This is a genomic window from Aeromicrobium sp. (assembly GCF_036675695.1).
Lineage (GTDB): Bacteria > Actinomycetota > Actinomycetes > Propionibacteriales > Nocardioidaceae > Aeromicrobium.
Genome location: NZ_JAKFEL010000051.1, coordinates 55,626 through 111,343 on the forward strand (window position 1 = coordinate 55,626; position 55,718 = coordinate 111,343).

At 64.7% G+C, this 55,718-nt stretch carries 57 protein-coding genes (2 of these 57 cut by a window edge); 35 read left to right on the forward strand and 22 right to left on the reverse strand.

What is annotated here, in order from left to right; translation table 11 throughout:
* The 5 genes from clpB to V6M39_RS03300 form a co-directional block, all read right to left on the reverse strand.
* Positions 1–1,737: the 5' portion of an ATP-dependent chaperone ClpB gene (gene clpB, locus V6M39_RS03280; RefSeq protein ID WP_332642242.1), read on the reverse strand. 849 nt of this gene lie to the left of the window's left edge; the window shows 1,737 of its 2,586 coding nt (coding positions 1–1,737); the start codon lies at positions 1,735–1,737; the stop codon falls past the left edge of the window.
* 91 nt (positions 1,738–1,828) lie between these two features.
* On the reverse strand, positions 1,829–3,463 hold the full coding sequence (gene cydC, locus V6M39_RS03285; protein ID WP_332642243.1) for a thiol reductant ABC exporter subunit CydC: 1,635 nt from the start codon (positions 3,461–3,463) through the stop codon (positions 1,829–1,831).
* Entirely contained in the window at positions 3,460–5,079 is a 1,620-nt protein-coding gene (cydD, locus tag V6M39_RS03290) for a thiol reductant ABC exporter subunit CydD (protein WP_332642244.1), read from the reverse strand. Before cydD ends, cydC begins: the two co-directional genes overlap by 4 nt.
* Positions 5,076–6,086 carry a cytochrome d ubiquinol oxidase subunit II gene (gene cydB, locus V6M39_RS03295; protein ID WP_332642245.1) on the reverse strand — a complete coding sequence of 337 codons (1,011 nt, stop codon included), beginning with the start codon at positions 6,084–6,086 and terminating at the stop codon, positions 5,076–5,078. The genes cydD and cydB overlap by 4 nt, the downstream gene beginning before the upstream one ends.
* Positions 6,087–6,099: 13 nt before the next feature.
* The gene (locus V6M39_RS03300) at positions 6,100–7,503 is read right to left on the reverse strand and encodes a cytochrome ubiquinol oxidase subunit I (RefSeq protein WP_332642246.1); all 1,404 of its coding nucleotides are present in this window, start codon (positions 7,501–7,503) and stop codon (positions 6,100–6,102) included.
* 294 nt (positions 7,504–7,797) lie between these two features.
* Here V6M39_RS03300 and V6M39_RS03305 point away from each other — a divergent pair, with 294 nt between their 5' ends.
* Positions 7,798–8,340, forward strand: a complete 543-nt coding sequence (locus tag V6M39_RS03305) for a DoxX family membrane protein (RefSeq protein ID WP_332642247.1) — start codon at positions 7,798–7,800, stop codon at positions 8,338–8,340.
* Between the two features lie 69 nt (positions 8,341–8,409).
* Here the strand turns inward: V6M39_RS03305 and V6M39_RS03310 are convergent, their stop codons facing one another.
* On the reverse strand, positions 8,410–9,366 hold the full coding sequence (locus tag V6M39_RS03310; RefSeq protein WP_332642248.1) for a lysylphosphatidylglycerol synthase transmembrane domain-containing protein: 957 nt from the start codon (positions 9,364–9,366) through the stop codon (positions 8,410–8,412).
* A gap of 44 nt (positions 9,367–9,410) precedes the next feature.
* Complete coding sequence (locus V6M39_RS03315) at positions 9,411–11,021, reverse strand: BTAD domain-containing putative transcriptional regulator (RefSeq protein WP_332642249.1); 1,611 nt, start codon at positions 11,019–11,021, stop codon at positions 9,411–9,413.
* A gap of 348 nt (positions 11,022–11,369) precedes the next feature.
* Between V6M39_RS03315 and V6M39_RS03320 the strand changes: the two genes are divergently transcribed.
* A complete protein-coding gene (locus tag V6M39_RS03320; RefSeq protein ID WP_332642250.1) occupies positions 11,370–17,180 on the forward strand; it encodes an EAL domain-containing protein in 5,811 nt (1,936 codons plus the stop codon).
* A gap of 2 nt (positions 17,181–17,182) precedes the next feature.
* Here V6M39_RS03320 and V6M39_RS03325 read toward each other — a convergent pair whose 3' ends face one another.
* Positions 17,183–17,869 (reverse strand): winged helix-turn-helix transcriptional regulator, encoded by a 687-nt coding sequence (locus V6M39_RS03325; RefSeq protein ID WP_332642251.1) that lies wholly within the window; start codon positions 17,867–17,869, stop codon positions 17,183–17,185.
* A gap of 119 nt (positions 17,870–17,988) precedes the next feature.
* Here V6M39_RS03325 and V6M39_RS03330 point away from each other — a divergent pair, with 119 nt between their 5' ends.
* Positions 17,989–18,855: a class I SAM-dependent methyltransferase gene (locus tag V6M39_RS03330; RefSeq protein WP_332642252.1), complete on the forward strand. Its 867-nt coding sequence runs from the start codon at positions 17,989–17,991 to the stop codon at positions 18,853–18,855.
* Positions 18,856–18,859: 4 nt separating this feature from the next.
* Here the strand turns inward: V6M39_RS03330 and V6M39_RS03335 are convergent, their stop codons facing one another.
* The 5 genes from V6M39_RS03335 to hppD form a co-directional block, all read right to left on the reverse strand.
* Complete coding sequence (locus V6M39_RS03335; RefSeq protein ID WP_332642253.1) at positions 18,860–19,864, reverse strand: crotonase/enoyl-CoA hydratase family protein; 1,005 nt, start codon at positions 19,862–19,864, stop codon at positions 18,860–18,862.
* A gap of 176 nt (positions 19,865–20,040) precedes the next feature.
* Positions 20,041–21,186, reverse strand: coding sequence for a fumarylacetoacetase (gene fahA / locus V6M39_RS03340; RefSeq protein ID WP_332642254.1), 1,146 nt, complete (start codon positions 21,184–21,186; stop codon positions 20,041–20,043).
* Between the two features lie 79 nt (positions 21,187–21,265).
* Entirely contained in the window at positions 21,266–21,979 is a 714-nt protein-coding gene (locus V6M39_RS03345) for a hypothetical protein (RefSeq protein WP_332642255.1), read from the reverse strand.
* Positions 21,979–23,157 (reverse strand): homogentisate 1,2-dioxygenase, encoded by a 1,179-nt coding sequence (locus V6M39_RS03350; RefSeq protein ID WP_332642256.1) that lies wholly within the window; start codon positions 23,155–23,157, stop codon positions 21,979–21,981. Before V6M39_RS03350 ends, V6M39_RS03345 begins: the two co-directional genes overlap by 1 nt.
* 25 nt (positions 23,158–23,182) lie before the next feature.
* Entirely contained in the window at positions 23,183–24,382 is a 1,200-nt protein-coding gene (hppD, locus tag V6M39_RS03355) for a 4-hydroxyphenylpyruvate dioxygenase (protein ID WP_332642257.1), read from the reverse strand.
* A gap of 121 nt (positions 24,383–24,503) precedes the next feature.
* Here hppD and V6M39_RS03360 point away from each other — a divergent pair, with 121 nt between their 5' ends.
* The 3 genes from V6M39_RS03360 (at position 24,504) to V6M39_RS03370 (ending at position 25,951) form a co-directional block, all read left to right on the forward strand.
* Positions 24,504–24,995, forward strand: a complete 492-nt coding sequence (locus V6M39_RS03360) for an Lrp/AsnC family transcriptional regulator (RefSeq protein ID WP_332642258.1) — start codon at positions 24,504–24,506, stop codon at positions 24,993–24,995.
* A 133-nt stretch (positions 24,996–25,128) separates the two neighbouring features.
* Positions 25,129–25,395, forward strand: coding sequence for a hypothetical protein (locus V6M39_RS03365; RefSeq protein ID WP_332642259.1), 267 nt, complete (start codon positions 25,129–25,131; stop codon positions 25,393–25,395).
* 202 nt (positions 25,396–25,597) lie between these two features.
* Positions 25,598–25,951 carry a ribonuclease E inhibitor RraB gene (locus tag V6M39_RS03370; protein WP_332642260.1) on the forward strand — a complete coding sequence of 118 codons (354 nt, stop codon included), beginning with the start codon at positions 25,598–25,600 and terminating at the stop codon, positions 25,949–25,951.
* A 2-nt stretch (positions 25,952–25,953) separates the two neighbouring features.
* Here V6M39_RS03370 and V6M39_RS03375 read toward each other — a convergent pair whose 3' ends face one another.
* The gene (locus tag V6M39_RS03375; RefSeq protein ID WP_332642261.1) at positions 25,954–27,108 is read right to left on the reverse strand and encodes a pyridoxal phosphate-dependent aminotransferase; all 1,155 of its coding nucleotides are present in this window, start codon (positions 27,106–27,108) and stop codon (positions 25,954–25,956) included.
* A 147-nt stretch (positions 27,109–27,255) separates the two neighbouring features.
* On the opposite strand from V6M39_RS03375, the gene sqr reads away from it, so the two are divergent.
* The 11 genes from sqr to V6M39_RS03430 all read left to right on the forward strand — a co-directional run bounded on the left by sqr (position 27,256) and on the right by V6M39_RS03430 (position 35,330).
* A complete protein-coding gene (gene sqr / locus V6M39_RS03380) occupies positions 27,256–28,500 on the forward strand; it encodes a type III sulfide quinone reductase, selenoprotein subtype (protein ID WP_332642262.1) in 1,245 nt (414 codons plus the stop codon).
* A gap of 4 nt (positions 28,501–28,504) precedes the next feature.
* Positions 28,505–28,819 (forward strand): TusE/DsrC/DsvC family sulfur relay protein, encoded by a 315-nt coding sequence (locus V6M39_RS03385; RefSeq protein ID WP_332642263.1) that lies wholly within the window; start codon positions 28,505–28,507, stop codon positions 28,817–28,819.
* Positions 28,820–28,829: 10 nt separating this feature from the next.
* Positions 28,830–29,339: a DsrE/DsrF/DrsH-like family protein gene (locus tag V6M39_RS03390; RefSeq protein WP_332642264.1), complete on the forward strand. Its 510-nt coding sequence runs from the start codon at positions 28,830–28,832 to the stop codon at positions 29,337–29,339.
* 56 nt (positions 29,340–29,395) lie between these two features.
* The gene (locus V6M39_RS03395; RefSeq protein ID WP_332642265.1) at positions 29,396–30,562 is read left to right on the forward strand and encodes an MFS transporter; all 1,167 of its coding nucleotides are present in this window, start codon (positions 29,396–29,398) and stop codon (positions 30,560–30,562) included.
* A 197-nt stretch (positions 30,563–30,759) separates the two neighbouring features.
* Positions 30,760–31,428, forward strand: a complete 669-nt coding sequence (locus tag V6M39_RS03400) for a class E sortase (protein ID WP_332642266.1) — start codon at positions 30,760–30,762, stop codon at positions 31,426–31,428.
* Between the two features lie 3 nt (positions 31,429–31,431).
* Entirely contained in the window at positions 31,432–32,076 is a 645-nt protein-coding gene (gene pyrE / locus V6M39_RS03405) for an orotate phosphoribosyltransferase (RefSeq protein WP_332642267.1), read from the forward strand.
* Positions 32,073–32,678: a TrmH family RNA methyltransferase gene (locus tag V6M39_RS03410; RefSeq protein WP_332642268.1), complete on the forward strand. Its 606-nt coding sequence runs from the start codon at positions 32,073–32,075 to the stop codon at positions 32,676–32,678. Before pyrE ends, V6M39_RS03410 begins: the two co-directional genes overlap by 4 nt.
* Complete coding sequence (locus V6M39_RS03415) at positions 32,671–33,141, forward strand: GNAT family N-acetyltransferase (RefSeq protein WP_332642269.1); 471 nt, start codon at positions 32,671–32,673, stop codon at positions 33,139–33,141. The genes V6M39_RS03410 and V6M39_RS03415 overlap by 8 nt, the downstream gene beginning before the upstream one ends.
* A gap of 64 nt (positions 33,142–33,205) precedes the next feature.
* Positions 33,206–34,225, forward strand: a complete 1,020-nt coding sequence (gene fbaA, locus V6M39_RS03420) for a class II fructose-bisphosphate aldolase (RefSeq protein ID WP_332642270.1) — start codon at positions 33,206–33,208, stop codon at positions 34,223–34,225.
* Entirely contained in the window at positions 34,222–34,866 is a 645-nt protein-coding gene (gene bluB, locus V6M39_RS03425; RefSeq protein ID WP_332642320.1) for a 5,6-dimethylbenzimidazole synthase, read from the forward strand. The genes fbaA and bluB overlap by 4 nt, the downstream gene beginning before the upstream one ends.
* 50 nt (positions 34,867–34,916) lie before the next feature.
* Positions 34,917–35,330 carry a DUF3151 domain-containing protein gene (locus tag V6M39_RS03430; RefSeq protein WP_332642271.1) on the forward strand — a complete coding sequence of 138 codons (414 nt, stop codon included), beginning with the start codon at positions 34,917–34,919 and terminating at the stop codon, positions 35,328–35,330.
* On the opposite strand, the gene V6M39_RS03435 is transcribed toward V6M39_RS03430, so the two are convergent.
* Entirely contained in the window at positions 35,327–36,214 is an 888-nt protein-coding gene (locus V6M39_RS03435) for a diacylglycerol/lipid kinase family protein (RefSeq protein WP_332642272.1), read from the reverse strand. The genes V6M39_RS03430 and V6M39_RS03435 overlap by 4 nt on opposite strands.
* A 12-nt stretch (positions 36,215–36,226) precedes the next feature.
* Positions 36,227–37,183, reverse strand: coding sequence for an EamA family transporter (locus V6M39_RS03440; RefSeq protein ID WP_332642273.1), 957 nt, complete (start codon positions 37,181–37,183; stop codon positions 36,227–36,229).
* Between the two features lie 39 nt (positions 37,184–37,222).
* On the opposite strand from V6M39_RS03440, the gene V6M39_RS03445 reads away from it, so the two are divergent.
* The 5 genes from V6M39_RS03445 to V6M39_RS03465 all read left to right on the forward strand — a co-directional run bounded on the left by V6M39_RS03445 (position 37,223) and on the right by V6M39_RS03465 (position 42,816).
* Positions 37,223–37,756, forward strand: coding sequence for a CGNR zinc finger domain-containing protein (locus V6M39_RS03445; protein WP_332642274.1), 534 nt, complete (start codon positions 37,223–37,225; stop codon positions 37,754–37,756).
* A 79-nt stretch (positions 37,757–37,835) separates the two neighbouring features.
* Entirely contained in the window at positions 37,836–39,119 is a 1,284-nt protein-coding gene (locus V6M39_RS03450; protein WP_332642275.1) for an adenylosuccinate synthase, read from the forward strand.
* A 22-nt stretch (positions 39,120–39,141) separates the two neighbouring features.
* Positions 39,142–40,398, forward strand: coding sequence for a phosphoribosylamine--glycine ligase (purD, locus tag V6M39_RS03455; protein WP_332642276.1), 1,257 nt, complete (start codon positions 39,142–39,144; stop codon positions 40,396–40,398).
* A complete protein-coding gene (gene purB / locus V6M39_RS03460) occupies positions 40,395–41,816 on the forward strand; it encodes an adenylosuccinate lyase (protein WP_332642277.1) in 1,422 nt (473 codons plus the stop codon). Before purD ends, purB begins: the two co-directional genes overlap by 4 nt.
* A 136-nt stretch (positions 41,817–41,952) precedes the next feature.
* Positions 41,953–42,816, forward strand: coding sequence for a phosphoribosylaminoimidazolesuccinocarboxamide synthase (locus tag V6M39_RS03465; RefSeq protein ID WP_332642278.1), 864 nt, complete (start codon positions 41,953–41,955; stop codon positions 42,814–42,816).
* Here the strand turns inward: V6M39_RS03465 and V6M39_RS03470 are convergent.
* Positions 42,813–43,715: a serine/threonine-protein kinase gene (locus V6M39_RS03470; RefSeq protein ID WP_332642279.1), complete on the reverse strand. Its 903-nt coding sequence runs from the start codon at positions 43,713–43,715 to the stop codon at positions 42,813–42,815. The two genes, V6M39_RS03465 and V6M39_RS03470, sit on opposite strands and share 4 nt — an antisense overlap.
* A gap of 22 nt (positions 43,716–43,737) precedes the next feature.
* Here V6M39_RS03470 and V6M39_RS03475 point away from each other — a divergent pair, with 22 nt between their 5' ends.
* From V6M39_RS03475 to purQ, 6 genes are all read left to right on the forward strand, one after another.
* Positions 43,738–44,286: an RNA polymerase sigma factor gene (locus tag V6M39_RS03475; RefSeq protein ID WP_332642280.1), complete on the forward strand. Its 549-nt coding sequence runs from the start codon at positions 43,738–43,740 to the stop codon at positions 44,284–44,286.
* 66 nt (positions 44,287–44,352) lie between these two features.
* Entirely contained in the window at positions 44,353–45,024 is a 672-nt protein-coding gene (locus tag V6M39_RS03480) for a hypothetical protein (protein ID WP_332642281.1), read from the forward strand.
* A 46-nt stretch (positions 45,025–45,070) separates the two neighbouring features.
* Positions 45,071–46,627 (forward strand): long-chain-fatty-acid--CoA ligase, encoded by a 1,557-nt coding sequence (locus V6M39_RS03485; RefSeq protein WP_332642282.1) that lies wholly within the window; start codon positions 45,071–45,073, stop codon positions 46,625–46,627.
* A gap of 13 nt (positions 46,628–46,640) precedes the next feature.
* Positions 46,641–47,168: a hypothetical protein gene (locus V6M39_RS03490; RefSeq protein ID WP_332642283.1), complete on the forward strand. Its 528-nt coding sequence runs from the start codon at positions 46,641–46,643 to the stop codon at positions 47,166–47,168.
* A 20-nt stretch (positions 47,169–47,188) separates the two neighbouring features.
* Entirely contained in the window at positions 47,189–47,431 is a 243-nt protein-coding gene (purS, locus tag V6M39_RS03495; protein ID WP_332642284.1) for a phosphoribosylformylglycinamidine synthase subunit PurS, read from the forward strand.
* Positions 47,428–48,099 carry a phosphoribosylformylglycinamidine synthase subunit PurQ gene (gene purQ, locus V6M39_RS03500; RefSeq protein WP_332642285.1) on the forward strand — a complete coding sequence of 224 codons (672 nt, stop codon included), beginning with the start codon at positions 47,428–47,430 and terminating at the stop codon, positions 48,097–48,099. Before purS ends, purQ begins: the two co-directional genes overlap by 4 nt.
* Here the strand turns inward: purQ and V6M39_RS03505 are convergent.
* Together V6M39_RS03505 and V6M39_RS03510 are read right to left on the reverse strand one after the other, a co-directional pair.
* Positions 48,082–48,633, reverse strand: a complete 552-nt coding sequence (locus tag V6M39_RS03505) for a YdeI/OmpD-associated family protein (RefSeq protein WP_332642286.1) — start codon at positions 48,631–48,633, stop codon at positions 48,082–48,084. The two genes, purQ and V6M39_RS03505, sit on opposite strands and share 18 nt — an antisense overlap.
* Positions 48,634–48,637: 4 nt before the next feature.
* A complete protein-coding gene (locus tag V6M39_RS03510) occupies positions 48,638–48,943 on the reverse strand; it encodes a DUF2834 domain-containing protein (protein ID WP_332642321.1) in 306 nt (101 codons plus the stop codon).
* An 86-nt stretch (positions 48,944–49,029) separates the two neighbouring features.
* Here V6M39_RS03510 and V6M39_RS03515 point away from each other — a divergent pair, with 86 nt between their 5' ends.
* Complete coding sequence (locus V6M39_RS03515; RefSeq protein ID WP_332642287.1) at positions 49,030–49,344, forward strand: nuclear transport factor 2 family protein; 315 nt, start codon at positions 49,030–49,032, stop codon at positions 49,342–49,344.
* On the opposite strand, the gene V6M39_RS03520 is transcribed toward V6M39_RS03515, so the two are convergent.
* On the reverse strand, positions 49,341–50,117 hold the full coding sequence (locus tag V6M39_RS03520; RefSeq protein ID WP_332642288.1) for a hypothetical protein: 777 nt from the start codon (positions 50,115–50,117) through the stop codon (positions 49,341–49,343). The two genes, V6M39_RS03515 and V6M39_RS03520, sit on opposite strands and share 4 nt — an antisense overlap.
* A 26-nt stretch (positions 50,118–50,143) precedes the next feature.
* Here V6M39_RS03520 and V6M39_RS03525 point away from each other — a divergent pair, with 26 nt between their 5' ends.
* The 6 genes from V6M39_RS03525 to V6M39_RS03550 all read left to right on the forward strand — a co-directional run bounded on the left by V6M39_RS03525 (position 50,144) and on the right by V6M39_RS03550 (position 54,835).
* The gene (locus V6M39_RS03525; protein WP_332642289.1) at positions 50,144–50,764 is read left to right on the forward strand and encodes an ATP-dependent endonuclease; all 621 of its coding nucleotides are present in this window, start codon (positions 50,144–50,146) and stop codon (positions 50,762–50,764) included.
* A gap of 12 nt (positions 50,765–50,776) precedes the next feature.
* Complete coding sequence (locus tag V6M39_RS03530; protein WP_332642291.1) at positions 50,777–50,995, forward strand: SCO4848 family membrane protein; 219 nt, start codon at positions 50,777–50,779, stop codon at positions 50,993–50,995.
* 14 nt (positions 50,996–51,009) lie between these two features.
* Entirely contained in the window at positions 51,010–51,288 is a 279-nt protein-coding gene (locus V6M39_RS03535; RefSeq protein ID WP_332642292.1) for a GNAT family N-acetyltransferase, read from the forward strand.
* A gap of 251 nt (positions 51,289–51,539) precedes the next feature.
* Positions 51,540–52,934 (forward strand): DEAD/DEAH box helicase, encoded by a 1,395-nt coding sequence (locus tag V6M39_RS03540; protein ID WP_332642293.1) that lies wholly within the window; start codon positions 51,540–51,542, stop codon positions 52,932–52,934.
* Between the two features lie 39 nt (positions 52,935–52,973).
* Entirely contained in the window at positions 52,974–53,972 is a 999-nt protein-coding gene (locus V6M39_RS03545) for an alpha/beta hydrolase family protein (RefSeq protein WP_332642294.1), read from the forward strand.
* A gap of 62 nt (positions 53,973–54,034) precedes the next feature.
* The gene (locus tag V6M39_RS03550; RefSeq protein ID WP_332642295.1) at positions 54,035–54,835 is read left to right on the forward strand and encodes a sulfurtransferase; all 801 of its coding nucleotides are present in this window, start codon (positions 54,035–54,037) and stop codon (positions 54,833–54,835) included.
* On the opposite strand, the gene V6M39_RS03555 is transcribed toward V6M39_RS03550, so the two are convergent.
* Complete coding sequence (locus V6M39_RS03555; RefSeq protein ID WP_332642296.1) at positions 54,828–55,556, reverse strand: SRPBCC domain-containing protein; 729 nt, start codon at positions 55,554–55,556, stop codon at positions 54,828–54,830. The two genes, V6M39_RS03550 and V6M39_RS03555, sit on opposite strands and share 8 nt — an antisense overlap.
* A protein-coding gene (locus tag V6M39_RS03560) for an ArsR/SmtB family transcription factor (protein WP_332642297.1) crosses the window boundary here: on the reverse strand, positions 55,553–55,718 show its 3' portion. It continues 155 nt past the right edge of the window; only the last 166 of its 321 coding nucleotides appear in the window; its start codon lies beyond the right edge, outside the window; its stop codon occupies positions 55,553–55,555. The genes V6M39_RS03555 and V6M39_RS03560 overlap by 4 nt, the downstream gene beginning before the upstream one ends.

The window sequence follows — 55,718 nt, forward strand, 5'->3', positions numbered from 1 at the left end:
GGCCTTCTGTCCGATCAGTCGCTTGCCGAGCTCCTCTTCCATGCGCAGCAGCTTGCCCGTCTCCCCCTCAAGCAGGCGACCCGTGGGGATACCCGTCCATGAGGCGACGACTTCCGCGATGTCATCGGCGCCGACTTCTTCATGCACCATCGATTCACCCTCTTGCGCCGCCTCTGCGGCCTGGGCGTCTTCGAGCTGCTTTTCCATCCCGGGGATCTCGCTGTAGAACAGCCGGCTGGACGTCTCCAGGTCACCTTCGCGTTGGGCGCGTTCGGCTGCAATGCGCACCTCATCGATACGTTCCTTGATCTCGCCGACGGCGTTGAGGGCTTGCTTCTCGCGCTCCCACCGGGTCTCGAGCGCGCGCAGTGCCTCCTGCTTGTCGGCAAGCTCGACGCGTAGCTTCTGGAGTCGATCCTTGCTGGCGGCGTCGGACTCCTTGTCGAGATGCAGCTCCTCCATCAGCAGCCGGTCAACGGCGCGGCGCAGCTCGTCGATCTCGACGGGGCTGGAGTCGATTTCCATACGCAAGCGGCTGCTGGCCTCGTCGATCAGGTCGATCGCCTTGTCGGGCAGCTGGCGTCCGGGGATGTAGCGATCCGAGAGCGTCGCCGCTGCGACGAGCGCAGCGTCCGAGATCGACACCTTGTGGTGTGCCTCGTAGCGCTCCTTGAGCCCTCGCAGAATTGCGATCGTGTCCTCGGGACTGGGCTCGCCGACGAACACTTGCTGGAACCGACGCTCAAGAGCGGGGTCCTTCTCGATGCGCTGGCGGTATTCATCGAGGGTCGTCGCGCCGATCATTCGCAGCTCTCCGCGAGCGAGCATCGGCTTGAGCATGTTGCCGGCATCCATCGCGCCATCGCCTCCGGCGCCGGCCCCGACGACGGTGTGAAGCTCGTCGATGAACGTGATGACCTGGCCCTCGGACTCCTTGATCTCGGTGAGGACCGCCTTGAGGCGCTCCTCGAACTCACCGCGGTACTTCGCGCCCGCGACCATCGCGGCAAGGTCGAGCGAGATGAGTCGGCGACCGCGTAGCGATTCGGGTACGTCTCCCGCAACGATGCGCTGGGCGAGCCCTTCGACGACGGCCGTCTTGCCGACGCCGGGCTCACCGATGAGGACCGGGTTGTTCTTGGTGCGCCGAGACAGCACCTGCACGACGCGGCGAATCTCGCTGTCGCGACCGATGACTGGGTCGAGCTTGCCTTCACGTGCGACAGCGGTCAGATCGACGCCGTACTTCTCCAGCGACTGGTATGAGTCCTCCGCGTCGGGATTCGTGACGCGAGCGTTGCCGCGTACGGCTGTGAACGCCGACTGAAGCGCGTCCGCAGTCGTTCCGGCGTCGGCCAGCGCCGTCTTCGCCGGCGAGTCGACGGTCGCGATGCCCACCACGAGGTGTTCGGTCGAGACGAAGTCGTCTCCGAGCTGGTCGGCGAGGTCCTGCGCGCGCTGCAGTACTTCGTGCGAGGCGCGACTGAGCGATGGGTTCTGGACGTTGGCACCACGTGCCGATGGCAGCGCTTCAAGCGCGCCCTTGAGTCCGGAAAGAACAGCGTGCGGGTCGACGCCAGATGCCTGTACGAGCGGCGCGGCCGTGCCGCCGTCCTGCGTCAGAAGGGCGGTCAGGATGTGAGCAGGTTCCACCGAGGGATGGCCTGCTGCGGCTGCGGCGGAGATGGCGCTGCCGAGTGCCTGCTGGCTGCGCGTGGTGAACTTGGCGAGATCCATGTGTGGTCCTCCTCAGTGAGTGGGCGTCACCTTGATCAACATCCGCAAAGTTGAGTCCATTCCACTCAACTTTGAAATCTTTGGGCTGCCGCTACGCGAGGCTCAACGCTTGCGCCGGCGCCGGCGCCGGTCTCGGTGCCGCATCCGAGTCCAGGGCAGGGTCGATGTGGACGATCTGGTCGCACACGGCCAGGACTGAGGCCGAGTGGGTGATCAAGACGATCGCGTGTTCGTCTCGCAGGGACAGAATGTCGGCGATCATCTGCCGGGCCGCGTCGCGGTCCAGGTGCTCGGTGGGCTCGTCGAAGATGAGGATCTGATGCTCTCCGAGCAAGAGGCGAGCCATCGCGAGACGCTGACGCTCGCCGCCGCTGAGCGAGCTGCCGTGGTTGCCGATCGGGGTCTCGAGTCCTGCGGGCATCCGCTCCAGGAGAGGCCCGAGGCCCACTCGCGTCAAGATCGATCGCAGGCGATCGTCGTCTACGTCCGGCGCCGCCACTCTCAGATTCTCACGAAGTGTCGTGTCGAACAGGACGTCGTCCTGACCGCACAGCCCGACCCTGGCGCGTACGTCCTGACCGTCGAGGTCGCGGTAGTCCACACCGCCCAGGGTGAGCTTGCCTGAGCGCGGCGGGATCAGCTTGGCCAGAGTCAGCGCCAACGTGGACTTGCCAACACCGCTCTCGCCGCTCAATCCGACAATGCTTCCCCGCTCCAGGGTCACCGAAGTTGGAGTGGTCAACGAGCTGTCCCAACCGGCGACAACACCATGGAGGGCCAGGCCGCCTGCGACGGCCGCATGAGTCGCCACGAGCGGCTCGACCACGGGTCGACGCAGGTCGTCGAGCTGGTCCAGTCGGCTGCGGGCGGCCAGGACCGCAGGACGCAGACGCTCGGCTTCGAAGACACTGAGGAGAGGTTCCAACAGCGCCACCGGCGCAAGAAGGACGACTCCGGCCATGACAGGGCGGACCCCGTTCGCACTAACTGCGATGAGGGCGGTGGCTACGCCGGTGGAGAGCAGGACGAGAGCAGCGCCGAGCCCGGCGAACCAGCCGGTCCGGAGCTGAGTTCGAGCTTGCGCGTCAATCGCCTCATGCAGGTCATGCGTGAAGGGTGCGGCCGCGCCGTAGGCGACGAGGTCTCGGGACGTCGAAGCGAGGACAGCGCTCTGGGCAGACATGGTGCTCCGCGCCTCAGCTGCGGCGATGGAGTCTACGCGGACGGCGTTGGCGAGACCCAGGCGTGCAACGGTCAGACACGCGAGCGAGTACGCGCCAACGACGAGCGCGGCAACGGGTGAAACTGCTGCAAGGACTGCGACGACGACGGCGCAACTAGTCAGTGTGTAGATCCAAGGCAGCTGTATGCGGAGCAGCCCGTCCTGGGATGTGGTCACGTCGGACACGACGCGGCTGATGATGTCACCGCGGCGCTGCCGGGGCAGCCCAGCCGGGGCAGCTCGCTCGAGGTTGCGGTAGACGCGAACCCGGTCGTCGATCATGCGGCTCAGGGCGACGTGGTGGGTCAGGAGTCGCTCTCCATAGCGGAACACAGCGCGCCCGATGCCGAAGAACCGCACGGAGACGATCGCCACCATGAGGTAGAGGACGGGCGGATGCTCTGCGGCGCGAACGATCAGCCACGCGGATGTCAGCAGCAAACCAACTCCGCTCAACTGCGCCGCGCAGCCGAGGATCGCTCCTGCAATGAGACGCCGGTTCATACCGTCGCCTCCACGGGCGTTGACAGCGCGATGACCCGAGATGCTGCGCTGATCGTTTCGGGTCGGTGGGCGACGACAACGACGGTCGCATCGAGCATCGCGAGCGATGCGAGCACGGACGCCTCTCGCTCGCTGTCGAGGCCGGCGGTCGGCTCGTCCAGGAGCACGAGGCTGGCGCCACCTGTCCGCACCCGCAGGAGTGCTCTGGCGATGGCGATACGTCGGCGCTCCCCGGCCGACACGTCCAGGCCGTCTTCGGCGACCGTCCGCGACAGGGGGAGGTCAGCTGCACCGGCATCGTCGAGAGCCTGGCGAATGTGCGTGTCACTGGCGACGGTGCACGCGAGCCTGACGTTGTCTGCGACGGTTCCCGCGACGAGGCCGGGCATCTGGGGAACCCAGGCGATCTGGTGCCGCCATTGATCAGGGTCGATGTCACGCAGATCTGTGCTCGCCACCGTGATCTGCCCCGTGGTGGGTCGGACGAAGGACAGCATCACGTCGAGCAGGGTCGACTTCCCGCAACCGGTCGGCCCGACAATTGCGATGAACTCGCCCGGACGGATCCGCTCGTCTGACATGAGCAGGGATGGCATCGAACGGTCCGGATGCTGCACGGACACTCGATCGATTCGGATGTCCGATGTCCTGAGATTCGGCGCGCTCTGATGCCCTGTCTGTCGATCGTGATCGAGCAGGTCCAGCGCCACGTTGACCGCCGCGGCTCCCTCGGTGCTGTCGTGGAACATCATTCCGAGCTGGCGGACGGGAAGGTACGCCTCGGGAGCGAGCAGCAGGACGATCAGCGCCGGGAGAAGGTCCATGCCCCCATCGACTACGCGGAGGCCGACGCTGACCGCCACCAGTGCGACGGACAAGGTGGCTACGAGCTCGAGCACCAACGAGGAGAGGAACGCCAGTCGAAGTGATCGCATCGTCGCGTCGCGGTGACGTCGACCCACGTCAATCAGGCTTCGCTCCTGGCGTCGGCCGAACAGCTTGAGTACGACGAGGCCGTCGAGAACCTGTGCGAAATGCAGGCTGAGTCGCTCGAGCGACTCCCAGCGTTGGCTGAGCTTGTCGCGCGTCATCATGCCGATGAGCACCATGAATACGATGCTCAGCGGCAGGGTGATCGCGACGATGAGCGCGGCGACCGGATCGACGAGGAACATGGTCACGATGACCGCTGGCGGCACCAGACAGGTCAGCACCAGCTGGGGGAGGAAGCGTGAAACGTACCCGTCGAACGCGTCGAACCCGGGCCCCATGATCGTCGTCACGGCAGCAGGGTCTGGCGCAGCACCGATGCGCCGAGAGTCGAGCAGATCGTTCGCCAGCTCATGCCGCAGCTCGGCCTTGACCCTGACGGCCGCGCGCTCCGACACCGTTGAGTGCGCCCAATGGATGAGTGCGCGTACGGCGAAGATTCCCGCAATTGTCCAGGCCGTGCTTACCAGCGGTCGCGCCGAGAACATTCGGTCGACCAGAGTCGCGATGACGATGGCCTGCGCGATGACAGTGCCAGCAGAGAGAACCCCAAGACCCGCGATGGCGCCGAGCAGGGAACGTACCCCGTGCGAACGGCGGACGAGTCTGGGGTCCAGCGGCTTCATTTCGCCAGCACCTCTGTCGGGATGTGCTGGACGCCGATGCGCTTGCGGAACACCCAGTAGGACCAGCTCTGGTACATCAGGACGATGGGCGTGAAGACTACGGCGACCCACGACATGATCACCAGCGTGTAGTGCGTCGACGCCGCATTCGTTGTCGTGAGGTTCCACGCGCTGTCGAGCGAGGACGGCATCACGTCGGGGAAGAGCCCGACGAACAGCATGATCGCAACGAACGCGATCGCAACGCTCGTCGCGGTGAATGCCAGGAGCTCCCGACCCTTCAGGGCGAGGCCGAGTGCTGCGACGTACGCAATCACGGCCAGCAATCCGAACAGCCACACCGCGAACTTGTCCTGGTCGAGACCAGTCCATACGACGAACGCGACGGCCGGAACGGCGGCGGCGACGCCGACCTTGATCCCGAGCTTGGTGGCGCGTTGGCGAATGTCTCCGACGGTCTTGAGGGCTACGAAGAAGCATCCATGGATCAGGAACACGGTCAGCGTCACGACGCCACCCAACAGCGCGTACGGGTTGAGGAGGTCGAAGAACGAACCGACGTACTCCTTGTTCTCGGCGATTGGGACGCCACGAACGATGTTTGCGAGAGCAACTCCCCACAGCAGCGCAGGCAGGGCGGATCCGACGACAATGGCGATGTCCCAGTTGCGACGCCATGCCCTTTCGGGGCGCTTGCCGCGGAACTCGAATGCCACGCCGCGGACGATGAGAGCGACAAGGATGAGGAACAGCGGGAGGTAGAACCCGCTGAACAAGGTGGCGTACCACTCAGGGAAGGCTGCGAATGTAGCTCCACCGGCCACGAGGAGCCACACCTCGTTTCCGTCCCACAGCGGACCGATGGTGTTGATCAGCACCCTCCGCTCCTTGTCGTCCTGCGCGAGCACGCCGACGAGCATGCCGACGCCGAAGTCGAACCCTTCAAGCACGAGGTAGCCGATCCAGAGGACGGCGATGAGGATGAACCAAAATGTCGTGAGTTCCATGGGTCAGGTCCGATCAGTAGGCGAACGCGAGTGGCGCGTCGGTGTCGTCGTCATCAGGTACGTCGGTCGGAAGGTCGGGCAGGCCGCGCTGGATGTACATGAGAAGGAGCTTGACCTCGATGATCGCGAGCACTCCGTAGATGGCTGTGAATCCAATGAGAGACGTCAGCACCTCGGCGGTGGTCGTGCCCGGTGAGACCCCATCAGAAGTACGCATGAGGCCGAAGACAATCCAGGGCTGCCGACCCATCTCGGTGAAGATCCAGCCGAATGAGTTCGCAAACAAGGGGAGGAATGGCAGGGCGATTGCGGCGCGGAGCATCCACCGGCCGGTCGGCATTCGTCCACCCCTCACCGCCCACATCATCCACAGCCCTGCCGCCATGGCGACTGCACCGAGCGTGATCATGATCCGGAACGTCCAGTAGCTGATGGGGATGTTGGGCGCGTATTCGCCAGGCCCGTACAACTGCTCATACTGAGACTGGAGCGAGTTGATGCCCTCGACCTGCGCGTCGAAGTCTCCAGTGCCGAGATACGAGAGCAGTCGAGGTACTTCGAGTTTGTAGACCTCCTTGCTGCCGTCGAGCGTGCCGATGGTCAGGAGGGAGAACGGGGCTGGTGCGGAGGTTTCGTACAAGCCTTCGGCGGCGGCCATCTTCATGGGCTGGACCTCGGTCATGACCTTGCCCTGGAAGTCGCCGGAGACGATCGTCCCGAGCCCGGACACCAGCAGAGTGACGGCGCCGAGCTTGAATGCTGTGCGGAACGCCTCGGAGTCGCGGTCGGGGTGGCGGATCAAGTGCCATATCGCGATGCCCGCCATGAACGCGCCGGCGACCATGAAGCAGGCAACGATCTGGTGAGGGAACGTCACGAGCAGGACCTTGTTGGTCAGTACGGCCCAGAAGTCCGTCAGCTCCGCCCTGCCCTTGTCAGCGTTGAACTCGAATCCGACCGGGTTCTGCATGAAGGAGTTCGCGGCCAGGATGAAGTACGAGGAAAGTAGCGTGCCGATGGCTGCGATCCAGATCGTCATGAGGTGGAGCTTGGGTGACAGTCGGTCCCATCCGAAGATCCATAGCCCGAGGAAGGTTGACTCAAGGAAGAAGGCCAGCAGGCCCTCGATCGCGAGTGGTGCGCCGAAGATGTCGCCCACAAAGCGCGAGTAGTCGCTCCAGTTCATCCCGAACTGGAACTCCTGCACGATGCCCGTTGCGACGCCCAGGGCGAAGTTGATCAGGAAAAGCTTGCCGAAGAACTTCGTCAGTCTGAGGTACTTCTCCTTGTGCGTGCGAAACCAAGCGGTCTGCAGGCCGGCGACGAGGAACGACGTTCCGATCGTGATCGGAACGAAGAAGAAGTGGTAGACGGTGGTGATGCCGAACTGCCACCGCGCGATGTCAAGTGCTTCCATGTCAGGTTCACTCCGCTTTCGTGTTGTCGCCCAGAACGGTCCTGTGTGCCCGGCCGGGGCGGCGTAGACGTGCACCTGCGGCTCCCGACGGGCGCGCACGTCCATGCTGTCGAGTCGCTCGGTCCCGACGGCACCGCCGTTAAGCCCGAGTCGATGGGACTTTGGTCCTTCGACCGCCTTGGGGGTCGCGGATCATGGACCTTGGGCCCAAGAGGACGTGACTCCGTGCCCTGATCTGTGGCTCTCGACGGGCAGATGCTCGAACCAACGAACTATCTATCTAAGGAGTCGACCATGAGCGCCACAGTGACTGCTCGTACGACGAACCACGTAGCACCTTCAGACTCTCGCGCCCGGCCCCTCTCGGTCCTGCTCGGGATCACCCGCATCGCTTTGGGATGGACGTTCCTCTGGGCGTTCCTCGACAAGACCTTCGGCCTCGGCAGGTCCACCGAATCAGCCAATGCATGGATCGATGGTGGAAGCCCCACCGCTGGGTTCTTGGGCAATGCGCCGGTCGGCCCGTTTGCCGACTTCTACAACAGCATGGCGGGCCACGCTTGGGCAGACTGGCTGTTCATGCTCGGCCTCCTCGGCATCGGTACTGCTCTGATCCTCGGAGTGGCAATGCGTCTCGCCGCAGCCGCGGGCGCCCTGTTGCTGGTGATGATGTGGACCGCAGTGCTTCCGCCGGAAAACAACCCGTTCATGGATGATCACATCATCTACGCGCTGGTTCTGGGCGTACTCGCGCTGTCGTCAGCTGGCTCGGCGCTCGGCTTCGGCCAGGCGTGGGAGAAGCTGCCCATCGTGAAGAAGTACGCAGCGCTTCGCTGAACAAGTCCTACGGAACTGGTGCCCGGTCGCAACGCGGCCGGGCATCCGTACGCCTGATGGCCGCGTGAGTCAGAGGTAGGACTTGCGGCGCAACCAATGCAGGCAGATCAAGCCCCACAACGGCGGCAGGTACTGCGTTCCCAAGCGCTGAGTCAGCGCAATCGGGAACGCAGTTTCGGCTGGTACGCCGAGTGCCACCAGCGCACCCGTGAGCGCCGCCTCTGCGCTGCCGATGCCACCCGGCGACGGTACGACGCTGGCGAGCATCGATCCGGCCGTGTTGACCGCGATGAGCTCGATCGGTGAGAGGCCGATGTCGTACGCCTGGGCGAAGCAGCCGAGCGCCAACGCGTAGACAAGCTCGGTAGCGAGCGCCCCGCCGAAGATGCCGATCTGCCGCTTCTGCTGGCTGCCGAGGACGACCAGGTTCTTCCAGATCCGGGCGGCGAGCTCGATGACCTTCTTGCGGGCGCGGGGGACCAACCAGGCGACTCCAGCGGCACCCACCACGCCGCCGATGATGAACAAGACGGTTTGCATCGACGGTGCGCTCACTCCGTCGAGCTTGATGTCGACGAAGGGGAGCACCAGCAGGAGCAGGAGGATGCGCGAGAGACCACGGGCGGCTTCCTCGATCGATGCCGTCAGGATTGCCTCGGGCGGTTTGACGTCGAAGTTCTCCAGGAACTGCACGTCGGTTGCCACCCGGCTCGCTGACCCGGGGAGGGTGAGTCCGAAGACCTTGAGTGCGGCTTGAAGTGCGATCGCGGGCTTCCACGGGATGTGTACCGCCGAGGCGCCACGCAGCACGACGGCCTGCGTGAGGAACATCAGCTGAGCCGCAAGTAGACCCAGGATCAGCCACATTGGGTCAGCCGAGCGAAGCTGCTTCCAGATCGTCTCGAAGCCCACGTCCCCGAGCAGTCGCACGAGGATGAACAAGCCGACCACCACGAGGACGACCATGACGATGTCGGTCCACCGCCACCGTGACGTGGCGCGCGGCTTTACGATCTCGTCGCTCACCCCGTCACCCTAGTAAAAGGTGGCGGGATTCACGGCAGTTCGACCTACTGGGCCATGGCGCCCTGCTCCGCCTGCTCGTCGATGCGCTGAGTGATCTTCGCCTGCAGGGAGGGACGCAGCCAGAGCTCGAACAGGTCCTGAGTCGTCCGGTCCCTGAAGGTGAACGTGTCGCCGGTGGTCCTGAAGATGCCGCGCGCCGTCAGGTGGTCCAAGCGAGCCTCGATCTCAAGCCGACGAGCCTCTGTGCGTCGTTCGCTGCCAAGCGTCTCCATGACCTGTGCCGCAGTTGCCGGTCGATCGAGGACAGCCATGACCTGGCAGATCTCGATATCCATTGGCTCGAGATGCTCCGACAGCACGCGGAACGTGGCCGACGCTGCCGGAAGGGCGGTCGATGTCAGCGAGTCACTGACCAGCCCTAGCCCCCTGATGGTCGATATGACCTGGCCTGTGGAGACCCAGGCACGCAGGATCTCGACAGCTGCGCCGGCCAGACCTTCACTTCTGGACTCGAGTGTTTCAAGCAAGTCCGGCGCGGGCAGACCCGCCAGGATCGACTGGGCCAACTGAGCCAGGTCTCCGTTGCTCATCGGCGGGGACTCGATGATGACAGGCACGTAGGGCGACTCGGTCGACTCAGCCAGAAGAGCCGCGACATCCGGAGTGGTGATCACCACGAGCACGCGACGCGGTTGAGGGGGAATGGTCGCGAGGAGCTCAGCGATGGCAGCGCGGCCGCGTGTCGGGGGCAGGTCCACGGGCCCCTTGACCGCGACGTCGATGAGGCCGTTGTTGTGGGAAATTTCGGTGGCCGGTGCCTGACGCGCAATCTTTGGCGGTCGGACGGGCCGCAAATGTGAACCGGGAACGCGTTCGGTTGCGACCCGAAGCAGAGACTCGCGTCCCGAGCCAGGAGCGCCGACCACACACACAAGTGCGGTCCCGTCGCCACGGGCGCTGTCGCGTATGGCTTCACTGAGGGCCGTGATGCTTCGCTCCCGTCCCACGTAGGTCGAGAACGAGGTTTGCTCGGGTTGGAGCGTGGTGAGCTGTTTGCGGAGCGCCTCAGTCTGTGGCGACGGGGGTGCACCGAGATTGGACGCCAGGTTGCGCCGGCAACGCTCATACGAACGCAAAGCCGAGTCCGTCTCCCCGATTCCCGCATAGGCGCGCATCAGCGATCGGTGCGCTCGCTCGAAGCAGGCGTCAAGGCTGATCGCGAGGGTCGACATCTCGATCGCGTCACGCATCCAGCCAAGCTCGATCGCGCTGTCTGCTGCATCGACCAGCATCAGCTTCCGTCGGGTGCGGAGCTCGTCACGAATGTCGCTCGCCCATTCGCTCTCATCGTCGTGGGCGTGGAAGTCATCGACATACAACGCCTCGGCCTGCTTTGCCGAAGCCACGACAGTGGAGTAGTCGCGTGATCGCATCGCCTGGGCAACCTCGGTGGCGAGCTGTCGGTGGGCGACGACGTCGACCCAGCACCCTTGGAGCTGCACTCCGCTGAGGTGGCGCATGATGCTGTTCTTGCCCAGCACTTTGCGGATCTGGGCGGTCGCGGTGTGAAGGCTTGCGGCGCCCTTGGCGTCAGGGACGTCGGGCCACAGCTTCGCGATGATGCTCGCAGAGCTGACGATCTGATCGGACCTCATCGCGAGAAGTCTCAGCAGGTCAGAAGTCTTGCCTGTCGTCCATTGCGACGACGGTACAACTGTCCCGTTGCCCAAACGAATCCAGAGTCGTCCGAGCAGGCGAATCTCAGTCTGATCGTTCACAAGTCCTCCCAAACGTGTGATCGGTCGTGCTCCCTCAGACCAAGGTACGGGCTAACTGGGTCATCGCGTTGCCGAATCGAACGTCTGAAATTCCGCGGGATTATGGGCGTGAGATGGCTAGAGAGAGCCAGTCCCAACGAGCCATTGCATGGTGTGGCCCGTGCCGGGACGCTGTCGGGTGGTGCCCGATTTCTGGGAGCGGGGTGCCACAGGGTTGGGAGACCTATGAACGTTCGACGCGATGCGCCGCGCCCGGAGTTGTTTGCCGGTCGATATCGGCTCGGCAGGTGCCTCAAGTCGGGCCACGGAGTCGACACGTACTTGGCCGTGGATGAGGCCACCTCGGCCCGGGTTGTGCTGAAGTCGATCGTCCCGCACCTCATTCACGACGCCGCCCGCCTGCGCTTCGAGCACGAGACTCAGGTGCTCAGAAGGCTCTCGGGTACGGGACTCACCACTCTGTACGACGCTGGAGTCACCGACGGTCACTGGTATCTCGTGCAACCTTTCATGCCGGGATCGACACTCGAGGAGATCCTCAAGTCTGGTCCGCTTTCGGTTGAGATGGCACTTCGGGTCGCGATCGACGTTGCAATTGCGTTGGACGTGGCTCATGGAGCCGGCATCTTCCACCGCGACGTCAAGCCGGCCAATGTGATCGTTGGAGGGACCGACGCCGCCAGCCCCGTGACGCTCATCGACTTCGGCTTTGCACGCAGTCCATTGCTGGATGAATCGCTGAACGAGCAGCTTGTTGGCACGGTGCGTTACCTCGCGCCCGAAGCGGCCGGGATGCTCACGGTGCCCGCAGACGAACGGGCAGACCTGTATGCGCTGGGCGTGCTGTTCTTCGAGTGCCTTGCTGGCGAGCCGCCGTTTCCGGGGGCGACCGTGGGTGAGGTGCTTCGAGAGCACCTTTCCATGCCGATCCCCGAGGTCGGACGCCGCCGACCAGGAATGCCACGAGCAATCGACGCGATCCTGGCGCGGCTGCTCAGCAAGGACCCGATCGACCGCTATCAGTCCGCGGCGGCCGTGACGTACGACTTGAATGCTCTTTCGGAAGCCATCCGAGCTGGCGCCTCGGACCCACGCTTGGTGATCGGCCGGATTGACCACCGTCGGACACTCACGGACCCTGCATTTGTCGGACGTGAGGCGGAGCTCGCGAGCCTCATGTCGTTGGTCGATGAGGTGAGGACGGGCGGCTCGGGGCTTGTCCTTCTTGAAGCCGACTCCGGTGGTGGCAAGACCCGACTCCTGTCCGAGGTCGCGTCGCAGGCGTCCTCGGCCGGAGTCCTTCACCTGCAGGGTCAGGGTGTTGCCGAGACGGGTGCCCGTCCGTTCGAGGTGCTCCACGGATTCGCTGAGGACCTGCTGTCGCATGCCGCAAACGACGATTTGTGGGACTCGATACGCAAAGGGGTGGGGGACGGTGCCGCGGCAATTGCGCAGGTCTTGCCTTCGTTGGGGCCGCTGCTCGGAGTGACCGAGGAGCTCGATACGGGCCCGGAACACCTGGGTGAGCAGCGAAGTTTGACGGTTCTGCATCAGCTCCTGAACTCGATCGGTGCCGCCGACCATCCCGTCTTGATCATCTTCGATGACTGTCAGTGGGCGGATCGGCTGACGATTCAGCTACTTGCAGACCTGGTCGCAGACAGGGCGCATTGTCCGGCGTACCTGGGTGTGATCGCAGCGTTCAGATCCGAAGAGGTGTCGGACGAACACCAACTTCGCGCCATGCCCTTCGCTCAGTCGGTGCAACTCGGTCGGTTGCCAGCCCGTGCCATGCGCCAGTTGTCAGAGTCGATGGCGGGACCGCTGCCCGATGAAGCGATCAACACTGTCGTCCGCCTGGCCGATGGCAACCCGTTCATGGGCGCGGCCGTGCTTCGCGGTCTGTTCGAGTCGGGAGCACTGCTCAGTACGGACCATGGCTGGCAGGTCGACGAAGCCGCACTGCTCGACGTGCAGACGGCGCGACGCTCGGCGAGCTTCCTGGTTCGCCGGCTCGAGCTGCTCTCCGAGGACTCGATCCACGTGCTCTCGGCGGGAGCCGCACTTGGTAAGGAGTTCGACTTCGTGCTGGCGGCGGAACTCGTTCAACACAGCGATGCTGCGGCCACGATCCTGCAGGACGCAACGCGCAGACGACTCGTGTGGATCGATGAGGTCACCGGCCGATGCAGCTTCGCGCACGACAAGATCCGTGAAGCACTGCTCAGCCGATTGGACTACGCCGAGCGGCGGGAGCTCCACAGCCGCGCGGCGGACGCGATGCTCAGCATGGAGGAGAGCGGTGTCTCGGTATTCGACCTCGCCTACCACCTCGACGCAGCCGGCAGGCATCAAGCGGCGCTGCCCTACGCACTGAGGTCTGCCGAGACAGCGCGTGCGCAGCACGCTCTCGATTCGGCACTGTCCCACTATCGAATGGCTGAGCGAGGCGTCGCGCCCGAAGATCTCGAAACCCGCGTCGTCATTGCCGAGGGTCTGGGAGACGTGTTCGCTCTCAAGGGGTCGTACGACGAGGCCGAGGAGCAACTCACAACCGTCGAGCGTATGGTCACCGACCGAGTTCACAACGCCGAAGTTGAGGGCAAGCTTGGAGCTCTCGCCTTCAAACGAGGCGATATCCCAACGGCCCGCCGACATCTTGAGGGAGCCATGGCGCGCCTTGGCCGTCCCGTCCCGCACGTGTTCGCCTGGCTCCTGGTGTGCCTGATGTGGGAACTGTGCGTTCAAATTGCCCACACAGTTGCACCACGTCTGACTGTGCGCCGCAAGCCGGAGGGCCATGAGGAGGACTTTCTTGCGATGCGCCTTCACAGCCGCCTCGCGTACCTCTACTGGTTCTACAGCGGCAAGGTCTCTTGCGCCTGGACGCATCTCCGCGGGCTCAACCTGGCCGAGCGTTACCCGCCCAGCGCCGAGCTTGGGCAGGCCTACTCCGAGCACGCGCCAGTTGCGACGATGGTGCCGCTGTTCAAGCGCTCACTGAAGTACGCCAAACGCTCCCAAGAGATCAGACGTGACCGGGGCGACATCTGGGGTCAGGGACAGAGCCAGAGCTTTGCCGGCGTCGCACTGTACGCAGCGTCAAGGTTCGACGAAGCCGAGGAAGCCTCTCGTGAGGCGATCCGTCTGCTGGAGTCGACCGGCGACCAATGGGAGGTCAACACGGCGGGCTGGAACCTCGCGATGTGTCTGCATCGCCAAGGTCAGCTACGTGAGGCGGTAGCCACTGCCAGAGGTGTGTACGAGTCAGCCGTCGCGATCGGCGACCAGACATCGGCCGGTGTCGGACTGTCGGTGTGGACGCGAGCCGCCTGTGGTGACGTCGATCCGCGGCTCATCGATGCCGAACTTGAGCGCGAAAGCATGGACGCGAGCACGACGGCAGAGCTGCGACTGGCTGCAGGCATTGCGGCTCATCGCGCGGGGGATCTCGCTTCTGCCGTCTCGCACCTGGACATGGCCGCGGAAACCATTCGCGCCTCGGGACTGCGGCAGGAGTATGCAGCCCCGGTCGCGTGCTGGCGGGCGACCGCCGCTCGCACCCTCGCGGAGCAGGCCTCGCCACATGATCCAGCCGGGTACAAGAAGGCCGTGCGCAAAGCGTCGAAGGCTGTCTTGAGCGCCAGATTTTGGGCGTTCAGCTACCGAAACAATGCGCCGCATGCATTCCGCGAGGCTGCGTTGGTCGCGTCGCTCAGGAATCGCAGGCGACGCCGCGACAGGTTTCTGGCACGCAGTCTGGCTGTCGCCGAGAAGCAGGGTGCGCTGTACGAGCTCGCGCTCACCCGACTGGCGGCCGCGGAGATCCGAGCTGGCAGCGGCGGCGACCTCGGAGAGCTGGTGGATGCCCGACTTGCCGTGTACGAGTTCCAGGGAAGCGTCGTCGAGGACGAAGGCCCCTCAGCTCCAAGCGTTTCGCTGTTTGACCGGTTCAACACGTTGCTCAGTGTCGGCCGCACGATTACTGCCGCCGCAACGATGGAGGCAGTAGATGTGGCGATTCGCGAGGCGGCGTTGACCTTGCTGCGTGGCGACACGTGTCACATCATCAGTGCCGTCGCGACCCATACTGCGAACCCCACCACTGAGTCCGGCGATTCTGTCGACCTTGCAAGTCGCACACTCCTGGAGCGCGCGATCAGCGGTGGCGTGCCCGTGGTGTCAGGTGATTCGGCAGTCGGGGTCAGCGAGAGCCTGGTCATGTCGGACATCAGGTCAGTGCTGGCCGCGCCGATCATCGTTCATGGCGAGACCCGCTACTGCTTCTACGTGACTCACCGGCAGATCAGCGCACTGTTCGGCGAGGAGGAGATACAGCTCGCCGCGTTCGTCGCGACACTTGCCGGTGCGGCATTCGAGCACCTTGAGGGCGCCGAGACGCGATACCGCTCGCTGGCTCGCAACTCCAGCGACGTACTGACGTTGGTCGGGCGCGACGGAATCATCAACTATCAGAGCTCTTCGGCCTCGCGGGTGTTCGCGTTGCCGGCCAACGGGCTGGCGGGACGATCGATCGACGAGTGGGTGCACCCCGAGGATTTCGACTTGCTCGCGGATGCGCTGCAGCGAGCAAGCTCTGACAACGACACCCGCGTGGAGTGTCGGTTCCGCCACGCCAACGGCTCGTACCTCTATGCCGAGACCGTCGTCACGGATCTGCTCGACGATCCTGCAGTCTCGGCACTAGTGCTCAACAGCCGTGACATCACGGATCGTCGGATGCTGGAGGACGAGCTGCGTGAGCGCGCCCTGCACGACAGCCTCACCGGGCTGCCCAATCGCGCACAATTCCTGGAGCGCGCACAGCAAGCGCTCAACCGACGCGACCCGCGCCCACTGGTGGCTTGCTTCCTCGACCTGGACGACTTCAAGGCGGTCAATGACACGTACGGACACGGTGCGGGTGACGATCTGCTGTGCGAAATGAGTGAGCGACTGGTCGAGTGCCTACGGCCCGAGGATGTGGTAGCCCGATTTGGCGGCGACGAGTTCGCCATCTTGTTCGAGGACACCACCATGGAGGAGGCGTTGAAGGCCATCGAGCGGATCCAGGCCGCTACGAGCCGTCCGGTCGAGGTAGCCGGTGCCGAACTCTTCACGCACTTCAGCATTGGAGTTGCCCCGTCGACCGGTCGGCACGCCACGACGGACCAGCTTCTGGCAGAGGCAGATGTCGCGATGTATGCCGCCAAGGCCAGCGAGCAGCACAGGTACCGGGTGTACGAGCCGCAGATGCGCGACCTCGCGGAGTCGCGATCGGTAGCGCGCGGTGCCATCGATCGAGCTCTCGCACAGGACGAGTTCGTCCTGCATTTCCAGCCGATCGTCGATCTGCAGACCGCGCAATGCCTGGGCGTCGAGGCGTTGATCCGGTGGCAGCACCCCCAGCGCGGCCTACTACCAGCGGCTGAGTTCATCGATCTCGCCGAGGTCAGCGGCTATATGCCAGCGATCGGCGCATGGGTTATCACCACGGCATGTGCCGCTGCGGCCGACCTTGCAGACGACATGTGCATGAGCATCAACGTCTCGCCGCAACAGCTTCAGCAGCCACGGTTGGCAGAAAGCGTCATACGTGCTCTCAAGACGTCCGGCCTGCAGCCCGACAGACTGGTGCTCGAGTTGACCGAGACGACTGACATCGCTGACCCGGAAATGGCGATCGAACAGCTTCAACAGCTCGACGAGATCGGGGTGAAGCTTGCCCTCGACGACTTCGGCACCGGGTATGCATCGCTCGACTACCTCAAGCGATTCCCGGTGCAGATCCTCAAGATCGATCAGGAATTCGTACAGCACATCCACGAGAGCGAGCAGGATCGCGCCATCGTGAGCGGGATCATCGAGCTCGCCCGTTCGTTCGGTCTACGGACCATTGCGGAAGGTGTCGAACAAGTTGAGCAGCAGCGGGTTGTCACCGAGCTGGGATGCGATCTCGGTCAAGGCTTCCTGTGGTCTCGCCCTGGCCTGCCGGAGAACTTGCCTGAGGCGTTCGTGCCGACCACAGCCGCCTGATCTCAGCTCGCGCGCGCCTGCGCTCGCGTCGGAGCGAACGCGCTGGTGCCGAGCCAGGTCCACAAGCGGTCGGCGTCCCGGGCAGGTCCCACGACGCGGATCTCCCCACCACCTACCAACTCGCTGGCGCTGGCGTCGCCGCTCCAGACGTCTGTCAGGGCGCGCACGGACGAGCGGACCTCGAGGGTGAGTTCGTGGCCCGGATCGTCGCGGCACAGGTCGGCGACGCCGTCGTCGACGACCAACCACCAGTGACGCTCGCGGGTCGCCGCATCCGGGAAGTGGAAATGAATGACGACCTGGCGGGCCGGGAATTCCTCGAGACGGACGAAACGGCGTACGTCCCACATCAGGAATCCAGCATCGAGCTGATCGGGACGCAGCCTGCTTCCGATCCAGCGCGCACCCCAGTGCCCCATGGCCAGAACGATGGGGCGGAGCTCCTCGCCAGCAGGAGTGAGCTCGTACGACGTGTGGCGGCCGTCGACGTGACGCATGATGACGCCGAACTCCTCCAGCGTCTTGAGTCGGGTGGACAACAGTGCCGGCGACATCCGGGGGACACCGCGACGGATGTCGTTGAACTGGGTGCTCCCGCAGAGGAGCTCGCGTACGACGAGCGGAGTCCACCGGTCGCACAGCACCTCCGCTCCGCGAGCGACGGTGCAGAACTGTCCGTAGTCGATCATGCGTTCACGCTAGGCATCGAGTGGGTTCATGACTAGTTCAAGAACTGAACTAGTTTGCTGGGCCTTGGCGCCGGACTCTGGTGGTGTCGGGCATGGAGCCCGGGCAAGGAGACGAAACCATGACCACGCAAACGTTCGACCCCGTCGCATTCAAGGCAACAACCCGCCAGCAGTGGCAGGACGCCGCAGAAGCATGGCACCGATGGGGACCCACCATCGGTGACTGGCTCGGCGCCGCCACAGACTCGATGATCGAGCTCGCCCACATCAGCGAGGGCGCCCGCGTTCTTGACGTCGCTGCCGGTGCCGGCGAGCAGTCGCTTCCGATCGCCCAGCTGGTCGGCCCTTCAGGCAAGGTCGTCATCTCTGACATCGCGCCCGAGCTGCTGTTCCGAGCGGCCGGTGAGGCAAAGGCAGCGGGACTCGACAACGTCGAGACGCTCGAGCTCGATGGCGAAGAAGTCGGTACGCTCGCGGGCTCCGACTACGACGCGGCAGTCAGCCGGGTGGGTTTGATCTACTTCCCGGATCAGCAGAAGGCGCTGCGTGGCATTCACTCAGCGCTCCGTGACGGCGGACGATTCTCAACGGTCGTCTACTCAACTCCTGACGAGAACCGCTTCTTCTCGGTTCCGGTGGGCATCATCCGCGGTCGCGCACAGCTGCCTCCTCCGCTCCCGGGTCAGCCCGGACCGTTCTCGCTCGGAGCTCCGGGTGTCCTCGAGGAGGCACTCACGACGGCCGGCTTCACGGACGTCGAGGTGGTTGCGGTGCCGTCGCCCGTACGTCTTCCCAGCGCCAAGGACTGTGTGAAGTTCCAGCGCGAGTCGTTCGGTGCCCTGCGTCAGATGATGGTGAGCCTCTCACCGGAAGACCGCGAAGACACCTGGCGTGAAGTCGAAGAGGCGCTGACCGAGTTCGAAGGCCCGGATGGCTTTGTCGGTCCGTGCACCATGCTCGTCGGCGCGGGAACTGTCCGGCACTGACCAGCTAGTCCTTGTTGGTCGAGGGTCCGAAGTCGCCGTACGGAGCGGAATCGCGCTCCCGTACGGCGTCTCGGAACCCGGCCTCGGCGGCTCGCTGCTGGAAGGCGTAACCCTCGCGGGTGTGCCGCGAGATCCCGTCGAAGACGGTGCTGATCATCTGGCTGTTCTGCACGCCCTGAGCGAGAAGTGCTGAGTTGAGCGCGAGCTTGACCATCATCAGCTGGTTGAGCGGCATCGCGGCTATCCGCTGGACCAGGATCTCGGTGCGTGCGTCGAGCTGGTCGGGTTCGGGAGCCTCGATGGCGAGTCCCCATTCGGCGGCTTCGCGTCCGTTGAGGCAGTCGCCCGTGAGCAGGAGCCGCTTGGCTCGCTGGTCGCCGAGGCGGTGCGCCCACATACCGGCTGACGGAACGCCCCATACGCGAGTGGGTGGATAACCGATCTTGGCGTCGGCAGCGATCACGATCTGGTCGCAATGCAGGGCGATGTCAGTGCCGCCGGCGACGCAGAAGCCGTGGATCTTGGCGACCGTCGGTTTGTTGGCGTGCAGCAGGCTGGCAAAGCCCCGGGTGAACCGGCTCATCATCGCGAAGTCGATCATCGGGTCCCACGTTCCATTGGGATCGTGGTTGGTCATCTGTACGACGGGGTCGAGCACTGTGCCCTCGGCACCGCTCGAGATGCCGAGCCCGCCATCCATCAGGTTCTCGGCGGATGCGGCGAGGTCGTAGCCCCCACAGAAGCCTTTGCCGCGTCCGCTCAGCACGATGACGTGCACGCGTGGGTCGAGGTCAGCGCGTTCGACGGCATGGGCGAGCTCGACCGGGGTGTCCGGTGTGATCGAGTTGCCCTGATCGGGCCGGTTGAACGTGAGGCGTGCGACGCGCCCGTCGACTTCGTACGTCAGCGTGTTGTATGTCGGGCCGTCGTCGCTGGGTGCTTTGGCGTGAGCGTAGGGGGATCCGTCGCCCTCGGTGGCAGGTCGTCTCCAGGCTGCTTCGTTCGTCATCCGACGATCGTTGCAGAAATCAGCGCTTGGTAGACCCGCGCTCGAAGATCAGGTCATACAGGAACACCGCGACAAACATCGCCTGGATCATCACGAGCATCACCAGAATCAGCTGAGTCATGTGGCGTCCTCCTGTCTCCGTTGTGGATGGTTCAACGAGGTTGGGCGAGCGTTCGTTACGGCTGGCTGACTATGGTGCCGAGCACTTCGCCCAGCTCCAGCCTCTCCCCGTTGTCCAAATGCGCAACCGCAGAGATCGTCACTGTGTCGCCGTCCTCGAGGAACGAGCGGGTCGTGCCGTCGGCCAAGGAGATCGGCTCGGTGCCGTTCCACGAAAGCTCGAGCAGTGATCCGCGCTGGTTGGTCTCGGGTCCGCTGATGGTGCCTGAGGCGAAGAGATCGCCCGTACGAAGCGAAGCGCCGTTGACGGTCATGTGCGCCAGCATCTGTGCGCCGGTCCAGTACATCGACGCGAATGGCGGCCGAGAGACCTCGATGCCGTTGAGCGAGATGACGAACTCGAGGTTGAGTCCCCACGGCTCGTCCGCCCGGAGGTACGGCAGCGGCGGCGGTGTCTGGGTTGGGGGATCGACACGCGCGCCGTTCAGCGCGGCGAGCGGGATGATCCACGGCGAGATCGAGGTGGCGAATGACTTGCCGAGGAACGGGCCAAGCGGCACGTACTCCCACGCCTGGATGTCTCGAGCCGACCAGTCGTTGACCAGGCAGACGCCGAACACGTGCTTGTCGAACTGACTGATCGGAACCGGAGTGCCGAGCGCTGACGGGACACCGACGACGAAACCGAGCTCGGCCTCGATGTCGAGCTTGGTGCTGGGGCCGAAGGTGATCTCGCCGTCCGGCGAGCGACGCTGACCGGATGGTCTCAGGATCGTGGTTCCGGAGGCCACGACCGTTCCGGCACGACCGTGATAGCCAATCGGCAGGTGCTTCCAGTTAGGGGTCAGCGCATCGCCGTCAGGCCGGAACATCATGCCAACGTTGGTCGCATGGTGCTCAGACGCGTAGAAGTCGACGTAGTCGGCGACCGTGAATGGCAGGACGAGCTCGACATCGTCGTGCAGGTCGTTCCCGGGCTCATGGGCGAGGAGTGCTTCGCGTACGGCGTGCCAGGTGGCTGGGCCGGCGGCCATCAGGGCATCGAGCGACCCGTCGGCAAAGAGCGCCGCATGTTCAGGAACGATCGTCGACGCAGCAGCGGTCAGGTCGAGAACCTGGGTGCCGATGCCCACGCCGATGTGCCGCTTCCCGTCGAGGATGAATGAGCAGTAGGGAAGCGTCGTGCGTCCGAAGTCGGTCATGCCGCCACCTCCGTTGAGGAGCAAAGATACGGACGCAGCGGCGTGATTGCTGCCTGATGGTGACCTCGCTGGCGCTCGGTCACGTGATCAGCTCGAGCTCGCGCAGGTCGGTCACGGGCTCATCGATGCTGCAGGTTCCGATGGACCGGAACAAACGTCGTACGGCTTCAGGGTTCGAGACCTTGAGGGCCGCGGCATCGCTCTCGAGCAGTGCGGGTACTGGATCGCTGCCATCTATCGCAGCATTCACCGCGGCGAGGATGTTGAGGAACCCGTGGTCGCGTTCGGTGCGTACGGCGTGGTGGAGACCGGCGGTCAGCTTGAAGGGGAGGTCGTTCTCGACACAGTGCTGGATGGCTCCGCCGAGCTGGCAGGCCGACGGAGTGTCGCGAGTGTCAGGTCCACCGCAGCGGAGCTTGAGCATCGCGCCTTCGGGCACGTCCAGGGACTCGTGCCACGTGCGCTCGACGAACACGCGCAGGCCGTTCGGTGTCTCGGGCAGTTGTTCGACGGGGCCCTTCAGCTCGAGCGCTGTCAGAGTCAGGTTCTGCTGTGAGGCGAGCTCGCGAGCAGCGCCGTTGAACTCGTCGACGGTTGCGACCAGCGAGAGTTCGAGGTGGCCGTGGCCGAGCGCGTCACTCAGCTCGCCGAGACGTGCGGCACTGCAGATGAACGGGCCGACGTACTCGCCTTCGGGCGTGCCGCGACGGGCTAGGTGCGCGCGTACGGCGTCGCCCATCGGCATGTTGCCGGGCGGGAAGATTGCCGCGTCGTCGAAGAATTGATGGAACATCAGCGGATCCAGGAGAGTGCGTATTCGCCATCGTCGGAGGCGGTTCCGCCCTCGCCGAGCTCGAGCGGGCGGAACGTGTCGACCATGACGGCGAGCTCGTCGAAGGATTCGACGCCGAGACTGGCCTCGATCGCCGACGGCTGTGGACCGTGCGAGTGGCCGCCGGGATGCAGCGAGATCGAACCCTTGCCGATGCCCGAGCCTTTGCGCGCCTCGTAGTCGCCAGCGACGTAGAACATGACCTCGTCCGAGTCGACATTCGAGTGGTAGTACGGCACCGGGATCGCCAGCGGGTGATAGTCGACCTTGCGGGGCACGAAATTGCAGATCACGAAGTTGTTGCCTTCGAAGACCTGGTGCACCGGCGGCGGTTGGTGGACGCGCCCGGTGATGGGTTCAAAGTCGGCGACGTTGAACGCGTAGGGGTAGAGGCAGCCATCCCAGCCGACGACGTCGAACGGGTGCAGCGGTACGACGTGGATGCTGCCGCTGAGCCCGCCCGGGCCGGAGCCGCGATGCTTGATGTAGACCTCGACGCTTGTCTCGTCGCGCACTTCAGGCTCGCTGGGCCCGCGGAGATCCCGCTCGCAGTAGGGCGCGTGCTCGAGGAGCTGGCCGAACTTCGATAGGTAGCGACGAGCCGGGCCGATATGGCTGTTGGCCTCGATCGCGTACGCCCTCACAACGCCGTTCGGCACCCAGCGGTGCGTCGTGGCCCGGGGGATGATCAGGTAGTCGCCGTCGCTGAACGGGATGTGGCCGAACACCGTCTCCAGCGTTCCGCTACCGGACTCGATGAACACGCACTCGTCGCCGGTGGCATTCCTGTAGAGAGGCGAGGTCTCGGCGGCCACCACGTACGAGATCCGGACGTCGCCGTTACCGAGCACCAGTCGGCGACTCGTGACGATGTCGTTGCCGGCGCCGCCATCGAACAGGTCATGCAGCTTCAAGTGCCTGGCGAGCAGTGGTTCGTTGGGCTTCGTCGACTGGTCGGGGAGATCCCACGTACGCGCTTCCGTGATCGCCGAGGGCACACCCACGTGATAGAGCAGCGACGAGTCCGACGAGAAGCCTTCCTCGCCCATCAGCTCCTCGCGATAGAGGTTGCCGTCGGGGTCGCGGTGCTGGGTGTGTCGCTTGGGCGGGATGTTGCCCGCGCTTCGGTAGTGGGCCATCTGCCCTCCCTATCCGTTGCCTGCCCTAGAAATTTCCACGCCGTGCCTGTTCGCGTTCGATCGCCTCGAACAGGGCCTGGAAGTTGCCTTTGCCGAAGCCTAGTGACCCATGGCGCTCGATGAGCTCGAAGAACACCGTTGGACGGTCACCGATCGGCTTCGTGAAGATCTGCAGGAGGTAGCCGTCCTCGTCGCGGTCGACCAGGATGCCGCGCTTCTGCAGCTCTTCGATCGGCACCCGGACCTCGCCGATCCGGGCACGCAGCGCGGGGTCGGTGTAATAAGAGTCCGGGGTGTCGAGGAACTCGATGCCGGCCGCGCGCAGGCGATCGACGGTCTCGAGGATGTTGTTGGTCGCCAGCGCGAGGTGCTGGGCGCCCGGGCCGCGATAGAACTCGAGGTACTCGTCGATCTGAGACTTCTTCTTGCCGATCGCGGGCTCGTTGAGCGGGAACTTCACCCGGTGGTTGCCGCTGGCAACGACCTTGCTCATCAGCGCGCTGTACTCGGTGGCGATGTCGTCGCCGACGAACTCGGCCATGTTGGTGAAGCCCATGATGCGGTTGTAGAAGTCGACCCATTCGTCCATATGGCCGATCTCGACATTGCCGACCACGTGGTCGAGGGCCTGGAAGATCCGCTTGGGCGCATCGGCCGCGCGCTCCATCGTGGAGTGGCGCTCGACGTAACCGGGCAGGTAGGGACCGGTGTACTTGCTGCGGTCGACCAAGGTGTGGCGGGTGTCGCCGTACGCCGCGATCGCGCCAATGCGTACGGTGCCGTGCTCGTCCGTCATGTCATGCGGCTCTTCGAGGATCGTTGCTCCCTCGGCGCGCGCGTGCTCGATGCAGACGTCGACGTCGGGCACCTCGAGGGCGATGTCGGTGATGCCATCGCCGTGGATGCGATGGTGGTCGAGCACGAAGCTGTCGGGATCGACTCCGCCCTTGAAGACGAAACGGACGGCACCGCTCTCGAGCACGAACGCGTGGTGGTCGCGGTTGCCGGTCTCGGGGCCGGAGTAGGCGACGAGGTCCATGCCGAAGGCGGACATGAAGAAGTGCGCGGACTGCGTGGCGTTGCCGACGGCCCACACGACAGCGTCCCAGCCGGTGACCGGGAACGGGTCGGACTTGGTGTCGTACTCCACCAGTCCGACGAGCTGCTTCAGCTGGTCGAGGTCGAGCTCGGCGAGGCGTTCGGAGTCGGTCAGATCGATGGTCATGCCCCTAGGTCACCCCACTTGATGCTCAATGGGCAAGCGAGCCAGTCGCAGGTGGTCAGGTATGACACCTGAGCGGAGTAGTGTGGGCTCCAAGTAGGCAATCTGACTAGGAGTTGGCGACATGGATCAGCTCGATGTAGCGCTCGTTGAGGCGATGCGCGAGAACCCCCGCGTTGGAGACCTTGAGCTCTCGCGCATCACGCGGGTCGCCCGCGCCACGGTTCAGTCGCGGCTCGCCAAGATGGAGGCGGCCGGCATCATCACCGGCTACGGTCCCGACATCGACCTGATCGCGGCCGGCCACCCTGTCATCGCCTTCGTCACGCTTGAGATCGCTCAGGGCTCACTCGACGCCGTGACCGAGGAGCTCGAGTCGTTGCCGAATGTCCTCGACGCCTACGTCACCAGCGGCGCGGCAGATGTCGTCTGCAGGATCGCTGCGACCTCGCACGAGGATCTGCAGACAGTGCTGCTGCACATCAGCCAGTCCGGCACAGTGGTCAGATCGACCAGCGTCATCGTCTTGTCCGAGCTGGTGAAGCCAAGAGTGTTGCCCATGCTCCGCAAGGGTGCGACGGGCAGCTCATCAAGAGCGCCAGCGTATCGGGGCTGAAGCGTGGGCAGCCAAGCCCGCAAACTCCCAATACACCTAGTCAGTTAGAACACGGGGACAATGAAAGCGTGACCAAAGGCAAGGTGGCTCCGAGCCGCTGGGTGAAAACGTCCCGAGTGCGGTGGGGTGCGGTTTGAGCACGCCGTTGAACCCCGGGTATTTCACGTGGGTCTCGCTGGCTGCTGGGGTGTATCTCTTCGCTTGGACTGGTCTGGGCATGTTGACCGACCAGCACTGGATGGGGTTCGCCGCCCTCCCGGGGTTAGCCGTCGTCTGGGCCGACATCATCGCGACGACGGTGATCACCTATCGTCGCAACCGCCACAACCGGCCAATACAGAAGGCGCGGAAAGCGCGAGAGGCGAAAGCGCGAGAGGCGCGGAAGGCGCAAAAGGCCTGAGCCCTCACATGTATTCCGACTGGTGTCGTTAATACAGACCGTCAAGGCCGCCTGTGTTCACCTGCTCTGCCCACGCGGCGAACTCTTGGTTGACGATCCAGCTGGCGAAGTCGTGGTCCACGCAGCACAGGGGCCTGAGGTTGTCGCCGGATGTCGGTCCGCGCGGATGCCGCCTGAACTCGCTGGTGCGTAGGGTCTCGTCATGGGAATCTTCGGACGCAAGCCAGCCGCCCCTCAGCTGCCGACCACCGGTCATGCTGGGGATGACCAACTACTCGCGATGATCGCGCAAAGCGACGGTGGACTGGAGGTGCCGCGGCACTGGCTCCACTACGTCTACTGCGATGACAACGAAGGCGCAGCCGTCCTTGAGGCCGGAGCGGCTGCCGGAGGTTGGACCGTGCAGCGGGTCGTTCCGGAGCACTCCGGGATCGTCGCCGAGCGTGAGGACTGGCCGGTCAATCTCGAGACAGTGCCGCAGGTACGAGCCTTCTTCGAGTCACTGGCGGCCTCGGTGCCGGGTGGCGACTATGACGGCTGGGAAGCGTCCGCCTGAGCTCAGCGCTTGAGCTTGGTCAGGCGGTCTAGCGCTTCGGCTATGACCTCGGGCTTCTTGCAGAAGGCCCAGCGGACCAGCGGTGCTCCGGCTTCGACGTCGTCGTAGAACACCTGATGGGGGATCGCGACGACGCCGGCAACCTCCGGCAGGGCGCGGCAGAACTCCATGCCGTCGGTGAAGCCGAGCGGACGGATGTCAGTCGTCGCGAAGTACGTGCCCTCAGGCACGAACACGTCGAACCCGAGATCCGCGAGCCCAGAGCAAAGCAGGTCGCGTTGCGTCTGCATCTGCGCAACGAAGGCTGAGAAGTACTCGTCTTCAAACCCGAGCGCTTCGGCGATCGCGGGTTGGAGCGGCGAGCCTGACGTGTAGGTGAGGAATTGCTTCACGCCGATCATCGCCGACACGAGTGCCGCTGGACCGGTGGCCCAGCCGATCTTCCAGCCGGTGAGCGAGAAGCTCTTGCCGCCGCTCGAGATCGTCAGGGTCCGCTCGTGCATACCCGGCAAGGTGGCAATAGGTATGTGGGGGACACCGAACGTCAGGTGCTCGTAGACCTCATCGCTGATCACCACAAGGTCGTGCTCCTGCGCAACTGCCGCGACGGCCTCGAGCTCATCGCGTGTGAGCACCGTTCCGGTCGGGTTGTGCGGAGTGTTGAGCAGGATCGCCGTCGTACGCTGCGACACCGCCGCCCGCAGCTCGTCGATCGGCAACCGGAAGTCCGGAGCTCGCAGCGTCACGGGCTTGCGCACGCCGCCGGCCATCTGGATGACCGCGACATAGGAGTCGTAGTAGGGCTCGAGCACGATGACCTCGTCACCCGGATCGACGAGCCCGAGGATCGCCGAGGCGATGGCTTCGGTGGCGCCAGTCGTGACGGCGACCTCGGTGTCCGGGTCGACAGTCAGCCCGTAGAACCGCTGCTGGTGTGAAGCAATGGCCTGTCGCAGCTCAGGCACTCCTATACCTGGCGCGTACTGGTTGCGGCCCGATCGCATCGCATCCGCCGCAGCGTCGATGATCGACGTCGGGCCGTCGGTGTCCGGGAAGCCCTGCCCCAGGTTGATCGAACCCGTACGAAGGGCGAGCGCGCTCATCTCCGCGAAGATCGTCGTGCCGAGCCCGTCGATGCGTGCGCTGGTGGTCTTCATCGCTTTGACCCTATGTCCTCTCGAGGCGTGCTCGTACTGACCAATGGTCGGCAGGCAGAAGTGCCCCCGGCAACAGGTCGTTGGTCCCTGTGTGTCGCACGGCAACGCTCCTAGCGTGAAAGTGCGACAGCGGACACAGGAGGAACAATGAGCAGTCTCGTCATACTCGGCGGCGGAACGGCGGGCACCATGATCGCCAACAAGCTCCGCAAGCGACTCGACGCCCACGACTGGGCGATCACCGTCGTCGACCAAAACGACGCGCACCACTATCAGCCGGGCTATCTGTTCGTGCCGTTCGGCACTTACACCCGAGACGATGTCATCCGCCCGCGCCACCCGCTCCTTCCCGACGATGTCCACTTCGTCCAGGCCAAGATCGATTCGGTGGATGCCGAGGCCAACCGTGTTCTCCTTGAGGGCGGCCAGGCGCTCGACTACGACTACCTCGTCATCGCCAGCGGTACGACGCCGCGTCCGGATCAGACGCCCGGCATGCTCGGTCCCGAATGGCGCAAGAGCATCTTTGACTTCTACACGCTTGACGGTGCCGAGGCTCTCGCCGAGGCCCTCAAGAGCTTCGACCAGGGCCGGCTTGTCGTGCACATCACCGAGATGCCGATCAAGTGCCCGGTCGCGCCACTGGAGTTCACCTTTCTGGTCGAGTCCTGGCTTCGCAAGAAGGGAGTTCGCGACCGGGTTGAGCTGGTGTTCGTCACACCGCTCGACGGTGCGTTCACCCAGCCGGTTGCGGCAGACCATCTGGGCGCGATGCTCCAGGAGCGCAAGATCGACATCGAGGCCGACTTCATGGTCGAGCGCGTCGACGACACCCGCCGTGTCCTCGTGTCGTACGACGAGCGCGAGGTGCCCTTCGACCTGCTCGTGACGGTCCCACTGAACATGGGCGCAGATTTCGTGGCTCGCTCAGGTCTGGGTGATGAGCTCAACTACGTACCCGTCGACAAACACACACTGCAGTCGACTGCACACGCGAATGTGTTCGCCGTCGGCGACGCGAGCGACATCCCTGCGTCCAAGGCGGGTTCGGTGGCCCACTTCGCCGTTGAGATCTTCGTCGACAACTTCCTGCAACACATTGACGGGAAACCGATGACCGGATCCTTCGATGGTCATGCCAACTGCTTCGTGGAGTCCGGCGACGACAAAGCGCTGCTCATCGACTTCAACTACGACACGCAGCCACTGCCGGGGAAGTACCCGCTCCCGCACATCGGCCCGCTGAGCCTTCTCAAGGAGACCCGGGCAAACCATCTCGGAAAGCTCGCGTTCCGCCAGATCTATTGGAACGTCCTGTTGCCCGGACATCCCGTCCCGCTGCCGTCGCACATGTCGATGGCAGGCAAGAACGCCCCGAAGGAGGAGGACTGACGCAATGACCACAACGACGATCGACGGTCACGACATTCACGTCAACGACGAGGGATTCATGACGGATCCGAGCGAGTGGAGTGAGTCGCTCGCGACATCGCTCGCCGCTCAGATCGGCATCGAGTTGACCGAGGAGCACTGGAAGGCGCTCCGATTCGTCCGAGATGACTTCGCCAAGGAAGGGGAGACGGCGACCCTGCGCCGGATCAACGTCGTGGGAGGAATACCGACGAAGTCGATGTTCGTCCTGTTCCCCCAGAAACCCGCCAAGAAGCTCGCCTATGTCGCTGGCTTGCCCAAGCCTCGCGGCTGCGTCTGAAGGAGACACCATGACCACAACCGAAAACGCCCCGATCCTGCCGTCATTCGGCGACGTGGACACCGACCGCAAGCTCGCCATCATCTGCTCGAAGGGCAACCTCGACATGGCTTACCCGGCCTTGGTGCTGGCGAACGCAGCGCTGGGCGAGGGCATCGAAACCCATCTGTTCTTCACCTTCTGGGGCTTCGACATGATCAACGTCAAGACGATGGGTGACCTGAAGTTCACGATGCTCGGCAACACCGCGACACATATGCCACAGGGTCTCGGTGGCCTGCCGGGTATGACGGCAATGGCTACCCACCAGATGAAGAAGTCGATCGCGGAGCTCGGCATCCCCGAGGTGCCGGACTTCCTTCAACAGATCGTCGACTCAGGCGGCCACCTGTGGGCGTGCAAGATGTCAGCGGACATGCAACACCTCGAAGCTGCCGATCTGTACGACGAGGTCGAAGCCATCATCAGCGCCTCGGACTTCATCGAGAAGACCGCCGGCGCCCAGTTGCTCTTCATTTGACCTGACCAACCTCGCGGTCTGATCCGCGCGACCCGTATCGGCCCTACGCTGGCGCGGTGACTCCTGCACTGACTCGTACGCGCGTCGCCGTGGCTGCTGGCTTCTTCCTGCAGGGTCTGGTGTTCGCCGCGATCGTGACCCAGACACCGCGCATCAAGGACAAGTTCGACTTCGACGACGGCGCCCTCACCGGCATCCTCGTGATGGTCGCGGTCGTGTCGGGAGTTGGCTCGGTCTTAGCGGGCATGCTCGCCGAGCGTCGTACGAGCGCCGTGGCATTCAAGCTGGCGCTCGCCACTATCGGCCTCGGCGCATTGATGGTTGGCCTGGCCCCGAACCTCGGACTACTCCTCGCCGCCTTCGTGATCTACGGCCTCGGCGTGGGAGGCGTGGACGCGGGTATGAACATGCAGGGCGTACGCGTGCAGAAAGCGTACGGCCGCAGCATCATGGCCAACTTCCACGGAATGTGGTCGGTCGGCGGCATCGCTGGTGCTCTGTATGCGTCGGGTGCTGCCGAGATCGACCTGCCGCTCGCGATCTCGCTGGTGATCGTCGCCGTCGTTGTATGGGCTGTCGTGCTCTGGGCATCGCCAGCATTCATCGAAGCGCAGGAGCACGAGGCCGGCCTGTCAGCCAAGGGACTTGACCTGCCGTGGCGCCCGATCCTGATCTTCGGGCTGGTGGTTCTCCTCTTCTATGCAGCCGACACCGGCATTCTCACCTGGAGCAGCGTCTATCTCGAGGATGCGCTCGACGCGACCAAGACGATCGCGCCGCTCGCGTACGGCGCGTACCAGGCTGGTGCGCTGTTCTCGCGCTTCGGCGGCGACTTCCTCGTACGCCGCATCTGCGCACCTTCGGTCGTGGCAATTGGTACGACGGTAGGCATCGTCGGTTTGGTGACCGTTGTGTCGGCCGCGGCACCGTTCGTGGCGATCGCCGGGTTCTTCGTCGCCGGACTCGGTCTCGCGATCCTGGCCCCCTTGGCATTTGCGGCCCTCGCTGGTGCCGTACCGGCCGCTGCGCTGGATGTGGCGATCGCGCGAATGAACATCGCGAACTACCTTGGCGCGATCCTTGGCGGCGGGTTGATCGGTGCTGCCGCGACGGCTGATCACCTGCGCTGGGCGTTCGTGATCCCGCTCGTTCTCATCCCGATTGTCCTGCTGACTGCGAAGAGTTTCCGGACAGCCGATCCAGATGTCGTGGAAGCGGTCTAGGACCGGCGAAATTGCCTGTAAAACCGCATAAAGTCGCCCCACCGTTCTCGGGGGGTGAAACGGTGGGGCGACAACAGGCGCCAACTGCCAGAAGCGAATTGACCCTGCAGTAAGAAATGCTACGCGAACGGTGCGAAAGCGTTGGAGGTTTTGGGGAAATTAACGGGTCCAGAAATCAAGATGCGAGAATTGGGGCCATGACAACGACTCTCGCCCGGCAGGCCCCGGAACGATCGATTGGGCGAAAGATCGCGCGAGCACTCGGAGTTCTGCTGATTCTCGCGGGCCTCAGCATGCTGGCGTACATCGCTTGGCAGTACTACGGCACCAATATCGTGTCGAAGCAGAAGCAGAACGAAGTCAAGGAACAGATCGCGAAAGACTGGGGCAAGGGCATCGACAGCGGCGCCATCGGACTGCTCCGCGTTCCGCGGTTCGGCGACACCTACGAGAAGCCGATCGTCAAGGGATTCGACGACGGCGCGCTGGCGCGCGGTGTCGGCTGGGACCCCAAGAGCGCGACGCCTGGCCAGATCGGCAACTTCGCCATCGCGGGCCACCGGGTGACGCACGGTGAGGTGTTCTCGAAGTTCCCCAAGCTCAAGAAGGGCGACTTGGTTTACGTCGAGACGCGCACGGACGTCTTCACCTACAAGCTGCGCAACAGTGGCACGAGCATCACGGTCGACTTCACGGTCGGTTGGCCGCTGCAACGCGTACCGGCACCCAACGCAGCAGGTCAGCGGCCGACCAAGGCAGTCATCACGTTGCTCACCTGTTCGGAGCTCTTCCACACGCGCAACCGCAATGTGGTCATCGGCGACTTGGTCGATACGGTCTCCAAGGCCGACAGCCCGGCCTCCTGACGTATGCACGACTACCAACGCGAGTTCATCGAGTTCGCCCTCGACCATGAGGTGCTCAGGTTCGGGGAGTTCACCCTGAAGTCGGGGCGCACCTCGCCGTACTTCTTCAACGCCGGGCTGTTCAACACCGGTGAGCGGCTTGCCGAACTCGGCCGCTTCTATGCGGCGGCGATCGTCGACAGTGGCGTGGAGTTCGACGTACTGCTCGGCCCGGCTTACAAGGGCATCCCGATCGCGTCGGCGGCCGCCGTACAGCTCGCGATTCAGCACGGTCGCGATGTGCCGTGGTGCTTCAACCGCAAGGAAGCCAAGGACCACGGCGAGGGTGGTCTCGTCGTCGGTTCACCACTCGAGGGCCGGGTGCTCGTCGTCGATGACGTCATCACAGCGGGTACGGCGATCCGCGAGGTCATGGAGCTCGTCGACGGTGCGGGTGCGCAGGTCGCCGGCATCATCGTCGCGGTCGATCGGCAGGAGCGCGGCAAGGGTGAGTTGTCGGCGATCCAAGAGGTTGAACGTGACTTCGGAGTCACCGTCACCGCGATCGTCACGCTGAGCCAGATCATCGGATACCTCGAGGAGACCGGGCGACACAGCGAGCACCTCGACGCCGTGCGCGCCTACCGCGACGAGTACGGAGTGGCGTGACCGAGCCGGACCTGCCTGGGGTTGGACCGTGGGAGGGAGAGCCACCGGTCGGCGACCACTTCGACCCCGAGCTGCTGCGTGACGGTGACCGGCGCAACGTCATAGACCGCTATCGCTACTGGACGCTCGAGGCGATCGTCGCCGATCTTGATTTGCGGCGTCACCCGTTTCATGTCGCCATCGAGAACTGGCAGCACGACTTCAACATCGGATCGATTGTGCGCACGGCCAACGCCTTCGCTGCAGCCGAGGTGCACATCATCGGCAAGCGGAGATGGAACCGTCGCGGTGCGATGGTGACCGATCGCTACCAGCATGTGCGCCACCACGACACGGTCGATGACTTCAGCGCCTGGGCGAGTGAAGCCGGACTTGCCGTGATCGGCATCGACAACGTCGACGATTCAGAGCCGATCGAGACCGCCAAGCTGCCGCGCGAGTGCGTACTGGTGTTCGGCCAGGAAGGGCCGGGCCTCAGCGACGAAGCACGGAAGGCCTGCGAACGTACGCTGTCGATCGCACAGTTCGGCTCGACCCGTTCGATCAACGCGGGTGCTGCGGCCGCGATTGCGATGCACGCATGGATTCGGGCACATGTCTGACGATGTGTCGCTGGAGCTCGTCGATCCCGGGTCTGCCGAGGCCAGGGAGGCCGTAGCTGCGTACCTGCTGGAGCTCGACGAGCGCTTCGAAGAGGGCTTCGATCCGTCTGAAGCCGCTGGCGACGAGGAGAAGTTTGGCGGAGATCATGGCGTGTTCATCGTTGCGGTCCTCGGCGGCGGGGTCGTCGGCTGCGGTGGCTTGACGACCATCGGTGAAGGTGTCGCCGAGATCAAGAGAATGTGGGTCGCCAAGGACGCCCGAGGTCGCGGTGTAGCTGGCCAGATCCGGCGGCGGCTGGAAGAACTCGCGGTCGAGCTCGGACATGACGTCGTACGACTCGACACCAACCGAGCGCTGACCAATGCAATAGAGATGTACCGGGCAGCTGGCTACGCGGATGTGGAGCGCTACAACGCCAATCCGTACGCAGATTTCTGGTTCGAGAAACGGCTGACCTCGTAGGTGACTCGCTGGTAGGTCGAGCGACTGAGATACTGGTGTCTCCAACGCCACCACAGGAGAACGAATGCCCGTCGCGACCCCCGAGATCTACGCCGAGATGCTCGACAAGGCCAAGCGCGAGTCGTTCGCGTACCCCGCCATCAACGTCTCTTCCTCGCAGACGCTGCACGCGGCACTCCAGGGATTCGCCGAGGCCGGCAGCGACGGCATCGTCCAGGTCTCGACTGGCGGCGCTGAATACTTCTCCGGCCCGACGATCAAGAACATGGTCACCGGCTCGATCGCCTTTGCGAAGTTCGCCGAAGAGGTCGCCGCCAACTATCCGATCAATGTCGCGCTCCACACGGACCACTGCCCCAAGGACAAGCTCGACGGATTCGTCCGTCCGCTGCTCGAGTTGTCGACCGAGCGGGTCAAGTCCGGCGGACTGCCCTACTTCCAGTCGCACATGTGGGACGGCTCGGCGATCGACATGGATGAGAACCTCCAGATCGCCGTTGAGCTCCTCGCCAAGGCGAAGGCAGCCAATGTCATCCTCGAGGTCGAGATCGGTGCCGTTGGAGGCGAAGAGGATGGCGTCACGGGCGCGATCGACGAGACGCTCTACACCACCCCCGAGGACGCGCTTGCCACTGCGGCGGCCCTGGGTGTCGGAGAGAACGGCCGCTACATGACTGCGCTGACGTTCGGCAATGTGCACGGCTCCTACAAGCCAGGCAACGTCAAGCTTCGCCCTGAGATCCTCAAGACAGCGCAGGGGGTAGTAGGCGAGAAGTACGGTGTCGACAAGCCCTTCGACCTGGTTTTCCACGGCGGCTCAGGCTCCTCGCCCGAAGAGATCGCGGCTGCCGTCGACTACGGCGTGATCAAGATGAACGTCGACACCGACACCCAGTACGCGTTCACCCGCCCGGTTGCCGCGCACATGTTCACCAACTACGACGGCGTCCTCAAGGTCGACGGAGAGATCGGTAACAAGAAGCTCTACGACCCGCGCGCCTGGGGCAAGGCTGCCGAGGCTGGCATGGCCGCACGTGTCGCCGAAGCCTGCGAGAACCTGCGTTCGGCTGGCACCAAGCTCTGACCAAGCACGCGTACGACAGCGCGGACCGAGAGGCGGTCTACCGCGTCATAGCGGAGCGTCGCGACATGCGGCACTTCGCTGGCGGGGCAGTCGACGAGGACGTGCTGGCCCGCCTGCTGTCGGCCGCCCACCAGGCGCCGAGCGTCGGCCTGATGCAGCCGTGGCGCATCGTGCGCGTCACGGATCTCGCGCTGCGGCATGCCCTCCATGACCACGTCGAGGTCGAGCGTCGTCACACGGCCGACGCGATGGGGGAGCGCGCGGACGAGTTCATGCGGCTCAAGGTTCAGGGCATCCTCGACTGCGCGGAGGTGCTGGTCGTGGCGCTCGGCGACGATCGTGAGCGGCACGTCTTCGGTCGACGCACGATGCCGCACATGGATCTCGCATCGGTGTCCTGTGCGATCCAGAATCTCTGGCTCGCGGCTCGCGCCGAAGGCATCGGTATGGGCTGGGTGTCGATGTTCGTTTCGGAGGTCGTGGCCGAGTTGATCGGTGCTCGCGAGGGTGCCGAACCCGTCGCGATCCTGTGCCTCGGCCCGGTCGAGGAGTTCTATCGCCGGCCGATGCTCGAGCAGGAGAAGTGGACGTCCGTACGCCCGTTGGAAGAGCTGCTGGCCGAGAACTCCTGGCCAGGCTGACTGGTGGGACTGGCCACACCGGCTCAGGAGCAACTGGCTAGTCTGCCGTCATGACGAACCTCTTCGGTGAACCGCCCGAGACCTTGTTGCCCGAAGACCCCGGCGCTGCCTCATTGGCTGCTGGCGACAACCCCAAGAACGTCGCTGCTCTGCACCCTGATTCAGCCGACGCCTGGATCACGCTGGCCGAGCAAGCTCTTGCTGAAGGACTCGACCTCGAGGGCTACGCGTTCGCGCGTACGGGCTACCACCGTTCGCTCGACCTGCTCCGCCGCAACGGCTGGAAGGGTCACGGCCCACTGCCGTGGGCGCACCTCCCCAACCGCCCGTTCCTTCGCTCGCTCGCAGCACTGGCGGATGCGTCTGAGCGATTCGGCGATGCCGGCGAGGCTCAGCGTTGCCGCGAGTTCCTGCACGAGTCGAGCAAAGAGGCGTACGCCGAGTTGGTAGCGCCAAAGAGCTAGAGCCACATCCGGATGGCACCGGGTTCGATGCGCCATGAGTGCTCGGTCGCCGGTTCGGTGAGCTCGCCGTCGCTGGTGCAGGGGAGCGGATCGCCGCTCACTGTGATCGTCGTGCCCTGGCGGTAGATAACGTCGTCGTGCTGCTGTTGGTCACCGGAGTGGAGCTTCCACGCGTACGCGATGCGGCTACTGCGACGGCCCGCGTACGTGATCATCAAGTCGATCAGGCCGTCAGAAGGATCTGCGTCGGGCAGCAGCTCCGCGCCTCCGCCGACGAAACGGCCGTTGCCGACCGCCAGCTGGATGACTCGGCTTCGCGGGAATGCTGCATCGCCGTCGACAGTGACGGCGAGATCCGCCCCCGGGGTGACGAGACCCTTGATGCTCGCGATGGCGGCACCGAGGACGTAGCCGATCGGCCCGAGGAACTTCTTGATCGGCCGGGCCACGATCGCGGCTTCGGCACCCACTCCGATGTGCGCAACGTTGACGACAACCTTGTCGTTGCCGTCGATGATCAGGTCGATCGGCTCGACGTGGTTCGCGACGATGACTCCAGCCGCCAGCTGCGGATCGTCAGGCAGCCCGAGCGTCGCGGCGAAGTCGTTGCCCGTGCCGAGGGGGACGAGGCCCACGATCAGCGAGTCCAGGCGACCTGCCCCACGAAGCGCAGCGATCACTGCATGGAGACTGCCGTCCCCACCAAGCACGACAACCCCGTGGAGGTCGGGATGCGCTGCGAGCGCGCCGTGCAGCTCCTCGGGCGTCGATGTTGTCACGGCCTCCACGGCGTACGCCTCGCGCAGAACCGAGAGGGCCACTTCGACGGATTCGTCGTCCGAGCTGCCGGCAGAGGCGTTCGCAATGGCAAGGAGAGTCTGCATCAGACCACGAGCCTAGACAGGTAGCGGTTGGTCCTTCGGTTCGCCGAGCTTGACGAAGATGACGCCGGCGAGGATCAACGCACCGCCGAGCAACTGGATCGCTCGCGGCGACTCGTCGAGCAGCAGCCAGGCGAACACGACGCTCGCGACAGCCTCGCCGAGGCCGACGAACGCCGCGAGCCGCGAGCCGAGGCGCCGAGTGGCAGCGATACCGAGCACGTACGCAATGGCCGCGGTGATGACTCCGAGGCCGATCACCGGCAGCCACCATGAGAGCTCGGTGTCGGCGAGGACCACGTCGGAACGTGAGGTGGCGAGAGGAACGATCCCGATCAGGCCTGCAATCAGCAGGACGACGCCACCGACGACGAGGCCGCCTGCGGCGAGCACGATTCCGGGCAGTCCGTTGTCCTCGTCCGCGGAGATGATCCAGTAGAAAGCTGCACCGGCCATGGCGAGCAGTGCCCAGATGACGCCGAGCGCGTCGACGTCAGCACCGGACAGCAGATCAAGGACGAGCACGAGTCCACCCAGGGCGGTGAGTGCACCAACGACTGTCAGTCGAGTGGGTCGCTGGGAGTGACGGAACCACAGCCACATGATCACGGCGACCGGCGAGGTGAACTCGATGAGGATCGCGACGCCGACCTCCATACGCTCAACGGCGTTGAAGTACGCGAGCTGGCAGCCCGCGACGGCGATCACGCCGTATGCGACGAGTAGCCCGGCGTTCTGGCGCAACCAGCCCCATCGACCGCGCAACGAGATCGCGGCTGGGATCGCCAGTACGGCAGCGGCAATGAGCACGCGTGCGGTGACGGCTGAACCAGCGGTCCATCCCGACTCAATCAGCGCTTTGGCGAAGGGGCCCGAGAGGGCGAAGGACATCGCTGACAGGACGGCGAGCGTCAGCCCGGCGCGCAGACGCGATGTCGGCACGGTGGCTATGTCATGGGTCAACAACGTCATGGCACATGACACTACGGTTCGGGGATGTAAGGTGTCAATATGGCGTTCACCCATGACACCGAGGCGGCCCTGGTGGCAGCCGTCGAGCTGGTCAACTCCACCGAGCCGCCCGAGACGATGACGACGACGGACGATCTGGCGGACTTCTTCGTCCGGCACGGCTACACCGGAACGCTGGTCGGCGACGCCGCCGAGCTCGAAGCCGTCAGAGCCCTGCGTCCTGAGCTCCGCACTCTCCTGACGAGCTCGCGTGACGACGCCGTACCGATTGTGAACCGCATCCTGGCCGATGCCGGAGCAGTGCCTCAATTGGTTCGGCACGGCAACATCAGTTGGCACCTTCACGCGACCGAGGACGATCGCCCGCTGCACACCCGCATGGCGGTCGAGACGGCGATGGCGATGATCGACGCGATACGAGCCGATGAGTTGTCGCGCCTGAGCACCTGCGCCGCCAGCGACTGCGATGACGTCCTCCTCGACCTGTCGCGCAATCGCTCCCGACGGTTCTGCAGCACGACCTGCGGCAACCGCGAAGCGGTGGCTGCGTACCGCGCTCGCCAGTCGCAGTGACGGCGTCCAGCCGCTAGACTGCACCAGTAAGAGCCCCGTGAGACCGGGGCTTGTCGCATGTCGAGGGTGGTGCAATTCCATGCCTGCAGTGGTGATCGTCGGGGCCCAATGGGGAGACGAAGGCAAGGGCAAGGCGACTGACCTGCTCGGTAGCCGCGTCGACTACGTCGTGAAGTTCAACGGTGGCAACAACGCTGGACACACCGTCGTGATCGGCGATCAGAAGTACGCCCTCCACCTCCTGCCGAGCGGCATTCTCAGCCCCGGGTGCATCCCGGTCATTGGCAATGGCGTCGTCGTCGACCTCGAAGTGCTGTTCCACGAGATCGACGGTCTCGAAGAGCGCGGCATCGACACCTCGCGACTGGTCATCAGCTCCAACGCGCACGTCATCGCTGACTACAACCGGACGCTCGACAAGGTCAACGAGCGGTTCCTCGGCAGCCGCAAGATCGGTACGACTGGTCGCGGCATCGGCCCCACATACGCCGACAAGATGAACCGTCTCGGCATCCGCATCCAGGACCTCTTCGACGAGAAGATCCTGCGAGAGAAGGTCGAAGCCGCTCTCGAGCTCAAGAACCAGATCCTCACCAAGGTCTACAACCGTCGTGCGGTGGAGGCTGAGGAGATCGTCGAGGAGCTGCTGTCGTACGTCGACCGACTCCGCCCGATGGTTGCCGACACTGCGCTGGTCCTGCACCAGGCTCTGGCCGAGGGCAAGACCGTGCTGCTCGAAGCCGGCCAGGCAACGCTGCTCGATGTCGACCACGGCACCTACCCGTTCGTGACTTCCTCATCCGCGACGACAGGTGGCGCGTGCACCGGCTCGGGAATCGCACCCACCGAGATCACTCGTGTAATCGGCATCGTCAAGGCGTACGCAACTCGTGTCGGCGAGGGCCCCTTCCCGACCGAGCTGTTCGACGACGACGGTGAGCAGCTGCGCAAGAACGGCGCCGAGTTCGGCACCACGACAGGTCGCCCGCGCCGCTGTGGTTGGTATGACGCCCCGATCGCTCGATACGCGGCGCGCATCAACGGCGTCACCGATTTCGTACTGACCAAGCTCGACGTGCTGACGGGCTGGGAGCAGATCCCGGTGTGCGTGGCATACGACGTTGATGGCGAGCGGGTCGACGAGATGCCGATGACGCAGACGGGCTTCCACCACGCCAAGCCGATCTATGAATTCTTCCCAGGCTGGACCGAGGACATCTCTGCTGCACGCACGTTCGAGGACCTTCCCAAGACGGCGCAGGAGTACGTGCTCGCCCTTGAGGGGATGTCGGGGGCGCGCATCTCGACAATCGGTGTCGGACCTGATCGTGAGCAGACGATCGTGCGACACGACCTCCTCTGACACGCGCCGATAGGGTCGACACGTGAAGACACTGGTCATCGGCACAGGCGGTCGCGAACACGCACTCGCTCTCGCGCTCTCACGTGATCCGCAAGTCACCGAAGTGCACGCGGCTCCCGGCAATCCCGGCATCGCCGCAGTTGCGACGTTGCACGACGTCGACCAGCTCGACGGTGTCGCGGTGGCATCGCTCGCACAGTCGCTCGGCATCGACCTCGTGGTCGTCGGACCGGAGGCGCCCCTGGTTGCTGGCGTCGCTGACGCCGTACGGGCAGCCGGAATCGCCTGCTTCGGTCCCAGCGCGGAAGCCGCGCAGCTCGAGGGCTCCAAGGCATTTGCCAAGCAGGTCATGGCCGCAGCTGAGGTGCCGACCGCAATGGCGCATGTGTGCGACACCCCCGAGCAGGCTGCGGACGCTCTCGACGCGTTCGGCCCGCCGTATGTCGTCAAGGACGACGCCCTCGCAGCTGGCAAGGGAGTTGTCGTCACCGATGACCGTCAGGCAGCGCTCGACCATGCAGCAGCGTGCGGTCGAGTGGTCATCGAGGAGTACCTCGACGGACCCGAGGTCTCCCTGTTCGCCATCACAGACGGCGAGACCGTGCTCCCGCTTCAGGCGGCTCAGGACTTCAAGCGCGCGCTGGACGGCGACGAGGGACCCAACACTGGCGGCATGGGCGCCTACACACCGCTCGACTGGGCGCCTGACGACTTGGTCGCCGAGGTGTCTCGTCGCGTACTCGTACCTACGGTGCAAGAGATGGCTCGTCGAGGCACCCCCTTTCAGGGTCTCCTCTACGCCGGACTCGCGCTGACCAGTCGCGGTACTCGTGTGATCGAGTTCAACGCTCGATTCGGCGATCCCGAGACCCAGGCATTGCTCGCGGTCCTCAAGACACCGTTGTCCGCGCTGCTCAACGGTGCTGCGACCGGCACGCTCGGCGAAGTCGGTATGCCGCAGTGGCACAAGGAGTCGGCCGTCACGATCGTGATGGCAGCCGATGGCTACCCCGAGTCGCCGCGCAAGGGCGACGAGATCACCGGCATCGAGGCAGCTGACGCGATCGAGGGTGTCGACGTCATCCATGCTGGAACGGCGCTGATCGGTGGAGAGCTCGTGACCTCAGGTGGCCGCGTTCTGTCGGTCACCGCAACCGGCAGCACCCTCGCCGAGGCGCGCGAACGCGCGTACGCCGGCGTGGCCGAGATCAGCTTCGACGGCGCCCACGCCCGTACGGATATCGCCCAAGCTGCGGCGGATGGGACAATAGAGGCGTGACCACCCCCAATGTTCTGGCCAGCCGATACGCATCGCCGGAGCTTGCACGCATCTGGTCGCCCCAACACAAGATCGTCCTCGAGCGGCGTCTCTGGATCGCCGTCCTGACGGCTCAGAAGGATCTCGGCGTCGAGACCCCCGACGGTGTCATCGAGGCCTATGAGTCCGTGATCGACCAGGTCAACCTCGCCTCGATTGCCGACCGCGAGAAGGTCACCCGCCACGACGTCAAGGCCCGCATCGAGGAGTTCGCCGCGTTGGCTGGCACCGAGCACATCCACAAGGGCATGACGTCTCGCGATCTCACCGAGAACGTCGAGCAGTTGCAGATCCGTGCCTCGCTCGAGCTGATCCGCGATCGCGGCATTGCCTCCTTGGCGCGTCTCGGACGCCTCGCCAGCGAGCACGCCGAGCTCGTCATGGCTGGCCGCAGCCACAACGTCGCAGCCCAGGCGACAACCCTCGGCAAGCGCTTCGCCACGATCGCCGATGAGTTGCTCGTCGCGATGGAGCGACTCGATGATCTGATCGCTCGCTATCCGCTCCGCGGCATCAAGGGCCCGGTCGGCACAGCACAGGACCAGCTCGATCTGCTCGGCGGTGACGAAGCCAAGCTCGCCGAGCTGGAGCAGCGCGTGGCCCGTCACCTCGGCTTCGACAAGGTGCTGACCAGCGTTGGTCAGGTCTACCCGCGCTCCCTCGACTACGACGTCGTCACGGCATTGGTGCAGCTGGTCGCTGCTCCCTCCAACCTGGCCACAACGATCCGGCTCATGGCGGGCAACGAGATCGTGACCGAGGGGTTCAAGCCCGGTCAGGTCGGCTCCAGTGCCATGCCGCACAAGATGAACACCCGCTCGTGCGAGCGCGTCAACGGCCTCGCCGTGATCCTCCGCGGCTACGCCTCGATGGTCGGCGAGCTTGCCGGTGACCAGTGGAACGAAGGCGATGTCTCATGCTCGGTCGTACGCCGGGTTGCGCTGCCCGACGCGTTCTATGCCGCCGATGGCTTGTTCGAGACGTTCCTGACCGTGCTCGACGAGTTCGGCACCTTCCCCGCAGTGATCCAGCGTGAGCTCGACCGTTATCTGCCGTTCCTCGCGTCTACCAAGGTCCTCATGGCCGCCGTACGCAATGGTCGCGGCCGCGAGTCCGCATACGACGCCGTCAAGCAGCACGCTGTGGCGGTTGCCCTCGAGATGCGTGAGAAGGGTGCGGCTGAGAACGATCTGTTTGCGCGCCTCGCTGCCGATGAGCGACTCGGTCTGTCCGAGTCCGACCTCGCGTCGTTGGTCGCCTCACCGATCGACTTCACCGGCGCCGCCGTCAGTCAGACCGCCGCCGTCGCCAAGCGCATCGAAGAACTGGTCAAGGCTCATCCCGAGGCAGCTGCCTACGCGCCTGGCTCCATTCTGTGAGCGAGCCCGATCCGAAGCACCGCTACATAGGTCTGGTCGTCGCAGTCGTCGTCGTAGTCGCGTCTGTGCTCTATCACGTCGACTTCTGGAACGACTTCAACAACTGACGCGCGAGCTGCGCCGATAGGGTGATCACGTGCCGATCGACATCCCCGGAACCACCCACATCCACTCGGGCAAGGTGCGCGATCTCTACGACGCCGGAGACGGCCATCTGCTGATGGTGGCGTCGGATCGCATCTCTGCATTCGACTTCGTTCTCGAGCCCGGCATACCTGACAAGGGCGAGCTGCTCACGCGGATGTCCCTGTGGTGGTTCGACCAGCTAGAGGACATCGTTCCCAATCACATGATCTCGACCGAGGTCCCGGAGAACGTACGCGGACGCGGCGTGATCTGCGAGAAGCTCGACATGTTCCCGGTCGAGTGTGTCGTTCGTGGCTACCTCACCGGCTCCGGACTGATCGACTACAACGAGACCGGAGAAGTCTGCGGCGTTGCGCTGCCAGCTGGACTGGTTGACGGCGATCGGCTTCCCGAACCGATCTTCACGCCGGCGACCAAGGCGGAGATGGGCGAGCACGACGAGAACGTCTCGTTCGATGCAGTGGTCGAGACGATCGGACTCGAGACGGCCAATGCGCTGCGCGATCTGACCCTGCAGGTCTATGCGCGCGCTGAGGGCATCGCGCGCGAGCGCGGGATCATCCTGGCCGACACGAAGCTGGAGTTCGGAGCCCGGACCGACGGGACGATCGTTCTCGCCGACGAGGTCCTGACCCCTGACTCGTCGCGGTTCTGGCCCGCCGATGAGTGGCAGCCGGGCCGGACGCAACCGTCGTACGACAAGCAGTTCGTACGCAACTGGCTGCTGTCACCCGAGAGCGGTTGGGACAGGGCCAGCAACACCCAGCCCCCAGATCTTCCGGCCGAGATCGTCGCCAAGACTCGCGAGCGCTACATCCAGGCGTACGAGCAGCTCACCGGCCTGACGTTCTAGCGGAGCAGGAACCAGGTCGCTGCTGTCGACGCTCCGAAGAGCAAGGCGGCCAGGGTGATCAGGAGCGGGGGTGAAATCTCGCGGCGGAGGCGTTTGACGTCCTTGGCCTTCGTGCCGGCTGCGACCTGCTCGAGTGCATCGGCGAAGGCTGCCGCAGTTGCCGGCCGGTCGGCCGGACGGGTGGCCAGTGCGGAGGCCAGCACGCGATCGAGTCCGCGCGAGCCTGCGCCGGTGAGCCGCGGCGGCCGGCTGTCGTTGGCCCGGCTGAGCAACGATCCGGGATCGCTGACGTTGAATGGCTGCTTGCCGGAGAGCAACTCATAGGTCACCGCACCGAGCGAATAGACGTCAGATCGGGCATCGACCGGTTCGCCGCGGGCCTGCTCGGGCGCCATGTAGGCCGGAGTTCCGGTCGTGACAGTGACACCACTTGCCTCAGCTAGCCGCTTGGCGCTGCCGAGGTCGGCCACGAGCACCCGCTCCTCGTCGCCGACGAGCAGATTGGTTGGCTTGATGTCGCGGTGGAGCACACCCGCATCGTGGAGGACCTGAACGGCGCGCGCCGACTCGACAGCGAGCTTGAGCCCCTGCTCGGGCGGCACCGGAGTCTTGACCCGATCGGCAACTGTGCCGCCGTCGACGAAGTCCATCACGAAATAGGGCCGGTCCTCATGGGTGCCGATGTCGTAGACCCGGATGACCCGGGGGCTGTCGATCTTGCGCAGCAGTCGCGCCTCGGCGAGGAACCGTTCGCGTACGTCGGCGTGATGGGCCCAGTTCTCGGCGAGGATCTTGACCGCGACCGGGATTTCGAGCTCCGGATCGAAGCCGTGCCAGACCATGGCAAAGGCGCCGAATCCTTGCACCCCATCAAGGCGATAGCGCCCTATTTTCTTCATAGGGCTTCAGTATGGTCGATGGATGCAGGTGGACGAGCAGCTGATCGAGCGTGCACGCTCAGGCGACGCCTGGGCGATGGAGGAGTTGCTCACTCAGATCCGGCCCAAGGTGGTCAGCCGATGTGCACGACTCCTGCCCCACACGTTGGATGCCGAGGAAGCTGCGCAGGACGCATTGCTGTCCATCGCGACACATCTCAAGGACTACACCGGCAGCGGTTCTTTCGAGGGATGGGTGACGGTGGTCGCGTCCAACTCTGCTCGCCAGACCTATCGGACGCTCAAGCGTCGGTTCGCCGAACGCGCGGTCAGCGAGCTGCCCAACCCGCCTGACCCGCGTACGACGAGCGTGATCGCCGGCAGCCGGATCGACTTGCTCGACGCGATCGAGGCGCTCGAGCTGGCACATCCCGAGACGGCCGAGGCCTTCGTCCTGCGCGATATCGGGTCGATGCCGTACGACGAGATCGCCGCGCTGACCCAGACCCCGTTGGGCACGGTGAAGGCGCGAATCCACACTGCGCGAGGATTCGTGCGTGGAAAGTTGGGGGTCGATGTCGACAACTTTTGAGTTGCAACCTGCATCTCTCTTGATGACTGACGCTCCGCGGGGAGCACCAAGAACCAGGAGATTGTCATGAAGCAGCAGATCGCAGCCGCAATTCTGGCGGCCAGCATGGCCGGTGGAGTCGGCACGGGTGTCGTGGCTCATCAGCTCGGGTCAGACGACCCCAACGAGACGCCTACTGCGACCCCGTCGACCACTGCGACCAAGCCCGCACCCGACAAGACCAAGCCGGCGCCGGTCAAGACGACAGCGGCGCCGCAGCCAGCTGCCCTGCAGCCCGTCTCCTCGCTGAAGATCTTCGCCGGCATGGTCGGTCCTGTCAGGGTCGGCATGACCAAGACCCAGGCCTTTGCGACCGGATACCTCAACAAGGACGTCGAGCGGACTGCGTGCGGAACGGTCGATCACCTTGTGTGGAAGGACGCGTACAAGGAGACGCTCGACATCTACACGCTGGATGACGGGCAGGTCTCGTCGATCGGTGTGCGCGCCCCGGGTCCGACGACTCGATCGGGACTCCAGGTGGGCAGCACGTTCAAGGCGGTCAAGGATGTGCTCGGTCCGGAGCGACTCCCGGAGGAAATGGGCTATGGCCAGACCGGCATGTTGGTGAACGAGGGCGACAGCTGGATCGGCTTCCTGTTCGACGCAGCGCCCGACGCAATGACAGACGCGACGCAGGTGTCGTTCATAGAGGTCACCCGCGGCAACCCACCAGGTCTGATGCGCGACGGCTGCTGACGTGTAGAAGTAGGGTGAAGGCCCCGTCACACCTGAGGAGCGCATCGTGGGCAACCTTGCCACCCTGTTGGAGAAGTCCGCCACTGAATATCCCGACCGCACGGCGATCGTGTTTGGTGACACCCGGCTGACGTACGCGCAGGTCAACGGCGCCGCCAACCAAGTCGCCAACCTGTTGGTGTCACGGGGCATCAAGCCCGGCGACAAGGTCGCGCTGTCGTGCGCCAACCTCCCGTACTTCAGCACGATCTACTACGGCATCCTCAAGGCCGGTGCCACCGTGGTGCCACTCAACATCCTGCTCAAAGGTCGCGAGGTCGCCTATCACCTCAACGACTCCAACGCGAAGGCCTATTTCGCGTTCGAGGGCACGCCTGACCTGCCGATCGGAGAGGCAGCCTGGGAGGGCTTTCAGGCGACGGACTCGTGCACCGAGTTCTTCCTGATCAAGCTCGACTCGGCTCAGCCGGCGCCGCTGAGCCCGCCCGAGTTCTTCTCGCCACTGGTGGCAGAGCAGCCGCCGACGTTCGACACCGTCGAGACAGATGATGACGACACTGCGGTCATCCTCTACACGTCCGGAACCACGGGGCAGCCCAAGGGTGCTGAGCTCCGCCACCGCAATATGCGCGACAACGCTCTGATGGGAGCCGAGCTGTTCGGTGCCGACGCCTCGAACCCGGACACGTATCTCTGCGTGCTTCCGCTGTTCCACTCGTTCGGGCAGACCGTGATCCAGAACGGCGGCTTCGCATACGGCGGCACCGTCGTCATGCTTCCTCGCTTCGATGCGCAGGCCGCGATCGGCCTGATGCTCAAGGAGAAGGTGTCGTTCTTCGCTGGCGTGCCCACGATGTACTGGGGTCTGCTCGCCGCTCTCGACGAGAGTGTCGACGTCAAGGCGCTCGCTGCCAACCTCCGCGTCGCGGTCGCCGGTGGTGCCGCGCTGCCGGTCGACATCCACAAGCAGTTCCAGGAGCGCTTCGGCGTCACGATCCTCGAAGGTTATGGCCTGTCGGAGACGTCGCCGGTTGCCTCGTTCTCCCGCTTCGGCGAGGAGCCGCGCGTCGGCTCGATCGGCCTGCCCATCCCGGGAGTCGAGATGAAGCTGATCAACGATGACTGGACTGACGTCGAGGACGGACCTGACGCCGTCGGCGAGATCGCGATCAAGGGCCACAACATCATGAAGGGCTACTACGCCCGACCTGAGGCGACAGATGAAGCGATCAAGGACGGCTGGTTCCGTTCGGGCGACCTCGCCAAGAAGGACGCAGACGGCTTCTACTACATCGTCGACCGGTCCAAGGACATGATCATCCGCGGCGGATTCAACGTCTACCCGCGTGAGCTCGAAGAGATTCTGATGGAACACCCGGCCGTGTCGCTGGTGGCCGTCATCGGTGTCCCGCACGATTCGCATGGCGAGGAGATCAAGGCGTACGTCGTCAAGAACAAGGATCACGACGATGTGTCCGAGGCCGACCTGGTGGCATGGGGCAAGGAGCAGTTCGCGGCGTACAAGTACCCGCGCGAAGTCGTCTTCATCGACGAGCTGCCCATGACGTCGACCGGCAAGATCCTCAAGCGCGAGCTCAGCTGATCGAGTCCCGCAGATGGTGAACGAGGATGCGTCAGGAGGCGCTTTCCACATCAATCCCGAGACCGGTCGGCCCAACCAGTGCCGGGACGTCCTCAACTGTGAGTACGGGAGCGCCGACTTCCACTACGCGTCCAAGGAGCACGCCGAGGTGGCGTGGAAGGCGCGTCAGCTCGAGCGCGGCATCATCGCGTACCGCTCGGTGATGCAGGCTCAGGAGAGGAAGGAAGAGGAGCTGACGCTCCAAGCGCTTCGCAAGCGGGCGCAGGGCGGAGCCAAAAAGGTGTCATGGGGCGTGGTGCGGTCCCTGATGGTGAAGAACCTGTCCAAGTACCTCGTCAACTTCACCGGGCTCGTCGTGTCCTACCTCGTCCTTTCTGGGCAGTGGCTCTCCAAGGACTGGGGTCCGCGACTTCTGCCTGTCCTGGCGACCGTGGCACTGGTCGGGTTCTCGATCTGGTTCGGCGTCCGGATCTACAAGGGCAGCCGCAAGACCGTGCGTGTGGTGAAGAAGAAGCGTCAGGCGCGCAAGGTCGCGCGCTGACCTGTCGATAGACTGGGGCCATGCCCCGCGTCATCGTTGATGTCATGCCCAAGCCCGAGATCCTCGACCCGCAGGGCAAGGCGGTGCACGGAGCACTTCCGCGTCTCGGCTTCGCCGCTGTGACCGACGTACGCCAGGGCAAACGCTTCGAGCTCGAGGTCGAAGCCGCTGATGAAGCCACGCTCGCCGAAGTGCACAAGATCGCCGAGACACTGCTCTCCAACCCCGTGATCGAGGACTTCTCCGTACGGGTGGCAGAGTGAAGATCGGCGTCGTCACCTTCCCGGGGTCGCTCGACGACACCGACGCGCAGCGCGCCGTCACGATTGCGGGCGGCGAAGCCGTAGCCCTGTGGCACGGCGACCATGACCTCAAGGGCGTCGACGCCGTCATCCTGCCCGGCGGGTTCTCGTACGGCGACTACCTCCGCTGCGGGGCAATCGCCCGCTTCGCGCCTGTCATGACCGAGGTCATCGCCGCAGCCAACGGCGGCATGCCGGTGCTCGGCATCTGCAACGGCTTCCAGATCCTGTGCGAGTCACACCTGCTGCCCGGTGCGCTGATCCGCAACGATCACCGCCACTTCATCTGCCGCGACCAGACGCTCAAGGTCGAGAACGTCGACACTTCGTGGACCTCCGAGCTCAGCGTGGGCCAGGAGATCGTCATCCCACTCAAGAACGGTGAGGGTGGATTCGTCGCCGACGCCGAGACGGTCGCGCGCCTCGAGGGCGAGGGCCGCGTCGTGTTCCGCTACGTGGACGTCAACCCCAATGGTTCGGTCAACGACATCGCCGGCATCACGAATGACCGCGGCAATGTCGTCGGTCTCATGCCACACCCCGAGCACGCTGTCGAGGAGCTCACGGGCCCCGGCATCGACGGACTCGGCCTCTTCACCTCGGCCCTGAAGTCACTGACCTCCGCCTAGACGCTCCACCTCTCGGCTGAGGATCTTGACTCGGCCCTCGGGTGTGCGGGCCTTCAGCAGCTGCAGGATGATCGTGTAGCGCTCCGTCCTACCGAGTGCCTCGAAGGACGCCTTCGCCGCCGGGCTCGCATCCAGTGCCGCCACGAGGTCGGGCGGGGGTTCAGCCGTTGCCTGGGATTCGTATGCCGCGTCCCACCGCCCATCCGCCTTGGCCCTATCGACCTCGGCGATGCCGCCGGGTCGCATTCGCCCCGCCGCTGTCAGTGCCTCGACCTTCTGCACGTTGACCTGGGACCACGAGCTCGTCGGCCGTCGCGGGCAGTAGCGCTGGAGGAACGACACCTCGTCATTCGAGCGGCGCTGGCCGTCGATCCACCCGTGCGTGAGCGCCACGTCGAGGGCGTCCGAGATCGAGATCGACTCGAGGCCTGAGTTCTTCCTGGCGATACGCAGCCACGCCTCGGTGCTGTGTTCCCGGTTCTGTTCGAGCCAGGCCGACCACGCGTCAGCGTCGGGAAAGTCGAGCACGTCCACCGGTTCAGGTAGTTGTTGTTCGAGCGGCCGCGAGGTTGCGGGTGCGGGCGATGAGGAACAGCGGCAGGGCCACGCTTGCCGCCACGGCGAACGTGATCACGATGTAGACCCAGAGCCAGCGCAGCTTGAGCCGGCGCCCTTCAACGATCATGAAGATTGTCGCCACCAGCGCGAGTGCGAGCAGGTCGATCGTGATGAACGTCGCGATCGGCCCGTCGGTCAGAGCGGACCACGAAGGCGATTCGGACAGGATGTCGACCAGCGCCAGTTGCGTACCGACGAGGGCGGCAACCGCGATGGCCGCATAGATCCAGCAGAGAACTTTTCAGCTCGGGTCATGCGGTCAATCTAGTCGGCGTGAACGGTTGTGTCCGACCCTCACGCGAGGGTGGTGGCATGACCACAGATCTGATCAGCCGCTATTTCGAACTGGCCACGTCGCCTGATCGGGAGCGATGGTTCGCCCTGTTCGCCGACGACGTGGTGGTCGAGGACGACGGCCGTACGCATCGGGGCATCGACGAGGTGCGGGCATGGCGTACCGAAGTCCCATCAGTGACCTACGACGTCACCGACGTGTCGACGCAGAATGGCTACCACGTGGCGACCGCCGACATCGCCGGCGACTTCCCTGGCAGCCCCATCCCTCTGCGTTTCCACTTCATCGCAGTCGAGGACGGGTTGATCCGACACCTTGCAATCCGGCCCTAGCGCGGCCGAAGGGGTGCCAGCTGGATCAGCTGGTTGAAGCCGCAGCGATGCAGTTGCGCGAACCGGCCCAGAGGTACGGACTTTGATTCGGCAGCGACGAGAGCCTTGAACGCCTTCGTGGCGCCTGCCCGTGGGTGGGCCTCGATCACGTCGGCACGAAACCTCTTCGACAGGTCGGGAGTGCGGAGGCCGATCAGGTCATAGGCCGCGCCGCCCCCGACATACACGCCAAGGGCGCCGTCCCTCTCGACGGTGGCTCCGGCCGTCGGATGCACCGTGATTGCATCGCCAACCAGGTCGCTTCTGGCGGCATCGACCCCTGCTTCGCTGGCGCAGCGTGCGGCGCGTTCGGCACTGCGGATCGTGAAGTCCTGGCCCTCGACGACCGAGTCAATGCCGTGGTCGTGCAGCAGGGCGCTGACATAGAACAGCTCGGGATCGAGCTCGATCTGGTCGATGGCGGCGAGACCGCTGCCGAACATCCATGTCCGGTAGCCGTGTCCCATCACCGCACTGCTCTGCTCGAGGGCAGCCTCCTCGGCCTGCCGTGCAAAGACGCTGTCAGGCGGAGTGAAGGAACTGGCTTCCAGCACCTTCGCTGCGTCCGAGGTGCGTCCGGTGAGGAGCTTGATCCGCCCGGCGACGTACTCGGCCTGGCCCTTGATGATCTCGCGCAATACGGTGCGACGTTCAGTCTTGGTCATGGCACCCTGCGTGCGGATCGTCCACGCAAGGCCGCCGAGGCGTTCCGGATCAGGTGCTCTCATCGTCATGTTCTATCAGTAGGCAAACTGGGTTCATGCATGACATGACCCGGCTGCGCGACGCGATCGTCGTCTGTGCTGCCGGTCGTGACGGTGCGGATGCGGCGGGCGAGGTCGTGCGCGAGCTGGTCGGCGCGGCTCGGACCATCGTATTGGTGGAGGGGGTCAGTGATGCCGCAGCCCTTTTGAACTTGTCTAGACGACGAGGTCGAGACCTCGATGCCGAGGGCATCTGTGTCGTGCCGATGGGTGGAGCCACGAGCATCGGTCGATACCTCGAGCTGCTCAGTCCCCTCGGCGTGGGGATCGCCGGGCTGAGCGATCGCAAGGAGTGGGACTTCTATGTACGAGCACTTGAGCGCGCCGGACTCGGGACCGACGGATTCTTCGTCTGCGATCCCGACCTCGAGTACGAGCTGATCCGCGTGCTCGGGGTCGACAGAGTTGAGCAGGTGATCGAGGAACAGGGTGATCTGCCGACTCTTCGAATCTTCCAGCGCCAGCCTGCTCAGCGGCCTCGGTCCGTGGAGCATCAGCTGCACCGGTGGTTCGGCTCGATCGGTGGGCGCAAGGAGAGGTATGCGGGTGCACTCGTCGACGCACTCGATCTCGCGAACGTGCCCCGCCCGCTCGACGAACTGCTCGCATACGCCTGACAGGATGCAGCCATGGATCTTCCCCTCGCCTGGTCGCTTCTGCTCATCGTCTCCGCGATGTGGAGCTTCGTCATCTGGCCGCCGTTCCTGCGCCGCGTGCTCAAGGACGAGCGCTCGCGTGATGCTGAGGGCAACGCCACCACGTTCCTCCGTGTGCACGTGATTCTCATCAGCGTCTCGCTGGCCCTCGCCGCCGCGGTCGGCGGCCTTGGAATCCTCACGGTCGCCTGAGCGTTGTACCGGTCATGAGCAACAGCATCGAGTTCAACGCCGGTGAGCGTCGCTACGAGATTCACGTCGACGGCACTCTCGCGGGGTTCACCAAGGCATTGGTCGATGGCGACGTCGTGACGTTCCCGCACACGGTGGTCTTCGACGAGTTCGAGGGTCAGGGTCGCGCAGGCCAGCTGGTCACCGGCGCACTCGACGACGTACGAGCGCAGGGCAAGAAGGTCATTGCCACGTGCCCGTATGTGAAGCGCTTCATCGAGAAGCACTCCGAGTACGCCGACCTCCTCGTGTGATCCCCCACTCGCATAGTGACGTTCCCCACTAGGTCGCGGGATTTAGCCTGGGATTGAGGCGCGTGCGCTCGCGGGAGGTCCCCCAGTAGGTCACGCGGGCCCTCAGGATTCGTTGCCGGAGGCGCCTCGCTGCTAGTATGTGAATACGTGAACGCGCTGGTCTCAGCGCTGTTCTGCCCGGCGAAGTAGCGCGATCCCGCGCGAAATAGACATTCGGGCAATCTTTCCGAAACGTCTGTGAGTACTTCTCTGTGAGCAACACCTCTGCTGTCAGCCCTGCGCTGCCTACCTTCTCCTCTCTCAACCTTCCTGCCTCGCTGGTTTCGACCCTCGCGCGCCAGGACATCGTCAACCCCAGCCCGGTCCAGACTGCGGTGATCCCCGATGCGCTCGCGGGACGCAACGTTCTCGGCCGGGCGCGCACGGGTTCGGGCAAGACCCTGGCCTTCGGCCTTCCGGTCCTCGTCCGCCTCGCAGGTCGCCAGAGCCGATCCAAAGCTCCGCGCGCCCTGATCCTGCTGCCCACCCGTGAGCTCGCGACCCAGGTGCGAACGGCCATGGAGCCGCTTGCGCAGAAGATGGGCCTGCGCCTGACCACTGTCTACGGCGGAGTCCCGATCAACAAGCAGATCACCACGCTCCGCAATGGCGTCGACGTTGTCATCGCCACGCCGGGCCGTCTGACTGACCTGCTCGACCGTCGCTGCATCTCGCTCGACGACATCGAGGTGACTGTCCTCGACGAGGCCGACCACCTGTGCGACCTCGGCTTCTTCAAGCCGATCGACGCGATCCTCGCCAAGACGCCGCCCAACAGCCAGCGCCTGCTGCTGTCGGCGACGCTCGACGGTGACGTCAACAAGCTCGTCAAGCGCCACCTCCCGCAGCACGTGCTGCACGAGGTCGACTCGGCTGACAGCCACGTCGACACGATGGAGCACCATGTGCTCGTGAGTGCGGCGACCGAGAAGTCCAAGACGGCGTTCGACCTGCTCCGCGCCAACCCGCGCAGCATCGTCTTCACCCGTACGCGTCGCGGCGCCATGCGCCTCGCGAAGCAGCTCACGATGAACGGCATCGAAGCTGTCGACATGCACGGTGACCTCTCGCAGCGCCACCGTGAGCGCAACCTCGCCGCCTTCAGCAGCGGCAAGGCCAGCGTCATCGTCGCCACCGACGTCGCCGCTCGCGGCATCCACGTCGATGGCATCGGTCTGGTCGTTCATTACGACGCACCGGCCGAGCACAAGGCATACCAGCACCGTTCGGGCCGTACGGCCCGTGCGGGTGAGTCCGGAGCTGTCGTCACGATGACGACACCCGAGGCGCTGCGCGATGTCATGACTCTTCAGAACAAGGCGGGCGTCACGGCTCGTCACCACGAGGCTCGTACGGCTCCGTCACCCATGACGGTCGCGAACCTGTCGGGTGCCGGTACGGATGCTCCGCACCCGTCGTCGGTCCGCGCCGGTGCGCGTACAGCCAGCAACAACGGTGGCAACCGCGGCAACGGTGGCGGAGGTCGCCCGCAGGGCGGATTCCGCGGCAACGGCGGCGGTCGCCCAAGCGGCAATGGCAACGGCCAGCGTCGTCGCGGCGGGTCTGGTGGATCGTCGGGCGGACGCAACCGCAGCTACGCCTCGTAGTCCTCGGCCCTTGTTTGCCCCTTCGGGCACCATGGGGGTATGAGGCTCGTCCTCGTATCCATCGCGGCCGTCGCTGCACTCGTCACGAGTGGGTGCACGGGTGGTGAGAAGCGCGCCGATCCAGCGCCGACCCAAACGAGTGCGTCGCCGACACCCAGCCCGACTCCGACGTATGACAAGAGATCGTTGCCGGCGATGTTCGATGACGAGATCACCGGTGGGGATCTCCGGCGAGTCGGACAGCGAGAGAACTTCGGTGCGTACACCCGTCAGGAAGTCCGCTATCGCAGTGGCGACCTGACAATCTCTGGGTTGTTGCTGGTCCCCGACGGCAAGGGACCGCACCCGGCAGTCGTCCTGAACCACGGTTACATCGAACCGGGTGCCTACACGAATGGTCAGGGAATGCCGCGCGAGCAGGACTACCTGGCTCGCGCTGGGTACGTCGTGCTGCACACCGACTATCGCGGTCATGCCGGGTCCGACAACGTCAGCAAGCTCGAGCTTGAGCTTCGCCTCGGATACGCGAGGGATGCGATCGCGGCCGTCAAGGCTCTCCAGGAGCTGACAGAGGTCGACCCGGACAAGATCGGGATGCTGGGCCGATCGATGGGCGGCGGCGTCACGATGAACGCTCTGGTCGCCGAGCCCGACATCGTCAAGGCCGCGGTGGTGCATTCGTCAGTCAGCAGCCGGTTCGTAGACAACTACCGGCAGTGGACTGTGCCCAACCGTTCGGCGGCTGGACGCACCATCGTGAAGCGTTGGGGAGACATCAAGGCGAACCCGACGTTCTGGAGCGACCTCTCGGCGCGGACGTATGCAGACCGCATCGAGGCCGAAGTGCTGATGGTCCACGGCGCTCGTGACGAGAGCTGCCCGATCAAATGGGCCCGCGCCACCGACCGCGCCTTCACGCGTGCCGGTGTCGACCACGAGCTCGTCGTGTACGACAACGAGGGACATACGTTCGCCGGCCAATGGGCCGACAAGATGCGCCGAACAGTCGACTTTCTTGACGAGCGACTGGGGGTCTGACTTCCGGGACCGGTGCGAGAGTCGGTGCATGAAGCTCTGCGCGGACGCCTAGGTTGGGCCGCATGGACGTTCTCATCCAACCGGACGACATCGATTCGGCCAGACAAGTTGTCCTCGACGTGCGCTGGAAGCTCGGCGGACCTTCGGGGCACGTCGAATATCTGAAGGGTCACATCCCTGGTGCCGTGTTCGTTGGGCTCGACACCGAGCTGGCTGCTCACGGCGAGCCGGAGGACGGGCGGCATCCGCTGCCCGAGCCTGCTGACTTCCAGGCCGCAGCGCAGCGATGGGGCATTCATGCTGGTGACACGGTCGTCGCCTACGACGACAACGGAGGACTCGCCGCGGCACGAGCGTGGTGGTTGCTGCGTTGGGCCGGGTTCGAGAACGTACGGCTGCTCGATGGTGGCCTTGCAGCATGGGTCGCTGCCAGCGGGGAGCTGGAAACCGTCGACGTACGGCCGCAGCCCGGCGACGTGGTGCTCTCAAGTGGCAAGTTGCCGACGATCGACATCGACGGTGCTGCGGCATTCGACGGCGTACTCCTTGATGCCAGAGCCGGCGAGCGGTATCGAGGCGAGACCGAGCCCATCGATCCGAGGGCTGGACACATACCGGGTGCTGTCAGCGCGCCCACGACGGACAACCTCGATGCCGAGGGTCGCTTCCGCAAACCTGGGGAATTGCGCACGCGATTCGAGGCGATGGGTGTGCGAGATCGGGTCGCTGCCTACTGCGGCTCGGGGGTGACCGCCGCGCATGAGGTCGCGGCACTCGCGATTGCCGGATTCGATGCGGCGCTCTATCCCGGCTCTTGGTCGCAGTGGAGCAACCACCCGGATCGGCCCGTCGGGACTAGCTGACCATCACGTTCCAGGGACGGACGCGGAGGACGAGCAGATCGCCAGTGACAGCGGCATCATCGTGTGCTGCCTCGACGTAGCTCGGCGCATCGGCAGCGGGCACACGGATGATCGTCTGGCCGACACCGGGCTGATCAGGCATGGGACCTGCCGCAATAAGCACTCCCTTGTCCTTGAGGCTGCTGACGAAGGCGAGGTGCTCGGCAAACAGGGGATGGGTGTAGATCGAGCCATCGGTGGCGCACCCTGGTCGGTGCTCGAGCACGAGCCATGCTTCGCCGTCGGCATCGTGGTCCGGCACGGTGTCGCGGAAGCTAGCAACGACGGTCGGCCAACCGTTGCGGTACTCGTTGCGTGCGTCCACCGGCTCGTCGAAGATCTCCCACCCCGAATGTGTCAGGCGTACGAGAGTGCGGCCTTCGGCGATCGGTACGAAGTCGACAACGACGGTGCTTGCCGCTTCGGGCCCTCGACCGGGGTGCCACGTGAAGCTCAGGTTGCCTGGCGGGTTGGACTCCAGAACACGACCCCACACGGAGGTCTCGCCGTTCGATGACGTCTCGACGATCTGGTCGTCGATCCAGGCGACCGTGTTGTCCTTTTGGTACACCGAGTGACGGCTGAGCGGCCACCACTCGCCGATGCGACCGGCCCAGGCTTGGTAGGCGGCTTCGGGTGATGCCGAGACGACCACATTGCGTATGACGGGCGCGATGGTCATGAGCGTTCTCCGTTCTCGACGTGCTCAGCGAACGCTGAGAGGACGTCGTCCCAGGTCTCGGCGATCCACACCTGCAGGGGAGCGAGCCCGCCGGGAGCGAGGGCGTACAGATTGCGGGTGCCGATGCTGGTGTGCTCGACGATCCCTGCTGACTCGAGCACC

What these genes read in the sequence shown, in the direction of transcription:
- cydC (WP_332642243.1), bottom strand. Translation starts at nt 3,463, where the DNA reads ATGAACCGGCGTCTCATTGCAGGAGCGATCCTCGGCTGCGCGGCGCAG.
- cydD (WP_332642244.1), bottom strand. Translation starts at nt 5,079, where the DNA reads ATGAAGCCGCTGGACCCCAGACTCGTCCGCCGTTCGCACGGGGTACGT.
- cydB (WP_332642245.1), bottom strand. Translation starts at nt 6,086, where the DNA reads ATGGAACTCACGACATTTTGGTTCATCCTCATCGCCGTCCTCTGGATC.
- V6M39_RS03300 (WP_332642246.1), bottom strand. Translation starts at nt 7,503, where the DNA reads ATGGAAGCACTTGACATCGCGCGGTGGCAGTTCGGCATCACCACCGTC.
- V6M39_RS03305 (WP_332642247.1), top strand. Translation starts at nt 7,798, where the DNA reads ATGAGCGCCACAGTGACTGCTCGTACGACGAACCACGTAGCACCTTCA.
- V6M39_RS03315 (WP_332642249.1), bottom strand. Translation starts at nt 11,021, where the DNA reads ATGAGGTCCGATCAGATCGTCAGCTCTGCGAGCATCATCGCGAAGCTG.
- V6M39_RS03320 (WP_332642250.1), top strand. Translation starts at nt 11,370, where the DNA reads ATGAACGTTCGACGCGATGCGCCGCGCCCGGAGTTGTTTGCCGGTCGA.
- V6M39_RS03325 (WP_332642251.1), bottom strand. Translation starts at nt 17,869, where the DNA reads ATGATCGACTACGGACAGTTCTGCACCGTCGCTCGCGGAGCGGAGGTG.
- V6M39_RS03330 (WP_332642252.1), top strand. Translation starts at nt 17,989, where the DNA reads ATGACCACGCAAACGTTCGACCCCGTCGCATTCAAGGCAACAACCCGC.
- V6M39_RS03335 (WP_332642253.1), bottom strand. Translation starts at nt 19,864, where the DNA reads ATGACGAACGAAGCAGCCTGGAGACGACCTGCCACCGAGGGCGACGGA.
- fahA (WP_332642254.1), bottom strand. Translation starts at nt 21,186, where the DNA reads ATGACCGACTTCGGACGCACGACGCTTCCCTACTGCTCATTCATCCTC.
- V6M39_RS03345 (WP_332642255.1), bottom strand. Translation starts at nt 21,979, where the DNA reads ATGTTCCATCAATTCTTCGACGACGCGGCAATCTTCCCGCCCGGCAAC.
- V6M39_RS03350 (WP_332642256.1), bottom strand. Translation starts at nt 23,157, where the DNA reads ATGGCCCACTACCGAAGCGCGGGCAACATCCCGCCCAAGCGACACACC.
- hppD (WP_332642257.1), bottom strand. Translation starts at nt 24,382, where the DNA reads ATGACCATCGATCTGACCGACTCCGAACGCCTCGCCGAGCTCGACCTC.
- V6M39_RS03360 (WP_332642258.1), top strand. Translation starts at nt 24,504, where the DNA reads ATGGATCAGCTCGATGTAGCGCTCGTTGAGGCGATGCGCGAGAACCCC.
- V6M39_RS03370 (WP_332642260.1), top strand. Translation starts at nt 25,598, where the DNA reads ATGGGAATCTTCGGACGCAAGCCAGCCGCCCCTCAGCTGCCGACCACC.
- V6M39_RS03375 (WP_332642261.1), bottom strand. Translation starts at nt 27,108, where the DNA reads ATGAAGACCACCAGCGCACGCATCGACGGGCTCGGCACGACGATCTTC.
- sqr (WP_332642262.1), top strand. Translation starts at nt 27,256, where the DNA reads ATGAGCAGTCTCGTCATACTCGGCGGCGGAACGGCGGGCACCATGATC.
- V6M39_RS03385 (WP_332642263.1), top strand. Translation starts at nt 28,505, where the DNA reads ATGACCACAACGACGATCGACGGTCACGACATTCACGTCAACGACGAG.
- V6M39_RS03390 (WP_332642264.1), top strand. Translation starts at nt 28,830, where the DNA reads ATGACCACAACCGAAAACGCCCCGATCCTGCCGTCATTCGGCGACGTG.
- V6M39_RS03400 (WP_332642266.1), top strand. Translation starts at nt 30,760, where the DNA reads ATGACAACGACTCTCGCCCGGCAGGCCCCGGAACGATCGATTGGGCGA.
- pyrE (WP_332642267.1), top strand. Translation starts at nt 31,432, where the DNA reads ATGCACGACTACCAACGCGAGTTCATCGAGTTCGCCCTCGACCATGAG.
- V6M39_RS03415 (WP_332642269.1), top strand. Translation starts at nt 32,671, where the DNA reads ATGTCTGACGATGTGTCGCTGGAGCTCGTCGATCCCGGGTCTGCCGAG.
- fbaA (WP_332642270.1), top strand. Translation starts at nt 33,206, where the DNA reads ATGCCCGTCGCGACCCCCGAGATCTACGCCGAGATGCTCGACAAGGCC.
- V6M39_RS03430 (WP_332642271.1), top strand. Translation starts at nt 34,917, where the DNA reads ATGACGAACCTCTTCGGTGAACCGCCCGAGACCTTGTTGCCCGAAGAC.
- V6M39_RS03435 (WP_332642272.1), bottom strand. Translation starts at nt 36,214, where the DNA reads ATGCAGACTCTCCTTGCCATTGCGAACGCCTCTGCCGGCAGCTCGGAC.
- V6M39_RS03440 (WP_332642273.1), bottom strand. Translation starts at nt 37,183, where the DNA reads ATGACGTTGTTGACCCATGACATAGCCACCGTGCCGACATCGCGTCTG.
- V6M39_RS03445 (WP_332642274.1), top strand. Translation starts at nt 37,223, where the DNA reads ATGGCGTTCACCCATGACACCGAGGCGGCCCTGGTGGCAGCCGTCGAG.
- V6M39_RS03450 (WP_332642275.1), top strand. Translation starts at nt 37,836, where the DNA reads ATGCCTGCAGTGGTGATCGTCGGGGCCCAATGGGGAGACGAAGGCAAG.
- V6M39_RS03470 (WP_332642279.1), bottom strand. Translation starts at nt 43,715, where the DNA reads ATGAAGAAAATAGGGCGCTATCGCCTTGATGGGGTGCAAGGATTCGGC.
- V6M39_RS03475 (WP_332642280.1), top strand. Translation starts at nt 43,738, where the DNA reads ATGCAGGTGGACGAGCAGCTGATCGAGCGTGCACGCTCAGGCGACGCC.
- V6M39_RS03480 (WP_332642281.1), top strand. Translation starts at nt 44,353, where the DNA reads ATGAAGCAGCAGATCGCAGCCGCAATTCTGGCGGCCAGCATGGCCGGT.
- V6M39_RS03490 (WP_332642283.1), top strand. Translation starts at nt 46,641, where the DNA reads ATGGTGAACGAGGATGCGTCAGGAGGCGCTTTCCACATCAATCCCGAG.
- purS (WP_332642284.1), top strand. Translation starts at nt 47,189, where the DNA reads ATGCCCCGCGTCATCGTTGATGTCATGCCCAAGCCCGAGATCCTCGAC.
- V6M39_RS03515 (WP_332642287.1), top strand. Translation starts at nt 49,030, where the DNA reads ATGACCACAGATCTGATCAGCCGCTATTTCGAACTGGCCACGTCGCCT.
- V6M39_RS03520 (WP_332642288.1), bottom strand. Translation starts at nt 50,117, where the DNA reads ATGACGATGAGAGCACCTGATCCGGAACGCCTCGGCGGCCTTGCGTGG.
- V6M39_RS03525 (WP_332642289.1), top strand. Translation starts at nt 50,144, where the DNA reads ATGCATGACATGACCCGGCTGCGCGACGCGATCGTCGTCTGTGCTGCC.
- V6M39_RS03530 (WP_332642291.1), top strand. Translation starts at nt 50,777, where the DNA reads ATGGATCTTCCCCTCGCCTGGTCGCTTCTGCTCATCGTCTCCGCGATG.
- V6M39_RS03535 (WP_332642292.1), top strand. Translation starts at nt 51,010, where the DNA reads ATGAGCAACAGCATCGAGTTCAACGCCGGTGAGCGTCGCTACGAGATT.
- V6M39_RS03545 (WP_332642294.1), top strand. Translation starts at nt 52,974, where the DNA reads ATGAGGCTCGTCCTCGTATCCATCGCGGCCGTCGCTGCACTCGTCACG.
- V6M39_RS03550 (WP_332642295.1), top strand. Translation starts at nt 54,035, where the DNA reads ATGGACGTTCTCATCCAACCGGACGACATCGATTCGGCCAGACAAGTT.
- V6M39_RS03555 (WP_332642296.1), bottom strand. Translation starts at nt 55,556, where the DNA reads ATGACCATCGCGCCCGTCATACGCAATGTGGTCGTCTCGGCATCACCC.